The following is a 44,606-nucleotide window of genomic DNA, read 5'->3' as shown; positions in this document are numbered from 1 at the left end:
GAGACGACCGCTTGGAGGTTGTTCTGCGCCCAGTACAGGTAGTAGCCGACGCGGCTGTTCTCGCCGAGGAGCGGCGTGCCTGTCGCGACTGCCCACAGGTTGTTGAGCAACCACACAGGGATGCCCGCGACGATGAGAACCGCGAGGGCCGCCACCATGTACGGGATGACGACAGTGCCGAGAAGGAGGCGACGAGCGGCGTCAGTCCGGGCCACGCGTCACCCCATTGACGGAAGCCACTCGAACTCACCCTTGCCGGTGAGCGAGTAGCTCGTTTGTTCAAACGACCATTCGAGTGAGTAGTGAACCCACCTGCCGACCGTCGACGACGAACGCAGGCCGTCGCGGTTCAGCACCAACTCGGCGAGCAGGTCGATGACCGCGAAGACGACGCCGAGGATGCCGATAACAAACGTGACGACGTAGCCGACGGTGAGTTGCCACACCATCGCCCACACCCGCCACAGCGCCCGTCGTCGGTAGGTGCCGAGTTGCATCAGTTACCTCACAGCGCCGCCGAGCCGTAGCTGGAGACAGAGTTGATGATGCTGTCGGTGTAGCCAGCGCCGAGGCCACGGAACAGGTCGAACGTCTCGCCGAAGCTGAGGCCGTCGTTACCGGCGAGCGTGAACGTCGTCTCCGAGACGCCGTCGAAGCGCTCGTCGCCGTTGTTCATGATGGTGAGTTCTTCGGCGTCCGAGTCGTAGACTGCGTACGCCTCGTCATCGTCGAGGAAGTCCCACTCGGAGGACTTCTCGTTGACGAACACCGGGATGAGGACCGTGCCGTCGTCGCCCTCTGCTTTCACCGTCATGAGCGGCAGGAACGCGCCGTCGTCCTTGTCCTCCGCGGCGAGCGCGAAGGCGTCAGCGACCGTGCCGTTCGCGAGGTTGACCTCGTGGCTCGCGTTCGAACCCGTCGCGACCGAGGCGAGTTCGAACGACGCGATGTTGGTGTCGTAGCTCGACGAAATCTGGCTGAGCCACGGGTGCTTCTCCTCAACCGTCACGTCGTTGTTCGTGAACGCGTCGCCGATGCGGTAGACTGCGCGGTCGGCCGTGTTGTTGAACGCGACGTCGATGACCGTCGCGTTGTCGGTGTCTTGGGTGTCCGTGATACGGACCTTGAAGGTCTTGTTCTCACCGTAGCCGACTGGGAGGTCCTCGAACTCGTCGTGGCTGATGTTCCACGCGTAGTGGTTGTTCGTGCTGTCGGTCACGTCTGCCGAGGAGTTGGTGTAGACCGACTCCATGTCGGCCACCGTCTCGCCGGTGTCAGGGTCGAGGATTTGCAGTCTCGCGTCCCCGCTCACGTTGGCGTCAAACGTCACTTCGACGTATGAGGAGTTCGAGGCGTTGGCGGTGAAGCCAGAGACCGTGTAGCCGTCGGTCCAGTCGGAGGTCGTGGTTGTGTTGGTCGATTCGGTGTCGATGCTTGGGGTCGCCGCGAACGCCCCGCCCGCGAAGACGGAGAGTGCGACGGTCAGCGCGAGCGCGATGCTCGCCAGTTTACTGTGTTGCATTGTATGTTGGAGATGTGGTTGGTTGCGCGTCGGTTCCGGAGTGTCCCGCCACGGCCGACGGTGGTGGGACGCCTCCTCCCTCGTACCTACAGGTCGCTGTTGGTGTCTTTCGAGAGCTCATGGTCTTGCGTATCTCACAACTCGATATCCAGGTCGTCGAGCGACACGCCCTCGCCGGCTCCGTAGACAAGCGGGTAGACGTAGCGTCGAAGTCCAGCCTCGTAGCTGAACGACCCGACGGTGTTGTGCCACCAGTCGGACCGGCCACCGAAGCCGGTCATGACCCACGGCTGAGTGAGCGACCGGAGGTAAATCGCGTCGTCCCATCCGTTGTCCCACCACGCCTGCATCTCGTCATCTGACAGGTGTTCGAGGTCGACGTCTTGGCCTTCCTCCGCGGTGAGGTAGTAGTGATGCCACGGGTTGACGACGTGGAGTGTCGGGTGGACCGCACCCTCGCTGTCGCCGAGGACCGTCGGTGGCGACCGACTCCATCCGCGGAGCCAATGGTACGCGGAAAACGCGACGTCGACGATTTCGTCGGTGGTCTCGTTGACCCGGACGTAGATGGGTTCGTGGTCCCCCCAATGGCTGTCGTAGCCGAGTGCAACGCCCTTCTGGAACGGGTACTCCGCCCAGTAGACCAATACGGTGTCGTCGAACTCAGTCGACCGCGCCACAAACGAGTAGAGCGCCGTCGGTGTGTTCGTCCCGAGGTCCCGGAGAACCAGACGCGGCTTGTAGCGGTTCAGCAGGTCGGGTTCGTATGTCCGTGTGACGTGGTCCGGCGTCGCGTCGTCGATAGTTTCCGACGCCGCCGAGACGCCGGCAGAGAACGTGCCGCCGACGAGCGCCCCGGCCGCGAGGGCCTTCCCACCCGCCCGAAGGAACTCTCGACGGGTTCGCATCAGGCCGCCGCCCCCGTCAGTTCAATCCAGAGGCGAACGACCGACGACCCTGAGTAGCCCTCGTTCGCGAGGTCGCGCGCCCGTGCCGCGTCGGTCCGCGCGTCTTCTTGGCTCGTGTCGCGCTCGACGAGTCGCGTCGCGTTGTACGCGTCGACCATCCCGTTTCCGACCTCGGTCGTGCCGGCGTTCGGCATCGGTGCGGCCGAGTCCAAGAGCGCCGCCCGAAGTGCCTCGTGGTCACCCGCGAGCGACGGGTTCGCTTCGAGCGTGAGCGCCGCCACGCCAGAGACGACGGGCGTCGCCATGCTCGTCCCCGACAGCGTCGAGTTCGTCGGCAGGCCCGACGAGGAGTACACGCGAGCGGTGAGCTTCATCCCCGGCGCGCCGACGTCCGGCCCCTCGCCGTTCGTGACGCCGTTCGAGAAGTCCGAGACGCCGCCATCCGGACCGACCTCCGAGAAGTACGCCGCGCCCGCGTTGTCGGGCGTCGTCGTGTTCGTCGCCGCGACGCCGATGACCCCTGCTTCGGGCACGTCGGCCGGCGACGAGATGTAGCGGAGCGCCGGGTTCTCTTTCGAGTTCCCGACCGCGACCACGACGAGCGACACGTTGCCTTCGAGCGCTTCGGAGAGTTCGTCGGCGATGGTCGCCGAGTAGACCGCCGACCCGAGCGACATCGAGATGATGTCTGCGCCCTGCTCGTCGGCGTACTCGATGCCCTCGACGATATCTTGGGTGTTGCCGCCGCCGCTGTCCGAGAGCGCCTTGATGGGCATGACGTTCGCGCCCGGTGCGACGCCTTCCAGCGGTTCACCGGTCGTCGTGTTGTTCGGGTTCGCGGCTATCGCGCCCGCCACCCACGACCCGTGACCGTTGCCGTCAGCGACGGCCGCGCGACCCGTCTCGTTCGTGATAGTGTTCTTCGGCGAAACGATGCGGTCCTGATAGACTGAGTCGTTGGCCGAGTCTTGGTAGTTGAGACCCGAGTCGATGACCGCGACCGTCACGCCCGTCCCGTTGACCGAGACGTTCGCTGGGTCAGCTCGAACTGCGCGCCGAGCGTCGGCCATCGTAGACTGGTTGGCGTCCTCGTTGAACGCCTGTCCCGATGCCGAGAACGCGGCCTCGCGACCGAGCGTGACAAAGCGCGCCCCCGGTGGGCTCGCGAATGTAGATGCGTTCGAGAGCGTCGTGACCGGCTCCGTGTAATCGACCCGCGACGCGATGTCGATGTGCTCGACGTACGACCGCGCCGCGAGGCCGTTCCCGAGGATGCGCGCCGCCCCGACGAGTCCGATGTCTTCGGGCGCGGCGGCGATGAGCGCACGGTTCGACTCGTTGTCGAGCGCGATGAGCGACCGGTCCTGCGAGTCGGCCCACGTCTCCATCGACCGCTCAGAGCCGTCTTCGAACGTGACGTAGAACGCGGGTTGGCCGTCGTAACTCGTGACGCCCGAGTCGTCGAACGACCCCAGACCCCAGTACGACGTCGCCTCTGTCGCGGCACCTGAGAAGACGCCGTCGAACGGCGACCCAGAGGCGGCCATGACCGGCGCGGCCATCGGCGAGAGGACGAGTAACGTTGCGACTACCAGTGTGAGTGATTTGCGTTGCATGATGGACCTCTATTAGACTGCGACCGCGCTCCCGCCGGCTGTCGACCCGAGAGCGGGCGTCATGTCAGCCGGGACCGCGGCAGTCGCCCGGACAGCGACTGTGCCCACGAACGGGACGTTGATGTCGGCCGTCCGAACCGCAATCCAATGTCGGACGCGGTCGAGCGTTCCGGGGTTGTTGTTGATGCGCAACGACAGCTCGCCGTCAGCGTCCGTCCAACTGCTAATCGTCGTCGATGACGAACTGCCCGACACTTCGCCGAATCGCGTGCTCGCGTCTCGCGTGATGGGTTGGGAGTCGCCGCGGTAGAGGAGTGCGTTGTCGTTGAGCGCCGCCGTGTGGTAGACGACCTCCACGTGCCTGTTCACGCTCTCACGGTCGTCGCCGCGAACCACGCGGACCGTCCGCGTCGAGTCCGACGACACCGAGAGGCCGGAGTCATAGACGTGGACCACGTTCGGAACGTCATCGCCTTGACCGACCTGCGCGGTGAACGAAACCGCACCTGACGAGTCGACGTCGACTGCGCCACTTTCCAGGCCGTCGCCGACCTGCGCGATAGTTCCGAACGGCGTTTCGACCGCCCGGATGCCCGTCGGCCGGTCGCGGTCAGCGCTCGCCGCCTTCACGCGAACCGGGAGGACGTGCTGGCGACCTTCGAAGTCCTCGAAGGTCAGCCGCGCCGTGTGAACGCCCTGCCCGCCCGTCTGGAACGTCACCTCGCCCGTCGAGTTGTTGACTGTCGTCGCGAGCGTCTGTCCGTTCGGGCCGTACGCTTCGGCGCTCACGACGCTCTTGAACGACGAGTCCTCGCCGGGGTTCAGCCGCATCGACAGCGTGTCGCTCGGTCCCGGCGACAGCGTCGACATCGACACCGACGACAGCGACGGCACCTCGCCGTCGTACGCCGGGTTCGACACCGACGAAGACGACGCCTTGCCGATGCCGTCGCCATTCGCGACTGTCACGTCGAACCGGACGCCTGCCACGTCGCTCGGCATCGGGTACTCCTCAACGGTCACCGTCGACGAACCGAAGCCGGCCGCCGTCCCCGGCGACGATTCGATGTTGATGTACTCGTCGGAGATGACCTGACTCGTCCCGTTCGTGTAGTGCGCTTTCACGATGACGTTCTCAAGGTCGAGGCCGACGTCGAGGAACTCCTGCGACCATGTGACGGTGTCGCTTGCGCGTTCGACTGTCTCCTCGCCTGTCTCGATGGACGACTGCAGTTCCGACAGCGATTGCTGGAGCTTCGAGATGCGTTCGCGGAGTTCGGCATCGCTCGTCTCGTTGAGGTCGATGCCGACCGCGTCGTCACCGAGGAGGTCTTTGTACCGCTCTTGGAGTTTGTCGTTCTGTGTTCTGAGGTCGAACAACTCCTCGTAGAGGTCCTCCCTCTGCGTGCGCGTCAGGTCTTCAATCCGCTGTTGGAGCGCGCTCGGCAGTTCCGAGAACGACTCGTTGTTGAACAGTGAATCGAGCAGGCCGAGCTGTTCTTGGAACGCCGTGAGGTTGCCGTACTGCGGGTACGACACTTCGAGCAACGTGATGTCGACGTTCTGCTTCGGCGGCCGGACTGTCACCGGCGCGCTCGGCGAGTAGATAGTCGTGTTCTGGAGCTTTTCGATGGCCTCCAGCGACTGCTGTGTCTGTTGCTCGTTGAGGTCCTCCAGCGTCTCCGCGTCGACCTCGTAGTAGTCGCGGATACTCTGCTCGGTGAGGTTCTGCGGGTCTATCGGGATGTTCGGCGCTTTGCGCGCCGTCACCGTCACGACCTTCGCGTTCGACGGCACGTCGAGCGAGTAGTAGCCCGTCGCGTTCGTCGTCGTCGTCACCCGCTGGAGCGCGCCCGAGTTGAGTTGGTCCTTGATTGCCTGCGCGCCGTCGGTGAGCGTTCCGTTGATGGTTTTGAGTGCGTCGTCGAGCGATGGCGTCGGGTCCCCGACTTTGATGAGGTACGAGAAGTCCGACCCCTCAGCGCTCACACGGTAGATACCGTCGTTCAACGTGACGGTCGCGTAGTTCAGTTCGGACGGGTCGGCGAAGCCACCACCGGCCGTCTCTGTCGTTTCACGGCGGTAGGTCGTCACGACCTCGCCAGTCGGGCTGAGCTTTTCGATGACTGCCGTCCCCTGTACGATGCGACCGGGGACCTGCGCGTCGTACTCGTGCTGGTTCAGGTAGCGGCCCCGTTGCGACGGGTCGCCCACGACGAGTGCGAGTTCCTCGTTTGCGGGCACGTTCGCCCACATCGGGTTTTGGAGGTTCGACGAGTCGAGAATCCACGGAGCTGTTCCGACATCCGATTCGGAGTAGACGCCGACGTACTGCGCGTCGATCTGCGTGAGTCGGCCCGCCCCACCATCGTAGAGGTTGAACGACGATTCGAGTTGGTCCGTCCACACCGAAGGAATCGGGTCTTGAAGCGACGACAGCGTGTCTTCGGCTTGGGCGACACTCGGTTGCGTGGCGACCATCGCCTCGACGGTCGCGTTCTCAACTGGTGCGCCAGACTGGGTTTTGACCGTCCCGTCGATTGTGGGGCCTGAGGACCCACCACGGGTTATCTGCGACACACTCGAATTTTGAGTCACATAGTCAAAGTGGACCGGAGAATCAACAGGCAAATTATCCATTCCCAATCCGACAGTCCCAAAGTCCCCACCGTCAGTTTTTGAGAACTCTGCACCAGTGTAGTTAGCGAGGACTTCCCCATCTGGCTCTAATATTTTAATGTCGTATGTCTGCGAAGTGTAATTTATATTTTCAGCGCGAATCAGTCTCCACCCGTCAGTAGTCCGGTTTATTGTCAATCCAGTGTTCTGTTCAATCCCGTCACCATTTCCGTCAACGGAGCCGTACCAAAGCTCCCCATTTTTTTGTATTTCAATCCAGACGTTCCAATTCGTGCTTGATTCCCGCCCCCACATGAAGACGTTTTCATCCCCATGGTAAGCAACAGAGACGTTTCTTGGGTTCCCGTATGATGTCTTTGTGCTGTTTTGTGCAAAGATGTGCCTGTTGCTATCACTCCCCTCTATGAACGAAATCGACTGGTCACCATCATACGCGAGCGATGTGTTCGTCTCCCAGTATCCAGACGAACTCTCATACCCGTACAATATCCAATTCTCATGCAACTGAGAATCGGAGTATTCGAAGCTTGTGACATTATATTCGTCATCATTGCTGACAGCAGATGCAACCTGCACAGTCGGTGCAAACAATGAAAATGTGATTAACAATACCATAACCACCGGGCCGACTTTCTCTGCTTTGTCAATCATGAATCAAAACGCCTCCTCTTCGATTTGTCGGCGTGTTAGTTCTGCGGTGATGCCACTCACGGAGTCTGATTTTTGTGATTTCATTGGTCTGGTTTATCGACCGTCGATTTTTGACGGGGCGTTTCTAAAGAACGCGACCACGGACGCAAAGAAAACGACAACTGCAGAGAGAACAATGTTCACAGTCTCGATGATCGGAACTCTGACCTTCAACGTCTCAATAATCAAGACTGGTGACTCGTAGATGACAAACAGGTTCAGTAGCACGTCCATAACAGAAAACAGGCCGAGGACGGTGGCACCTAGAAGAACAGTGTTTGGAAACTCGGAATGAAACCGCTCTAAGACGGCGAACGCGAGCGAAATTCCAACCACTGCGAAAAGACCAGAAAGTGCGAACCCAATTTGTTCGAAGAGCACCGCAGTCAGCGGATTCGATTCTGTGGAAACTCCAGTTGTTATCGAGAGCAGGGTTAGAATGAACGCAGTTACGGTTCCGCAAAGCGTGACTGCTTCTAACTGTCTGAGATTGGGTCGGTCTGTCAACGGCGCGCAGTTCTTCATTTTTGGTATTAATTAGTTCGTACGTTTTCTTTTCAAAATCCGAGGCCGTCGAGGCGGTCGGGGTCGTCGATACAGCGGACGACTTCTTCCATGATTTTCACGTCCGGCTTTCGCCGCGACTGCGCCGACTTGTACGCACACGCGAGCGAGCGGATGCGTGAGGCCGTCTGCTCCCGGAGCGAGTACCGCACGTCGGCTTGGGCGTAGTCGAGCACTTGGTCGACGACGTCGAGGAACTCCGCTTTTGGCTGGTCGCCGATGAGTGGCCCGGAGATGTGCCCCGAGCGCTCCGAGACGCGATAGCGCCGGTGGTCGGCGTACATCACCCGGCCTTCCAGCTCGTCGGCGGACGCGCCGGCGTCGTCATCCAACCCACGGTCGACGAACACGACCGAGCGCTCGACGTAGACTTCGGGGTTAGTCATCTGTTCGAGTCGGTTTTCCTCGTGTTTCGTGACCGGGCAGAACAGTTTGGCGGACTCTTTGAGCAGGTTGTGGGCGACCCACTCGGCGCGCGTCGTCCCTTGCTTTTCGTCGTGGTGGTGACCCCAATCGCGCTCGGGTTCGTCGTCTTCGTCGTCGCCGCCAGTGTCCTTCTCGTCGATGAGACCTTCGCCGTCGTCGTACCACCAGTCCAGTGGGCCTCCACCCGCGCCTTTCGGACCGTACTTCACACGCGACTCCGGTTGTCGAGAGCCGGCGCTGTCGCTCTGTTCGGATGCTGTTTTGGGCATGGTTATGTCGGATTTTCCAGCGCGGCCGTAGTCTAGTGCCGCCGCTGTGTTTCGACGCCAACAATCCGACCACTCCGACGCTCTCGCGCGGGAATTGGCCGTCACCGCCCCTCCGACTCAGGCTTTGAGTCCCAAGACCGGCCGCGGTTCACCCACGTCTCTCGGACTATGGGTCTTGTGGCGAAGTGTTATCAGATTCATTGACAGTCAGGGACTTAAATATTCGCGTACGGAAGGCTATTGTAGCACTTCGAGCGCCCATTTTCGCACGTCGAGTGCTTTCTGATGCGTCAGTCGATGCGGCGGTACCCACCCCCGTCAAGTTTCTCGACGAAACCGTACTTCGACGCCGCCTCGTCGAGGAGCTGAATCGCCGGACCAAGTTCCTTGTCGTCGAACGCGTCGACGACCGCGTTCGCCGCTTCCGCGACGTCCACCACTTCGTCGACCGGGAGCGCGTCGGCCGCGTGGCGCGCCGCTTGCCGCGGGGTCATCCTATCGCCATCGCCGTCGTCGCCATCGCCGCCGTCGTCGTCGTCGTCGCTGTCACCCCCGTTGGCGTCGTCACGTTCGTTCGCCACCTGTTCGTCGTTGGTGTCGTCACCGTCCCCACCGTTGGTGTTGGACGCCTCATCGGCGTCCTCGGTCTGGTCCTCCCCACCGTCAGCGACCGTCTCCTGCGAGTCGAGGCCGGTCTGGTCGGGACTCCGCGTCTTCACTTCGACTTCCGTGATGCCCGAGAGAACGGCCGTCATGCCCTCCGCAGTCTCGCGGAACTTGATGTTGCGCAGGCGGACGGTGTCGCCTTCTTCGACGCCGGCCTCGCCGAGCGGGTCCGTGCCCTCGCACTCGTACGGGACGATGTTCCCGGCGTCGTCTTTGATGTGGCCCTTGCCCTGCATCCACTCCGGCGGCTCCAGTATCTCGTCCACGCGAACGGTCGCGTTGCCGATGCCTTTCGACGGCGACGCCAGCACGGCGGCCGGTTCGCTGTCTTCGGCGTCGGCCGACTCGTCGGTCGCGGCGTCTTCTTCGTCGCCGGTCCATGCCGCCTTCGAGAAGTCTTCTAACTGCTCCGCGGCGCTCGCGACGTGGATGCCGCAGGCGTTCCCGATGCCCGCGGTGTACTGCGAGTGGGTCACCATGTAGCCGTCGCCCTGCTCGACCTGCTCTTTCATCCGGTCGCGGTAGTCCTTCGCCCGGTTCAGGAAGTCCTCGGAACTCAGGTCGTGGTCTTTGACGTACTTCGAGACCTCGTCGAACGACTGGTTGAGGTTCAAGCGGAGTTCCGCCGACGCCTTGTCCTCGTGAACGAACTTGAAGTGCGTCTCCTGTTCGAGGTAGCCCGCACGCGCCGCGCGCTGCGCGAGGCCGATGAACTGGTCAAGGTGCGACTCGCGACCGCCCGCACCGCCCATCTCCTCGGCGGCGTACAGGATAGCCTCGTCAACGTCGGTCCGCGTCGGCATATCCAGGTCCGAGAGTTCGCGACCGTCGTCAAGTTCCGCGAGCATCATCTTCGCGAAGCCGCGGAAGACGGTCATCCCGAAGTGGATAGTCTGGAGGCCCTGCCGCGGTAGGTCGTCAAGCTCGTTCATGCCGGCGCGCGCGATGACGCGGCGGACGTGCTCGCGCGATTCGCGCCACGTTTCGCGGAGATCGTCGAACGGCATCGACAGCGCGAACCGGTAGAACGCCAGCGCGTGTTGGGAGAGGTCGAGCCCTTCGAAGTGGTGCGTCTTCGCGTCGGGGTCTTCGGACTCGTCCCAGTCGAGACCGGCGAGTTCGGCGAACGCGCGGTTCATCTGGTTGCCCGCGCCTTTCACGTCGTCGCGGAAGGCGACCTGAATCGACCGGCGCTCCTCGGCGCTTCCCTGAATGGCCTGCTCGCCCGTGATGACGATAGGCGCTCGCAGGTGGTACTCCTCGGTCGACTTGTCGGCGTTCCCGCGAGTGTCGTACTCCCACTTCGTGTTGAGGCGAAGCAGGTTCTGGAACGCGTCGAGCCGGTAGTCGGCGATGTCGCCCGGCTTGTACTCGTCGAACCAGATGGGAACCGCGTTCGAGGACGCCATCGCGGCCATCAGCGTGAACGTCGTCGAGTCGACCTTCTTGCCCGACCCGTCCATGCCGAACATCTGCGTCAGCGTCTCGACTGTCGACGACTTCCCCGCGCCCGTCCCGCCGCGGATGTGCATGTGGTTGAACTGGCCTTCCTCGTCTTGGATGAACGGCCGGAGCGGCGCGGAGTAGAACCACCCGAGGACCGGAAGCAGGCGCTCGTGGTGTCGCGTCTTGTGGACCAGTTCGAGCATGTCCACGACCTCGGCGGGGTCGTACTCGGTGTGCTTGTCGGGCGACAGCGACCACGCGCGCTCGACGTCGATTTTTCGCTCTTGGTAGACGTGCGTCGGGTCGTCCGTCCACCCGTCGTGGCGCAGGACGCCGTTCGGCGTCACGAACTCGTCGCGGTGCAGGCCCATGTGGTGCGTGCCGTCGCGCTCGGGCGCTTCCTGCAGGCCCACCACCTTGCGCACTTCGTTGAGGTCCGACTGACTGCCGTCGAACGTCGTCGTCCGACCGAGGACGACCGTGTCGCGGAAGCGCCGCACGTCGTTGAACACGTCCATCGAACACGTCAGCTCGTACGCCGGCTCCGGCCCGCGCGGCCAGACGGTGAGCTGGACGAGAATTTCGTTACCGCGCTCGGCGCGCAGGAACGACCGCGCTTCGAGTTCGAAGTTCGTGACCTCCTCGTAGTACGTGTCGCCGTCCTGCGTCGTCTTCCAGTAGCCGTAGCCGCCGTCCGAGTAGTCTATCGCCGCGCCGGCGACGACCTTCTCGCCCGGTGGCTTGCTCCCCGGCGTTGCCGGCGGGGTCGTGTTCGTCGTTTCGTGGAGTTCGCCGCCGTCCGCGTCTTCGGCTTCGGTGTCGGCTTCGGTGTCGTCGGCGGCGTTCGAGTCGTTGGAGGCCGCCGTGTCGGCCGTCTCCGTGGTGTCGGACGCGTCCGAGGCGTCGGGTGCCTCCAGTTCCTCGTCGCCCCACAGGTCGGTCTCCGGCGGCCGCTCGCCGTCGTCGGTCATGTACTCGCGACCGTGGTCGAACCCCTCGTCTTCGAGTGCGGCGAGCGTACGGTTGTACGTCGTCGCTCCGGGGAACGCCTTGAACGAGCGCCCGTCGTCGCCCTGCTTGCGGACAAACGCGTCCTCGGGGAGCACGCCGAGCGCGACCGCCGCCTGCCGGACCGCCCAAAACGGCATCGTCTCGTACGCTTCCTCGCCGTCGCGTTTCTCGGACCCCGCTTCCGGTATCCACACCGGGATGCTGAACCCGAGGCCGCGCAGGTGGTCGACGCCCGTCGCCCAATCGGAGCCTTTGGCGATGTCGCCTTTCGTCCAGTTCTCCTCGGCGATGAGCGCCATCTCAACGGCCGTTCCGTGCTTGTTCCCGTCGCCGGTATCGACGAACGTTCCCTTTTCGAGGTCGATGTACGTCGCCGACCCGTTGGAGTTCCGCCCCCAAATCGGGATGAACGCACGCTTGCCGCTACTGGAATTGTCGGTTTTTCCCGACGCTTGGTCGGTCCACTGGTGAACGATGGTCCGCTCGGCGACTGACTCCGCGTCGAGCCGGTCGAGTGCGTCGTAGATGTCGCGAACGTCCGTCGTCAGCGCGAGTTCCGACGGGTCCGGGCGGTTCTCGCGAGCGCGTTCACGCGCCGCCTGCGCACGCTGTTCTTCCTCGCGCTCGTCTTCGACCCACGCCTTCAGCGCCGCCTTCCAGTCGTCGTACTCGGCGCTGTAGTCGGGCCACAGTTCCTCAACGAGCGATTTGATGCACGACGTGTACTCGGTCGCCGTGAGGTCCGCGGACCACGCGGCGGCCGCGTCGATGAGGTCCTCGTCGACGGCATCGAACGTCGTCAGGTCGTACGACGGGTCGTCGGTGTCGATGGGCGTCACGACCGCGTCGTGTTTCGAGTGGACCGACAGCGGGGCCTTGAACTTCCGGTTGTGGTTGTTCACCCAGTCCGGGTCGATGACCTCTGCCGCGCCGTCGACGCGCTCTTCGACGCGCTCTTGCGCGCCCGATAGCCAGTCGTTCGAGCGCGTGATGAACGCCTGCATGATGCGCTCGATGGCGTCATCGTCGCCGTGGAACGCCTCTGCGATGGGGAGCGTCGCCGCCGGCGCTCCCATGATGTAGAGGCCACCGACCGAGTCGAGTGCAAAGACGGCATCGTCGAATCCGTACAGCGTTTCGAACTCGTCGACGTACGCCGCGATAGTCTCCTCGACGACCGCCTGCGTCTCGCCGTCGAGGTCGCCGCGCTTCGGCTTCAGCTCGTCAACGAGGTCGATGTCGCCCCACGCCATGACGCCGCGGAGGTCCTTTTCGATGGGCGTCGGCTTCCGGCCGTCCCAGACGGTTTCGGAGTTCTCGCGGTCGTAGTAGCACGGGACTTCGCGAAGGCCGGTCGGGTCCTTGTAGCTCGTCAGCGCGTAGAGACAGCGGTCGACCCGGCCGGCGAGCGTGTCGAAATCGTTCGCGAACGTCGCCGCGTGGCCGATGCGGTCGAAGCCCTGTTCGAGCGAATCCAGGTCGTCGTTGTCGCGCTTGACGTACCAGCCGCCCGCGTCGTTCGACCCGAGCGTCGGGTAGCCGTCCTCGCCGGTCGCTTCCGCGAAGCCTTCCGAGGCGTCGATGCTCGCGAGCGCGTCGTACACGCGACGGACGCGCGAGTAGTGTTCGCGAACGTCCGTCGTCGTGAGCCCGAGGTCGACGTAGTCGTCGCTCACGACTCAGTCACCCCGACACCGCACTCGGTATCGTACTCAGCCTGCTGTGCCTTCCGCGTCGTTTGAGTATCCGTGTGGTTCACGTAGCTTCTGGCGACACCATCCGCCGCTTGCACGCGGTTTCAGGTGCCTGTGGTGGGGCAGGCTCCCCCCGAATGCACGAAATGTACATTGAGGGACGTTCGAGGTGCATTAATCGACTTCTAAAAGTGAATTCTGCGTCTTTACCCGGTTCATAACCCGGAATTTGGGCAAAGAGCGAAGTCAACATTTTAGTACCCCGACCACCAACACTCAGTTGACGAGCCACATTCAGGCGTGGGCGCGTCTCGTCGCGACGTGCAATCGCGGCGAACACGAACTGACCCAACAGTTCGTGAAAGCGAGGCTGGTGACCTGCTTGAGTTCTCTCAAGACCCGTTCGAACCGCTTCAAACGGTTCGGCTGTAACACAGGTCCCGGCTATTCGTTTCCTCATACCTTCAACGCTCCTTAGTCCTCGGTCTCCACAGTCCGACCGCCATCTGCACTTATCAGCGGACGCACTCGTTCGTACTTAGCAATTTCGTCAACGAGACCTCTGCTTTCAGCCGCGTTCAAAAGCAAAGCCTCGTACGAGTAGCTTTTGGAGACCAGTCTGGCCTGTTCGATCTGCTCGTCGTCCAGTACCGAGAGCAGGCCGAGAAGGAACATCGACTGGCTCACGTCACCGCGCATGCTATTGAACAAGTCTCTCTCGGGAGACTTCATGTATAGCGTCGCGGGTTCTGCCTCTGCCATATAGGTAATGCTATAGCAAGATAACTTATAACTTCGCATTGGACTGTCAGTCCGAATATAATATGCTATACACTAACAAACACAGTATGTGATTAAACCAACGGCCTTAATGGTAGACCCACACCACTTCCACCCCGTATGAGTCATCAGGTTAGGGTCGCTTTCGATGAAGACACATTTGAACGAATGGAAGAGGGCGCTCCAGCCGCCCTCCAAGACCCCGAGGTAGTTCGGCACTACGTCTCACTCGGGTTGGTCCTCAGCGATGTGATGCAGTCGAGCATCCACGAGTCCATCGCCGGGGGCGTACAGCCAGCTCAGGCTGACGACCTCGACGACGAACAGTAACAGAGAGCCAACGGTCCCCGTTGAACTGGCGACCACCGACCACTTTTTCTCGAACCCACCGCCGATAGCGCGAGCGTCGCATTCCCAGCCCTAACATTTGGCCCATTTGGTGACAGTATAATAACGTCCAACAAAAAGAACCAATTGAGATGGCAAGCAAGTGCTTCATTTGCGCTGAAAGCAATCCGAACGTGTTAGAACAACACCGCGTAGTCCCACAGAGGTACGGAGGGACCGACACCGAAGACAATCTGGAAACCCTGTGTGCAAATTGTCATTCTGCTGTTGAGAAACTCTACAACGACGACGTCTTCTCTCAAATCGCAGATGCGGACCCATCACCGAAACCGACGACTGCTCTAGACCAAATCATCGTCGCGTACTGTAACGCAATCAATTCAGGCGAAATTGTTGAAAACGAAGGATACGCCATCGTCCACAGAGGAAAACCAAACGCTGAGCTACGGTTCAATCTGAATGTCTCCTATGAACAAGTTCGAGAGTTCGCCATGTCCACGGAATCTGAAATCGGTCTTCCACGGACTCTCACCGAGGCTCGTGGTGTGTTCAAAACCGCGTACAAAACTGGCACCGACTACGTAGTTAGCTTCAGCACCTACACCCCGGAGCTGAATCAGTCGGTCGGCGTTCACATCCAGCGAGCTTCTGAGGAGATCGACGACTTCGAACTCTCCGATTCGGCGTAGCTGGCAATCTTTTCCGATTCTTTTCCTCGTGCCCCCAAATTTTGGTACCAAGGCCGATTTCTTTGGGGGCAAGTAATCGCAAGACGTAGTGGACCCTTTGGACCATTTGGACGATTTGGTAGCAAAAATCTAGAGGGGTATGTGTGCGGACGCCCGCCTGCACATGCCCGCCCCCGCTCGCACCCGCTCGGGTCTACAGCCCTTGCTCCAGAATTTTGCTACCAAATCGTCCAAATGGTCCAAGAACCCCCTGCCGTCTGGCGATTTGCGAACCCCCAAATGAAACGGCTTGGTACCAAAATTTGGGGGCACGGTCGAAAAGCCGGCAGTATTTGCTAACCGCGTCGCTCTGCGATTACTCATCGAGCGGAGATACTGTCTGAGAAGAAAGCTACGTTACTCGGTGGCGAGCCACACGGTCAGTTGGTCGAAGTCTTTTCGTCTGATCCGTTCGGCCGCTTCGAGTCGCTCGAGGCGAGTGCGAGCTGTCCGGAAGGTGCACCCGACCTCGTCGGCGACCTCGCGCGTGCTGGCAGGCGCGTACATTTCGACGGCGGTGAGGAACTCGTCGTCTTCGTAACTACGGTTCGAGCGGGTGGTGGAGGTTGTGTTGGAGTAGTCATTGTGTCCTTGACCGTCACTCATGGTTTCGATAAAGCGAACCGCTAAGATAAATCCCGGCTAATTTTTGAGGACAGCGAATGACGTTCAGAGTACGGTAATGACTGTCTGAAAGTCAGTTTTTGCGGAACACTTATGGTAAACTACAACGCTATTGTAATTTGACGCGGCCCGGCTCGGAAGTCCCACGCCTGAATGGCTCCCACCGCGGGCCGCGTCGAGAGAAACTATGAACAATGGTTCGTCACCGTCCGGCGTTGGGTCGTCGGACAAATGGACTGCACAAATCGTCGGCGGCAAGCCGATGTACTTCCACGCGAACGGCGGCGCGACGCGTGAACGGCCGGACGAGAGGGACAACGAGTGAGCGCAGAGATGCCGAACTCGAACCGCGACCGCTCGGCCACTGAACTGAGTTCCGGGACGGTCGTTCCGAACGCAACGCACGTACGCGAGTGCGCGAGCGTCCGCGATTTCGTGTCCGTATGGCGGTCACAGCCGGCACCGGCGCGCCGGCTCTGGGAAGTCATCTCAGCCGGTGGCGCGGTCGGTATCGAGCTATCGAATCGGAAGGCGCGCGACCTCGGCACGTCTACGGGGGTAATCTGCCGAATCGCGGCCACGACCGGTAGCGGGACCGACGACGGCGCGTACCTGCTTCGCGATGGCGCGTGCGCTCGCGAGGTCGAGCGCATGATTCGAAACCGCAACAAGCTCGTCGACCACCGAGCAGAGGCCCGGTTCTGCCAGACCGACGCCGACGTCGACGCGCTCAGCGACCAAATCCAGGCGGTCAACGCTCACATCTCGACGCGCGACGTGCTCGACACGTCGTTCGACGAGGAGTGGGTCCCGCGGTCGTGCGTCACGAGGGTCGTCGTTTCGGCGTCGCTCACCGGCGGACGTCGCGACCACAGTAGCCGCCAGACGTCACTGGAGGGCATCTGATGGCCTCCGCGTCCACGCCTCTGAATCGCTTCACGACCACTACGACCACCAACACCTGCGAGAAACACCAATGACGGTACACGACACGACATCGACTAAGCACTTCGAACCGACCGGTCCGGCCATCACCTGCTACGGGTGCGGGTCGCGATACGCGTTCCTCGGTTCGGGGCACCACGGCGGCCAGTGTCCTGACTGTGGGTCGCGGGCCGTCTCGCCCGCCGGTGACCTGCAGTTCGCCAAGAGCGAAGACGTCACCGACGAGAGTAAGGCCGACACCGGCGACCGCGTCATCCACGTGGTCGCGACCGACGAGACCGACCGGCACTTCGACTGGTGGGTCGTCACCGGGGGCGAGGAGGCGATGGTCGTCCGTGTCCTCGTCGACGACGAACCGGTGCCGCTCCTCGAAGCGACCGGGTCGCAGGTGCTCCCACTACAGACGCTGGCGGTGTGGATTGAATCGCATCTCGAGGGCGCGACGCTTCGCGCCTACCGCGCGGGGGTGGGCCATGGTGCGTGACGCGATGGAGCGCATCACGTTCCGCCTTCCCGAGGAGATGCTCGACAAACTCGACGACGTCGTTGAGGAGAGCGACGAGTTCGACAACCGGAGTCAGGCGGTCCGCGAGGCGGTCGAGACGTTCGTCGACGACCAGGACTGGCAGGCGACCGACGAGGAGATCGCCGAGAAGTTCGGGTCCTCGAACGACGATTCGGAGATGCTGGCCGACGGGGGGACCGCCGTCGCGTCGGTCTTCAACTCGCGGATGGTCCAGTGCGAGGACTACCCGCACGACTGTTCGTTCATGGCGGCCAAGTCGACGACGAACTTCGGCGTCCGTCGGTGGACCTCGTTCGACCGGCTCCTCGGGACCAACCGCTGTCCGGAGTGTGGCGGGGAGGTCGTTCATGTCGATGTCTAACGCGGGCGTGCAGACGAGTCTGGCCGCGAGCGCGTGGTCATCCGGCCGGGCTCGGTCGGTCGACCGCGAGTACACGCGAGTCGTGACCGAACACCGTCAGTCGGTCGAGACAGTCCGCTGTCCCATCTGCGAGAAGCATCGCGACGACTGGTCCGAGCAGAAGACGTCGGCGCACTACCGCCGCGAGGACCACACGTGGGCGGCGCTCGAAGCGGCCATGAAGCGCCGGAGGGGCGAGCGATGACGGACGCAACCCCAACGTTTCCACTCGACAGCGCCGGCGAGGTCAGCCTGCCAGTCGTGGAGGTCCTGACCGGCCGCGGGTTCATCACGGGGAAGTCGGGGTCGGGCAAGTCGAACACGGCGTCGGTCGTCGTGGAAGAACTGCTCGCCGGCGACTACCCGGTACTCATCGTGGATACCGATGGTGAATACTGGGGTCTGAAGGAAGAGTTCGAAGTGCTCCACGTCGGCGCGGACAGCGAGTGCGACCTGCAGGTCGGCCCCGAGCACGCGGAGAAAATCGCGTCGCTCGCGCTCGAACAGAACATCCCCATCATCCTCGACGTCTCGGGCTACCTCGACGAGTCAGAGGCGAACGCGCTCGTTCGCGAGGTCGCGTCGAACTTGTTCGCGATGGAGAAGAAGCTGAAGCGACCGTTCCTGATGCTGGTTGAGGAAGTCCACGAGTACATCCCGGAGAAGGGTGGCCTCGGCGACGTGGGGAAGATGCTCATCAAAATCGGGAAGCGGGGCCGGAAGCACGGCCTCGGTCTCGTCGGCATCTCTCAGCGCCCCGCTGACGTCAAGAAGGACTTCATCACCCAGTGCGACTGGCTGGTCTGGCATCGGCTCACGTGGGACAACGACACCAAAGTCGTCCGGCGCGTCGTCGGGTCCGACGCCGCCGATGCGGTTGAGGACCTCGCCGACGGTGAGGCGTTCGTTCAAGCCGACTTCCTCGGCGAGGACCTCCAACGCGTCCAGATTCGCCGGAAGCGGACGTACGACGCTGGCGCGACGCCGGACCTCGGTGACTTCGAGCGACCGGAACTCAAAGCGGTCTCGGCGGACCTCGTCGACGAACTCGAAGCAATCTCCGAGCGCGAGGCGAAGCGCCGCGACCGCGTCGCACAACTCGAAGACCAGCTCGAAGCGCGGGAGTCGACCATCGACGACCTCCGCGACGAACTCCAGCAAGCGCGGGACATGAGCGACATGGCAGACCAGTTCTCGCAGGCGCTGTTGGCCGCCGCGGGTGACGGCGACAGCGGGACGGTCGCCATCGAGGAGAAGGTCGAAGAAATCCGCGAGGAGAAGAACCGCCGCATCGCCGAGTTGGAGCAGGAGGCCGAGCGCCTTCGCGAGGACCTCCGCGAGACGCGGTCGGCGAAGGCGGACCTCGAAGCGCGCGTGGCGGACCTCGAAGAGTACGAGCGCGCGGTCGAGAACATGGACGAACTTCGCGAGGCGGTCGGGCGGATGAACGACGCGCTCGGCATCGACACCGGCGACGCCGACGCCAAGCTTCGCGAGCGCCTCGAAGACCGCAACGAGCGCGTCGCCGACCTGGAATCGGAAGTCGAGCGCCTTCGCGAGCAGTCGGCGGGCGTCACGGTCCCGGACGACGACCGCGCCCTGCTCGAAGACCCGGACGTGCGCGCCGCCATCGACGCCGCCATCGAGGCTTCGAACACGTCGAAGCGATACGTCACGGGCGTCGTCGCGGCCATCGTCGACGCCGGGGAACCGCTCGACTACGAGACTATCGCGGAGTACCTCGGCGTCTCGACGACCGGGCACGTGAGCAAGGCGTCGTCGTCGCTCCAAGCCCACGGCATCGTCACGAAGGTCTCGAAGCGACCGGCGGTCATCGACCTCAACAGGTCGGGCATCGCCGACATCAAAGCGCGCAACCAGCGCCGGGAGCGCGCGCAGAAGCTCATGGAGGAGTTTTGAACGTCCCCCATCCCGCGAGTACGGCCCGCTCGGGTGTTCGAGCGGCGGACTCGTCGGACCCGTCGGCACGCAGTCATTTAAATGGGATGACGAACCACAGTTTCAGTAACGACCACCGGACGCGCCCACGCCTGACCGTGTCCGTCCGGGGTCGACAAGGCACAACTATGCCACAGCAACAACCCCAACAGAAAGCGGAACGAGAATGCAACCAGAACGGAACGACAATCGACCTCGGTGGCTGGACGAAAGCGACAGTCCCAGTCAGAGACTACGCAGGCAAGGCGAAAGCGCTCGCAGAAGTGCCGTCGACGGGCGTCGTCCTGCACGTCGAACCTGATGCCATCCGTGCTCGGGTGGCGAACCCCGCGAACACGGTCGTCGTGGAGACGACGTTCGACACCGTCGAGTACGGTGGGCTGACGACAGAACCCGCGTTCGCCGTCGACCCAACGGACTTGCCACTGACGGCCATGATGTCTGACCAGACCGGGGACGTCACTCTCCGATTCGACGACGGCGAGACAGAGGCTAAGCGCATCGGCGGCAACCTCATGGGCTACATCGCGCTCGAAGACCCACAGTTCTCCCAGACGTGGGCCGACGTCCCCGACATCGACGAGTGGGACGGTCGGGCCGAACTCGCGGCGGCAGACTTCAAGAGCGCGGTCGGTGCGGTCCTCGGCGGATCGGTCGGAAAGGTCCGCCTGACCATCGGCGACGAAGCGCTCATCCCGAAGTCCGAGGACCACGGTGCCGGATGGGTCCACGACTGGCCGGTTCAAGCACACACCCGAGGTGAGCGCGTGAGCGGCACCTACGACGAAGACACGCTCGCGGGCGTGGTCTCGTGCATCTCACCCGACGCACAGGTGACCATCGACATGGTGTCGTCTCACAGTTCGATTCTGCGCATCCAGAGCGACGGCGGCCTGACGTTCTGGGTCGCCGGGCAGTTCAACGAGGAGGCAGACGAATGAGCGTCGACAACCCGTTCCCGATTCGGGGGACCATCACGCTCAAAGAGAACGGCCGCATCGCGAGTCTCGACAGCGTCACCGAGTGGGTCACCGAAACCGACCACGGCGACCTCCTCCAGCAGGCGACTGACCGCGCGAGGCGGCTCTACGGCAACGGCGTCGAAGTCGAAGTCGAGTTCTACGACGACGGCCACGGCTTCGCACAGGGCTTCGAAATCGGCGAACCGCTCGGCACGCCCGACGCGTACGACGAGTACGAAGCGAAGCTGGACGCGGTGCGTGAGGGCCTGCTGGAAGCCTACGCGGCGGGCTACGCGAAGGCGCTCAGAGACCACGACGTAGAGACCTCGGTGGACGCCAACGCCGAGACGCTGAAGGAAATCGGCCACATCACGGAGAGCAACTACTACTACTGGGAGAGCCGGACGCTCCCGCTCGACGGCTGGCTTCGCGACCACTTCGGCGTCGACGACGGGGAGGGGAGCGACGAATGAGCGACCCGAAGCAACTCGCGACCGACAACCGCGAGCTGACGCGCATCCGTCGCGAGAGCCGCGCGGATGCGACTATCGAGATACCGTTCAACGAGCGCACGACGGTCGTGTGCCCCGAGTGCGGGGAGTCGTCGACGGTCAAGATTCTGACACCGGACCCGGAGACGTACTCGCCGTCGTTCGGCCCGTGCAACAACTGGGACTGCGACGCGTTCCTGAAACTCTCGTGGGATGGGACGCGGCCGGCGCGGGAGCCATCGCCGGAGAACGCGGGGACGCAGACCGGACTCTCGCAGTTCGCAGGAGGCCGGTCGGCATGAGCGACGACAACAGCGCGGTTGCGGCCGCGAAGTCGATGCTGGCCGGCTACGGCGACCTGACGGTCGAAGAAAAGCACGGAGCGATTCAACACGCGATTGCGGAACTGGAGAACGCCCGGCGGGCGCTTCCGGAGGACTACTGAGATGCAAGAGACGAACCACGACGACGACATCGAAGTTGAACAGCCCGAGTTCTCGGAACTCGTGAAGAACTCAACGATGCGCGATGCACACGACTCTCGCGACTCTGCGCTCCAATACGTTGGCTTCGACCTCGCCGACTGCGACTACTCTGAAAAGGAGCAAGAACAGCTCCTCGGCGAGGTGCTGGAAAAAATCGAGTCGGTCGCCGACTCGGCGTTCTACGACGGCGTGAACGTTGCCGCGTCACGTGGATGCGACGCCGCGGCGAAGTACGTCATCAACGAGATAACCAAGGAACTCGGTGATAGCGCGGTTGAGCAGAGGTTTGAGGAGCGACTGCGGCAGAAGGAGGGCGTCATCTCGATGGAGTTCGACAGCGCGCTATCGGCGGCCCGGTACAAGGCAGACCAATCGCTGACGGCAGAGGTACTCAACTTCACGGGGGTCTACTGATGCAACGCGCAACCACGAAAACGTACCAGCACGTGCTGTACCACCCGGAGACTGACTCGTCGGTGCAAGTCTCGGAGTCGCACCAAGACCCGACCGAGGCGACGACGACCGCGGCCGCCCGCATCGGCGTCGCGGTATCCGAGGTCGTCCACGTCGCGACCGTCGAGCGGCCGGAGTACGACGAGAACGAGGTCATCGACGACACGGACTACAAGGTCGTCTTCTACGACGCCGAGACCGAACAGAGCGTCGTCGTCGGCACGTCGTCGGCGCACCGCGGTATCGACCGACTGAAGAAAGACGCCGCCGACCGCATCGGCGTCCCGGCCGAGCGCATGGTCCGCGTCGCGACGGTCGAACTCCCGGTGGTGCTCTGAGATGCAGACGCTCAACGACACCTACACCGTCGTTCGCGACGGCGAGCGACTGGAGGTCTACAACGTCGTGAACATCGACCAACCGGCGGTCGTTCGCGGCTACAACCCTGTCGTCGAGACGTTCGACGCCCGCATCGGCGCGGGCGACAGTCGGACGAAACCCGAAGCGGTCACTAAGGCAGTCGCATACGAGCTGGAGGACGAGTTCTACATCGACGTGGCCGACCACGACATCGAGGTCGTGGACATCGAGAGCGACGACGTGGAGGTCATCTGACGATGGCTTCGAACACCGAATCCGGCATCGAGAGCGAAGTCGTCGAGTGCCGCTACTGCGGTGAAGAAGTCGACTACCTCGAAGAAGGTCACTTCAAATACCCCAGCGACAAGTTCGCACACCCGCAGTGCGTCGCCGACGACTGTTTCGGGAAACGAGAGCCTGTCGCGACCACCGAGGGCGTGTTCCGCCTTGAGCGCGTTACCATCAAGAAGTTCGTCGGACAGGGGCAGAAAGAGAGCCTCGTCGACTCGTACTGGCAGGCCGACTGCCCGGTCTGCTACCAGACCCACGAGTCGGAAGAGTCGGGCGAAGACGCACGGATGGAACTCTTCGGCGGCGTGCTCGACTGTTGCGGTGCCGAGTGGATGCCTCCGGCCGGATGGGTCGAGGACTGCGACATCTGCGGCGATGACCACCGTGGCGAGTTCAACTGCACGCCACTCTCGTGGCGGAAGCCGTTCCCCGGTATCGACAACGACTACGTCTGCGCGGAGTGTGACACCGAGAACCACGGGTCGGACCTCGATGGCCCCAACGGAGCGTGCCCGGAGTGTGGGTCTGAGGCGCTCAAGGAGGCGAGCGCGTGATGGGTTCGAAGACGAGCACAATCGAGAAACAGGACGACGTCATGGCGATATACTTCGGTTGCACTCACGTCCACACGGACCCGAATAGCGACGGAGAACACCCGGACGTGTGCCCCGTGTGTGGTGGTGAGCGATGAACGCCGAACCGGGGGAGGAACACGAACTCACGCTCACCAGTATCGACCGCGACGAGCGGTTAGCACTCTTGCAGGCCATCGTCGAGTCGGGCCACGACCTCGGGACGAAGACCGACATGACGGTCAGTCGCCTGACCGACGAGAGGTTCGGCGACCTGCTCGACGCGGTCGAAGTGGTGCGCGGTGAGTTTTCGGACTCGGGCGCGTACGACAGCGCGAAGGCCGCCGATTCGCTCTACGACAAGCTCGAAAAGGCCGCTATCGAGGACGCGACAAGCGACTGGGAGTACGAGGCCGGCGACATCGTTCGGGAGGCCGAGGAGCCACACGCGGCCGGTGGCGTCCCGCTCGGAAAGTCGGAGTACCGCATCAAGTACCGGCTTTGCGAGGAGGACGACGGCAGTCGAAAATACTACGTCGAAACGGAAGAGGACGGAACGCATCTCTACAGCGCGGGCGTGCTGGAACTCAGATTCGAGGCCATCCCGGCCGCCGAGTCGCGGGTGTGGTCCGAATGACGCTCTACGAGGAGGGCGACCGACTCGTCGAAGAGTCGTGGGACGAGGAGCAGATGGGCGTCCGAGTTGAGCGTTGCGTCCGCAAACACCCAAACGGTGACATGAAGCGCATCCGGGTGTTTCGAAAAGAGAACGTCCGCTTCGCGACGCTCGACGGTGACGGCGAGGCGGTTTCCGAGCGCCACCGTGAGCTGACGAACCTCTCGCCGAAGGCGGCAACTGAGGTCCTGTTTGGGCTGGCGGAGGCGTTCGGGTACCGACTGGAGGAGAAGCGATGACCCTCTACGAGTGCCCGCGATGCGGCACCCAGACGGCGACGAACGACACGTGCGTGGGGGCGTTCGAACTCCCACCGACGCTCTACTGCGTCCACGACGACACCAAGGAAGCCGTCAAGATGGACGTGCTGAGCAAGGCCGACGTCCGCGAGGAAGTGATGGTCGATGCCTGAGTTCGTCGACGACCGCTCTGACGCGGTTCTCTCCGACGACGGGACGTACCGCTACCGGCTCTCGCGGACGTGGGACGCCGACAAGCCGACGGTCGCGTTCGTGATGCTCAACCCATCGACGGCCGACGCGACCGACGACGACCCGACGATTCGACGCTGTCTCGGCTTCGCGAAGGAGTGGGGCTTCGGGTCGCTCACCGTCGCGAACCTGTTCGCGCTCCGAAGCACGGACCCGGACGCGCTGGCCGGCCACGCCGACCCGGTCGGGCCGGAGAACGACGCGCACCTGCAGGACGTGTGCGACAGCGCCGAGCGGGTTGTCGTCGCGTGGGGGGCCAAGGGATCGCTTCGCGACCGCGCCGCGTTGGTCGCCGACCTGCTCGACGACCGCGACCTCTACGCGCTCGACACGACCAAGGCCGGCCACCCGGCCCACCCGCTCTACCAACCAGCAGATGCCGAGCTGACGAACTGGGACGGTGGTCAACTGTGACCGACGATGAATCCGCATCCGCAATTGAGCACAAGAGCGGTTCCGAAGTGGTGTCGTTGCGTGAGCGCCGGAAAGCGCGCTACCGACATCTGGCACAGATTAACTCTAGAGTTGATTCGGCGCTGTCTGCCGCACACGTTGCGACGATTTACCAGCCGCTCGCAGATTCTCCGGGGGCTGTTCGAGTTAGTCCTGCAACATGGTGGGATTACTTCTGGGCTGAAATGGGGAAATCTCTGCCCGTTGACGTTTATCTCAATGGTGTCGAAGCGCCAACGGGCCAGCAATCACTCACTTCGTTTTCGGAGGTGTGTTAAATTGGAGGCACGACCCAATCGCGCCTGTACGAACTGCGGGAAGTCCGTCGAAGAACTCCCCTACGAGTTCTGGTTGTTCCACACCTGCCGGTCGTGCTCTTCGGAACGCGCACCGGACCGGTGGGGCGACGGGCGAAGTGTCGGCGTCGGAACGTACAGGAAGTGGCGGTACTTCCCGCGGTGGCACATGGGGGTGGCGACCGATGTCTGAGGACAAGACGTGGTTCGTCGGCCCCGCGACATGCCCGTGGTGGAAGTTCAAGGTCGGGCGCACCATCTTCCGACTTCGGATGCGTCACCAGAGACTTCGGCACGTCCCAGGATTCGACGACTACCTGACCTCGTGGGCGCTCGGCATGGTCCTCGGTTCGCGCGAAATCGAACGTATTGGGGGTGAGGGCGAGTGACGCTCGCCAATATGTTCACCGCAGGGTTCGTCCTAATCGCGACCGTGGTTATAATCCGGCTCGCAATCGCCGGCGGGGGGTCGCTGTGACCGCGTGGCGATGCCCGGAGTGTCGGGCGCGGTCGCCGCGCCAACCGGGCGAGACAACCCGCCCGTTCTGCTCGGCGTGCGACTTCCGGTTCGGCGTTCTCATCGAGATGCAGTCGCGGGGTGTCGACGCGTGACCATCCTCGACTACGCCAAGCCGGTCGCGTGGCGGTTCTACAGCTACGGGACCGACGGCGGTGGCGACCCGCTGTTCTCGTTTTGGGCGGTCCTCGACGAGGACACGCAGGTCTGCATCTACGACCGTAACGGGGGCCACGGGATGTGGCTCTCGACAGACAACGAGGATGGCGACCACGCAGGCGAGACACCAAGCGACGAGTTCGAGGAGGTCCTCTACGACGTGCTCGGGACCGGCGGGTCGGTCGCGGCCGAACGCCTCGAACCGCTCCCGGCGTACGAACGCTACTTCTTCCGGGTCATCCACGGGACCGTCGAGCAGACGGGGAGCGCGCCGGCGGAACTCGAAGCGTACCTGTCGCACGTCGCGGGCGAGGATGTGATGGTCGAATGACATCGCAAGACAACGACTCGCCGTTCGCGTTCTTCGACGAGGACGGCGGGTGGGTGACGATGACGACCCTCAAAAACGAGATGGGGCCGTTCGAGACGAGCGCTCGCGAGACGGTTGAGTCGCTGGAGGCGGCTGGTATCGTCAACGTCCGTCGCGGCGACGACGGGCGGCCGGTGACGGTGCAACTGAGCGCCTTCGCCGACGACCTCGTGAACGCCGAGTCGGACGCCGAGGCGCTCGAAGTCTACCGGGCGCACGACAAAGAGCCGCCCGACAACCTCCGGGAGTGAGGCCCGGAGCCCGATTTCGCGGACATTGACATAGGCTCCCACCGTGTCTTCGCTCGGGGCTACGGTTTAAGTACGAAGACGTGACCTCGAAGTAGTAGACGACGCCCGTGCTGGTGCGCTGGAGGGTTCGATTCCTTCCGACGGGCTTCCCGACGACGGACGCGCCCACGCCTGAACGTGATTCGTCCGCCGTCGGCTTTGGAGAAAGCAGATGGCAACCAACCAACCGACGGTGGCACCGCCTATCGCCACCACGACCAGCAAGCACAGCCACCCAACTGACGACGTGACGCTCGACGCCGGCGACATCGAAAGCGTTCGCTTCCTCGCAGACGACGACGTCCTTCGGACGGTCTTCGCGAGCGCCGTCAAACAGGGTCCGACCGACGACCTGGAAGACGACCTCGTGACTCGGCTGACCGAACTCGGCTACGAGACCGAACAGATCGTCGCGATGGACGCGCGGATGATGCTCGTCGCCGGGGCGGGCTACATGGTCCGGGCCGTCGAGTCGCACTACGACCGTCTCGAACGCATCGAGAGCGCCATCGCGGTCTACGAGGACCTCCGCGACGAGCGCCGCGAGGAGCGCGACCAACTGTTCGACGAACAGTACGACCTGCGGAAGCTGACGGGGGTGAAGCCGCGTGTCGACAACTGAGCCGACGACGCGGACCGAGGAGATGGCGGCAAACGGCGGCTACACCGGCCTCGTGCCCGACGAGCGCGCCCGCGAGACGCTTCGTGGGAACGCAGACACCGAAGCCGTCGCGGCGCTCCGCGAGCACATGGCTGAAGGGACGCGCCCGACCGCAGAGGTCGTCGAGCAGGTCGTCAGCGAGATGGACGTCGTCGCGCGGCGAGTCCACGGCGCTCGCATCACCGACCACCGGTTCGAAGACGGCGTGTGGCACTTCCGGGAGTTCAACGGCTACGTCGAGAAGGGCGGGCGCTACCGCCCAGAGACGGACGCCGAGCGCGAGCGCTGTCTCGAGACGATACACCGCGAAATCGCGGGTGCGGTCATCCTCGACGGCGACGCGTGGGAGGACGACATCAAGGTGGTCTACCACGCGATACACAGTGTCGACCCGCGGGCACAGGAGGGCCAGCGATGACGAACGCTCGCGACGGGCCGTCGACGGCCCCGGCCGGCGAGTGGTACAACAGCTACCAGACGCGGGCGATGCAGGACCACGACGCCGGTGCTGTCCGCGGCATCTGGATGACCGGCTTCGGCCATTGGACCGACCGCGACGAGAAGTGGCTGACCGAAGCTCTCGCGCCGCGCTACGGCGCTCGCGGGCGGGTGGCCGTCCACAACGGTCGGGTGCTCGGCTACACGGTCTACGAGTTCGCGACCGGGGCGGCGGCAGACACCTACGCGCACGACTACTACGGCGGCGCTGACGACGACGTGGTCGGCATCATCGACATGGTGGCGACGCGCCACGGGTGCGAGTCCGCAGGCATCGCGGGAAGCCTCGTCGACGACGCGCTCCACGACTTCGAGGAGGCCGACGCGGACGCGGTGGTCGCAGTCTCATGGCGGCGCGAATCGACCTACGACAGCGCCCCGCTGTTCGAGTCGCGTGGGTTCGAGGCCGTCGCGACGCTCGACGGCATCTACCGCGAGTTCCGGAGTCCGTGCCCCGAGTGCGGGACCGGCAAGTGCGAGTGTCAGGCGACCATGTTCGTCCGCGGCGGTGACGCCGATGAGTGAGGACCCGTTGCTCGAAACCGACATGATGTCGGAAGCCGAGGTCCGCGCCGAACTCGAAGAGTGTGTGGCGGCGCTTCTCAGAACAGACGATATCGAGACGCGGCTTCAGCTCGCGGGCAACGTCGGCGCGCTGGCGGAGGTGCTCGGTATCGAGGGCTCAGTTGCGGTTGAGCACATGCACGAGAAAGGGCGGGTGTTCGACGATGAGTGAGGCGGCCGACGTCCTCACGCGCGTCGAACAGCGGCTTCGCGACGACCTCCAACTGTCGGCCGCCGACGTCGACGGCGTTCGCGAGGTCCTCGACGAGGAAGTCGCGGGCCTGCTGCACGACCGCGAGGAGTGGGCGTGCGACACCTGCGGCGAGAACATGCAGACGGCGACGCGCTACCCGGTCGGTGACGAGCCCGTATCGGAGTGCAACGAGTGCATCTTCGGCGACCCGCCAGACGGCAAGGGTGAGCGCGCGACGCTGGAGGACTACGAGAGCGCTGGAGACGACCGCGCGGTCTACGAACCCGGCGACGGTCGGCGTCTCGCGGTCCGCGTTGACGACGAGTGGCTACCGGAGCTGATGCTGTACGCTGGTGACCTGCCGGTCTTCATCGGCGACGACGGCACGGAAGTCGACGTTCGAGACGACGGGACGGCGCTCTACGAGACACCCGACGGCGCGGCCGAAGAACTGGAGCCGGACCGCGACGCAGACGGCGTCAGGACGTACACGCCGTTGTCGGTCTACCCCGCTGACACCATCGAGGTTCACGACCTCGGGGAGTCCGAGACATGAGCGACGCCGAGTGCGACTACTGCGGGTCGTCGGACCTCGCGTACACGCTCGACAGCGACCGGGGGCCGCTCACGCGGTGCATCCCGTGTCTCGCCATCGAGCAGGGCCAACAGGCGCTCGACAAGCCGTTCGACGCGTTCGTTGACCTGTCGCCGGGCATCTTCCACGACAGCGAGGAGGAGGTCCGAGAGAGCCGCGCGGCGGACTACAACCGCGCTCGCGGCTGGTTCACCGTGTTGGCCCGGATTCAGCAGGACGAACCGCTTCTGAAGCGCGACCCCGACGCGATTGGGACCGTCGACGACAGCATTCGGACGTTCCTGACGAACATCATGGGGTCGGACGCGCACTACCGGCCGTCGGAAGTCGCCGGCAACCCCGTAAGCGCCGGGCAAGCGACGTTCGAAGACCTCGGAGGGTCGGATGGCGAGTGAGCCAACGCCGCGGGAACACGAACTCCCGAACGGCGACCTTGCGGTTTCGAGCCACTGGGTTCACGGGATTCGGGGCGTCGCGACGGTGCCGGCATCGAAGCGGCCGCTGTACCAGCTCCTCATGGACCTCCTCACGGACGTTCGCGTCCCGGACCTCATGCCTGCCCGGCTGGCAATCGACTGTCGCGACATCGTTGAAGCCCGTGAACTGGTCGGGGACATCGACAGAGGAAGCGTGACGGTCGACGGCGTCAGCTACGGGATGGGCTACTGCCAGTCGGTCGCCGAGGCCATCGACGACTACCGCGACCGAGACCCACTCACGCTGGTCGCGGTCGGATGCTCCGGGTCGAAGCACAAGAACGACGGCCTACTCCCGGCGAAGGACCGCTACCGCGGCGGCTACTGGACGAACAAGCGACAGTACGCCGAGACCATCGGCGACGACTGGGGTGTCATCTCGGCCGAGTACGCCCTACTCGAACCGACCGAGGGCATCCCGGACTACGAGCGGGTGCCGTCGGACCACCGCGGCGTGCCGGTCGACCACGACGGACGCCTGCCGTCGGGCGACGCCGTGCGGACCAAACTCGACCTGTGGGCCTACGAGGTTCACAACCACCTTTCGGAGTGGCTTGACGCGGCCGCGAACGGCGTCGACCCGCGCGATGTCGAACTGCAGGTCCTGCTCGGCAAGAAGTACGAACAGCCGCTCCGCGAACGTGGCGTCTTCGACGCGCTCCGCGTTCGCGGGTCGCTCGACGTGTCATTCCCGTTCCGCGAGGTTGAGGGACTGACGGGCATCGGGAAGCAACGCGGGTGGATGGTGTCGGAGGTCGACGCCGCGACGGCGCTCGCGACCGACGGGGGCGAGTCCCGATGAGCGCTGACAGCACCCGCGGCGCGCCCTGTGCGAACTGTGGCGACTACGCGCCGTTCAACGTCGGCCGGGCCGGCCCGCGGTCGGGGAAGATGCTGTGCGACGACTGCGCCGACGATTCGGTCGCGTACATCGTCGACTGTCTCGACTGCGAGTGGTCCTACACCTGCGAGGAGCCACGCTACAACTGGTATCACGCGAAGATTCGCGTCCAACAAGAGGGTAACACCCACGAGACGGAACAGCGCGTCTTCGAGAACGAATCTCACGAAACGGTTTGGAGGAACGAATGAGCACACACGAACACGCGGACGACCCGGTGACGGCAGTTGACCTGTTTTGCGGCGCTGGCGGTCTCTCGACCGGCCTCGCGCTCGCCTGCGAAGAACTCGACCGCGATGTCGAACTCACGGCGGTCAACCACTGGTCGACGGCCATCGAATCGCACAAACAGAACCACCCGTGGGCGACCCACCTGAACGCGAAGGTCGAAGAACTCCACCCGCCGGATGTCGCACCCGGCGACGGCCCGGTCGACCTGCTCATCGCCGCGCCCGAGTGTACGCACTTCAGCATCGCTCGGGGCGGGAAGCCCGTCAACGAGCAGTCACGGGCGAGTCCGTGGCACGTCGTCGACTGGCTCGAAAAGCTCGACGTGCAGAACTTCCTCGTCGAGAACGTGCCGGAGTTCTGCTTCCCAGAGGACTCGATGGTGTTGACAGAGGATGGTCCCGTTCCAATCCAAGATGTTGAGGTTGGAACACGCGTTCTCACCCACAAAGGCCGCTGGAAAGAGGTCATCGGAACTACTCAACGCGAAGACAAGACGGTCACCATCTCTGGCCGATCAAACCGCCTTGTGGAATGTACCCCAGACCATCACTTCTATGCGCGTGAAATTGAAGCAGACTGCTGGGGAGGAAAGAGTGGTCGGCATGTGCAAGCATTCAGCGAACCTGAATGGGTACCTGCCAGCGAGTTAGTGCCGGAGCATGAAACCACCTATCAGGAGAGGTACAACGGGTACTTCTGGGCCACACCGCAGTCGTTTGGGTCCGGACAGTTGGAAATTCCCAGTAAACCAGACAGAATCAAAAAGGCCGACGAATCGTTCTGGCGAATGGTCGGACTTTGGCTTGGTGACGGTTGGTTCCACAAACGAAACCGCCCGGACCCACCACATGGCCTCCGTATCGCCGGTAAAAACACAGTGCTCCAAGACCAACTTGAAGAGGTCGAATACCTCAGTTGGAATAAACAAACACGAAAACAGACTGGAACCTACGTCTACGAGACCACGGCCAAGGATTTGGCTCATTGGCTCAAAGAACACTTTGGCGAATACGCAGGCGGGAAAACAATCCCAGCGTGGGTGTTTGGATTGCCTGAGTCATACCGAAGGGCACTCGTAGAGGGTTATCAACAGGCGGACGGTTCGGTCGACTCCCACGGCCGCGTGAGCGCAACAAGCGTCTCGAAGCAACTCGCTCTGGGAATCAAACATGTCTTAGAGTCGCTGGGAGTCGCCGCAAGTCTCCCATCGCCACAAGAGAAAGAAAATGAAAATCATCAAACGACATATACTGTCGGCTGGGACTGGACACTCTCGGTTGAAGAGAACAATTCGACCTTTGCTGAGGACGGACAGCGCTGGACGCGTGTTGTCAAAACTGAGCCCGCCAAGGAATCTACAACTGTCTACGACTTGACTGTGGAAGATGACCACAGTTTTGTCGTTGACGGAGTCGTAGCCCACAACAGTAGTTGGGGCCCGGTCGACGACGAGGGGTCACCGAGTCGAAACGGCGACATCTTCGAGGCGTGGGTCAACACGCTCCACGCGCTCGGCTACTCGGTGGACTGGCGAGTGCTCAACGCCGCGGACTACGGCGACGCGACCTCGCGCCGACGGCTGTTCGTCGTCGGTCGGAAGGGCAAGCGCGCGGAGTTCCCCGAGCCGACCCACTCGGAGGCCGGCGTCGACGGGACCGACGAGTGGCGGCCGGCATCGGAGGTCATCGACTGGTCCGACCGCGGCGAGTCCATCTGGGAGCGCTCGCGGCCGCTCGTGAACAACACGATGCAACGCATCGCCGAAGGCATCCGCCGCCACTGCGACGACGACCTCGCACCCTTCGCGGACGTTATCGACGACCTCGGGAAGCCGGAGGTCAACGCGATGCAAGCGGACATCGTCGACGCCGACGACGTGCCCGAAGTCGCCGAACAGCGATGCGAACCGTTCCTCGTCAAATACTACGGGACGTCGACGGCGAAGTCGGTCGATGAACCGATGGACACCATCACGGCGAACGGCGGCAAGTACGCGCTCTGCACGCCGTACGTCCTCGGTCAGCACGGCGGGTCGGTCGCCCGCGACGTGGACGAGCGTCCGCTTCCGACCATCGCGACGCGCGGTGCTATCGGCCTCTACCAGCCCGAGGCGTTCGTCCTGCCGCGGAACATGGTTCACGGCGGCCTCCACTCCAACGGGACCTACACACCCGACGAGCGCCCGCTACACACGGTCACGGCCAACAACCACGACGGCCATGTCGTGACGCCGTACCTCATCGAATACTACGGCAACGGTCGCGCGCAGTCGCTCGACGACCCGCTTCCGACCGTGACGACGAAAGCGCGCTTCGCGCTGGTCGTGCCGGAACTCTACCCGCTCGGTCTCGACATCCGCTTCCGGATGCTCCAGCCGCGCGAACTCGCCGCGGCGATGGGCTTCCCCGAGGAGTACGAGCTGGTCGGCAACAAGACGCAGGTCACGAAACAAATCGGGAACGCGGTGCCGGTCAACCTCGCGAAGAACCTCGTCAACCAACTCCTGACGGGCGACGCGCCGTCGCTCCACACGTTCGCGAACGAACAGGGGGTCGAAGCCGATGACTGACAAGCCGACTGCTGAGGACATGGATGGTCCGGATGCGTACCCCTCGGGCGAACTGTTAGTGGGTCAAAACGGCCTTGCCGCCCGGTGCCCGTACTGTGACACGGTTATCGCACTCGACGGGCCTCATGAGTGCCCGACTTGCGGAGCCAAAGCGGACGTGTCTGTGAGGTGGTCGAGGTGACTGAGGCGTCGGCATCCGATTCGCGTCGCGTGTGTCCTGCCTGTGGTTGCGAGGTCCGTCACCAGCGCCCTGACGAGCACGATAACGGGCTCGCGGAGTGTCCGGTTGCAAAGGCGCTCACAAACAAGCCGTGGGCGGTGACCCATCGTGTCTGAGCCCGAACGTGGCGAGCGCCCACCGACGCTCGAACTCGTGACCGTTCACGACACCGAGTACGGCTACGGGAGTGGCCTGCTGACGGTCATGCTCGGCCTGAGTGCCGCGCTGTTCTACGAGACGTGGCACGCGGAGCCGTTCATCGCGACCGTCGTGGTGAGCGCCTACGTCGCGCTCTCGGCGCTCCTGTTCGAACACGGGACGCGAAACGCCTACCAGAACTGGCGACTCGCCGAGCGCGCCGGGCGGTGGTCGGATGACTGAGCGGCTACTGGCGTCGTGGGAGGACGCGCCCTACGTGAGCTACGACCGCCGGTCGGCCGTCGTCGAGCACCGAATCCGACTGGTCGTCTACGACGACGGCAACGTCGACGTCGTTCACGAGGTCCGGTCTGACGACGACCGCGCCGACGAACCCGCCGAGTGGACGCCGAAAGAGGCCCACGAGGTTCGCGGCGGGCGCGTGACGAAAACCGGAGGCCGGCCATGACCGTCCGGTGCAAGCACTGTGGGCAGACGTGGGACCGCGACCCGGTCCTCGAATCGACTGCCAACCAACCCACCGCAACAGACACACCATGAGCAGAGACACGCGCATCGCCGAAGCCTGCTACCAAATCCTCGGCGACCTGGACTGCATCAACCCCGAGACCGAACACCAAGCACAGCTCATCGACGAGGCGCGCGCCACCATCCGCGAACTCGCCGAAGACGACAAGGACCGCCACGGCACGACGCCGAGCGACGAACTCGCGGCGTTCCTTCGGGAGAAAGCGGAGGCCGACGATGACTGACATCGACCCCGAGCGCATCAAGCCGGGCGACCTCGTGAAACTCGCGGATTCGCCATCCGAGTGGCGCGTCATCGAACCGATGGAAGAACGGAAGACAGCGATGTACTCGGGAAAGCTCATCGGGGTTTGCATCCGCGGGTCGCCGGCACTCGGGGGGTGGAAGCCCGTTCGAAATATCACCGACCACGTCCCACGGGGCCAGACGTTCGAAGACCCCGACAACGAGACGCAAACAACACTCGCGGAGGTGGTGTGAGTGGCCGACAAGCCGAAGCACGTGCTCATCTACGCGCGTCGGGAGGACACGGCCCACAAGTTCCTCGGCCCACTCAACGCCGGCGACCGGGCCTACTGGCGGGTGGGCGGGACGCCACGGCAGACGGCCGAACGCGCTCGGGTGTTCTTCCACGACGGCGACCTCATCTACGCCGAGGCGATGATAACGAAACTGGAGGCCGGCCGCATCTGGTTCACACCACTCGAAAGCGTCCGCTTCGACCACCCCGACCGGCCCGACGGCGGACACCGCGGCTTCCAGTATATCGAGGGCCTGCCGACGCCGACCTCGAAGCACCTGCCGCGATGACGCGGTAGGTCGGCGTTCGTTTCCGACCACCGTTTCGGAAAACTGTTTTTGGAGTACGTTTATGTTTGCTGTAAACAAAAACAGGAAACAGAGATGGCAAACAAAAACAGACCACTCACGGCGGCGACGTACGTCGAGAAAGGCGGCGTCGGGAAGACGACGACGGCCGCGCACGTCGCGGTCGCGGCGTGCCAAGACCACGGCCTCGACACGTTGCTCATCGACCTCGCAGGAACGCAGAACGACCTCGCCACGCAGTTCGGCCTCGGCGAAGTCGCGGGGGACGTTGACGCGCCGATCTCCGCGGTCTTCGGGAGCGACTGGGACTTCATTCGCGAGAACGTCCCGGACATCTCGAATGTCGTCGAGCGCATGGTGTTCGAGACGGCGGAAGGACCCGACCTCATCCCCGCAGACCCCGGCCTCGGCGGCGCGGACAACAACCTCGCGAACGTCGTCGTCGAACAGCGCTACGAGTTCCTGCGCTCGTTCATCGACGAGGACCTCGGCGACCGCTACGACCTCGTGCTAATGGACCTCCCCGGCAAGGAGGACAACATCGCGCTCAACGGCCTCTTTGCGGCAGAGAACGTCATCGCGCCGCTGAAGCCCGGCGCGTTCGAGGAGAACCAACTGCAGAAGCTCGAAGCGACGCTCGCCGAGATAAACGACGACCTCGGCGTCGACCTCCGGCTCGCGCTCGTGTTCGCGACGATGGTCGACGGCCGCGTGTCGCTCCACGACGAGTTCGTCGACGAGCTGGAGCAAAGCCACCCCGAACTGCTCGGCCAGCCCATCCCGGCGACCGCGGGCGTCGGCAACGGGCAGGATGCCGGCCACACGCTGTTCGGGTTCGACGATGACGACCGACTCGCGAGCGCTGACCGCGCGCTCGACGCGTACCGAGAGAACGCCGACCGCCTGCTGACCAACATCTCCAACTAACCATGTCCGACGACCAATCCAAGGCCGAGGAACTGCTACAGAGTAAGAAAAGCGAGAAGCGCCACACCAGCCAGCCGGCGCGCAAGACGGCGGCCGGCGACGGCCCGGACCTCGCGAGCGCGGTCGAAGCCGCGTACCACGACATTGACGAGGGTGACATCATCGAGACGCTATCCATCCGGGACGGGAACCTCGCGGCGCTGTTCGCGGCGCTGGAGACGACCGGCGAGTTAGAGGACGTCGGCCGGCGGGCGCTCGGGCGTCTCGACCGCGACGGTGACGCGGACTCGAAAGCGCAAGTCCTCAAGGCGCTCATCCGCATCGGCCTAAGCGATGTCGCGAGCGACGAACTCGCGGCGGCGACCGAGGGCAAGCGCCGGTTCAAGCGCTCGCAGATAGAAGACGACGGTTTCTGAATCCAGTTTTCTAAAACGGTTTCTGTTTACTGTTTTTGTTTACAGTTTGCTAAAACAGATTGTGTGTGCGTCGCCACAGCTCGTCGTGTAGTTCCTGAGAAAGGCACCCGGAAGCTATGTGGTGCATCTATGGCTGATACCCAAGCATCGGACGGTGCCTTCGGAGGCGAAGCCTCCACTCACGGATAGCTTCGGGCCATACAAAAAGAGTCGGAATGGAACTCGGCGAGCGGGGCTGTCGTCGACGGCGGTGCCTATCGCCGGTCGCCGACACCGGCGTAGCGGTCGACGCGGTCGATGCGGAGGACGGGCGCGATGTCGTCGCCGTGGACGACGTGCGGGATGTCGACCGGCGAGAGCGCCGGGACGCGGAGGCCGCCGATGGCCGCTCGTGGGGGCGTCGCCGTATCGACCATGAGCGGGTAGACGACTGAGAGGTCGTCCGCTCCGGGTGCGTCGAGGACGCGGTGGCGGCTCACACCGCCGGTGGTCTCGACGCGGACGGCGTCGCCGCGCGTCAGCTCGTTCGAGATAGCCGCGAGTTCGCCACGGGACATCGTGCGCTCCTCGACGACCGCGAGCGCGGCCACACGGGCGTCGTGCGGGACGTCGAAGCGGTCGAGCGCATCGGCGATGGCCGCGGTGTCGTCGGCGAGTACGCCGTCAGAGACGAGCGACAGCGCCAACTCTGACGCGGTGTCTTCGTCGACGCCGAGTTTCAGACAGACGTTGTGAACTTGCCCGGCGAACCGTGCCTCCATTGAGGCGAGGCCGCCGTCGGTGACGGGGTCGGTGACTCGGTGGTCTGGTTCCGCCGCGTTGTGTGGGGTGTTGGTAGCCATAGATGCTTCAGGGGCTTTCGCCCCGTGTATGACTAATAGTCAGTTGTTGTAATAAGTGTTTTGTTGGGGTGTTGATGGAACTGCCGGGGCCAAAGACATAATACGCACAACAACAGTTGTACAGTCGCAGTCCGTGCAATCCTAAGCCGAACTATAGGTTGCCGGGTCGTCTACACGTCCGGTCAGAATACCAGTTCCGCCGGACGTGTCAACAATTCGTTTTAGAAGTCTCGAATCACCTTCCAGTGGGTACGAAGCGTGTTGACGGAGGTCTCCGCGGCGTCGGCAACCGCGGCTTGCGTCAGCTCCGGTTGGACGGCGTAGACACACGCGGCGGCGAACGCGCTCGGCGAGCGACCGGACGCGGTGCCGTCCTCGACGGCGTCGATAGCGATGCGGAGCGCACGGCGTTCGTCGTCGTTGCTCATGTCGAACTCAGACGCGAGGGCCGGAACGTGGTCCGCGGGCGTTAGCGGCGGGACCGCGATGCTGTCGAGTTCGCGCTGAATGTCCTTCGCGGTCGAAATCACGGCTTCGGCGTCGCAACGCGCGACCTCGTCGAAGTCCGAAGCGAAGCGGGGAATGGAGTTTTCGCGGAGCGCGATGTGCGCCGCGGCGGTCGCGAGGCGTTCGAGACTCCGGCCTTTCGCGAGGTCGGCGTCGTGTGCCGCGCGGAAAATGTAGCACGCCCGGTCGGTGACATCGTCGCCGCCGTCGAGCGCTTGCACGACGCGCTTGGCTTCGCCGAGGCCGAACATCCGGCATCGCTGACGCTTCGATTCGACCTTCGCCCGCTTGTGCTGGATGCGCATCCGGTGCATCGCAAGCGAGTTGTTGTCCGACTGGTACGAGATTTCGGACCCGAAGCCTCGGTCGTGGCGGCGAATCGTCGTCGGCGCTCCCACGCGCGACTCTTTGCGAATCTCCTCGCGCGTGCCGCTGAACTGGGGGCCGTGGTCGAACGCGGAGTCTTCGATAACCGCCGAACACTCGGGGCAGACGACCTCGTGGCCCATCTGACGGGGGGTCGCGCCGCAGTCGGGGCACGTGGTCGTGGGTGATGCAACGGTTCGAGTTGGGTAGTGGATTCCTGCCATAGATGCTTCAGGGGCTTTCGCCCCGTATATGACTAATAGTCACACTTTGTAATAAGTCCTTTGGTTGTGTTGGGCCATCAAAGCCGACGCTCGTCGAGCAAGAGTTACACACGGTGGCGGCAAATCCCCAATGGGGATGGTTCGCGACTGCCTCAACAGTCGCGTGCTATACGCCGCGGCCGGCGGTTAGAACCGCCTGAGGTCCCACGGAACGGCCGAATCTCCCCCGTGGCTTCGAATCGCCGCGGCCACCCATTCCTGCGAGTTCTCGCGGAGCATGATACTCCGACCGAATCGCTTGAACACGACCGGATAGGCCGTCGATTGGGCCATGTCCTTCGCGATGTCCTCCGCGTCGGCGCGAAGATTCGACGGGATGCCGAGCGAAGCGATAGTGCCGATACCGACCGCTCGCGGCTTGTAGAAGCCTTCACGGTGCATTTTGACAAGTATCGTTGCCCGAACTTTGTCTTCGGATTCTGAATCCATCTGTTTCACCTCCATTAGTGACTAATAGTCATACGAGATTAATAAATATTTTGGTTTAGTTGGTCGGGACAATACTTTGCGGCAAACGGTGCTGTTTCTTTGAACCAACGGCTTATGTGGCATGACAACTAATCCAGAGTATGGCAATGGATTTGGAGTATGACGGCGGTGGAAGTTCCGAAAACGCTCTGGAGAAGCTCTTGACGCCCGTTTCGAAGGTGTCGATTCTCCGCGCGTTACTGGACGCGCGCGTTCCGATGAATCCGACCGACATCTGTGAAACCGCTGGCCTCAGCAAGAACGCGTGGTACGACAACGCCGAAGACCTCATCGACCTCGGTGCGGTCAAGAAGGTCGGCGACGCGGGGAACTCGCCGATTTACATGGCTAACCGTGAGAACGAGCTGGTGCGAGCGCTCGAACGCGTGTACGATATTGCGGCCGCTCGCGACCGCGACGACCCCGCCGACAAAGCCATGCTCGACGTCCCAGACGAACTGCTCAGTGATGACGGCTAAAAAATAGTTCCCGGTTCGCTATTCGAACAGGGTGGTTTTTCTCAGGTGCTCGGCAACGGCGTCGCCGACCGCTTCGGCGAGCGCGGCACGCAGAGGGTTCTTGTGCTCGTAGAGGTCACCAGTGACCCACTTGCCGTCGTTCGAGGCGTTGTAGGCCGACAGGAAGAACCCGTTAGCGACCTTCTTGACGGTGATGACGAGGGTCACTTCACCGAAGTTGAAGCTCATGGCGAACTCGTCGCCGGGTGCGCCTTGTTTCAATCCGTCAGTGAGCGCGTCGAACCGGTCCATAGTGGAACCGGCTTCGATTTGCTCTTTGGTTGGGGTACCAGCCATTGGTTGTCTCGGGGCTTTCGCCCCGTATATGACTAATAGTCACCATCTGTCTTAAGTCTTCCTATGCCAAGTGGCCGTGGTGTATAGAAAGGTATAAGTTGGGAGATGACTATTAGTCATACAGGGGGTGGAAGCCCCCAAGCATCTATGGCAGAGAACCACAACGACGAAATCGAAGCATCGGTCGAAGAACACGGTAGCTACTGCGCGCTCGAAGTGCGCTCCAAGCGCGGCACGGGCACGCGGAACGAGGACCGCGTGAAAGCGACCCTCGCCCGCCCGACGCTCGACGACGTCGAGGGCGAGAAGGACCAGCTCATCGCGCTCGTCAAGGAGAGTCTCGGCGACGCCCGCGAGTTCCAACCCGACGCCGACGAATAGGTCGGGGGAGCCCGTGGACGCCTCTTTCGCGGTCGAACTGACGTCCGGCGTTCCCGACTGGTCGCTCGCGGTCCTGACGCTCGCGCTATCGGTCGTGTTTGCGGTCGCCGCCGGCGTCACGATTGGACTGGGTTCGGTCCTGCTCGCCGAGTTATTCGGCATCAGGTAGCCGGCCAAATAGAAACATTTTTATTGTGGTGTGACTATTAGTCATACACGGGGCGAAAGCCCCTGAAGCATCTATGGCAGAACCAAACCCAACCGAATCTGACGAACTCGACTCGTTTGAACCGCGCACGGTGCGCGCCCTGACCGAGCGGATGACCGTGTACGCCCAAGACCCCGACGCGTGGAGCGACTCGGAGGCCGCCGTCTACTCCAGTTCGACGCAGTACATTGTGTCGTTCGTTGAGGGGCAATGCAACTGCGACGACTCGTACTTCCGCCGCGCGAAGTGCAAGCACCAGCGCCGGGCGGCGTTCGCGCTCGGGATTCGGGACATTCCCGAGGACTTCCCCGAGGACCGCATCGACCCCCTGCTCCTCAAGCGCGTCCGCTCGCGGGGTCAGAAATGACCTTCTGGTGCGACATCTGTGAGATGGACCACGCGACGACGGTAGACGAAGACGGCTACACGCTCGGGCTGTGCCCGATGCGCGGCACGGTCCTCGTCGACGCCCCGGAGGTGCCGGCATGAAGGCCGTCGCCGACCGCGCCCGCGACCTGCTCGACGACGATAGCGAGTGGACCGTGGCCAACATGGCCGAGTACGTCAAGCTCACCCGGACCCGGACGCGCGTGTTCTCGCCGTCCGGCATCACCGGGGAGGACACGGTGTGCATCATCATCGTGGGCAACACGTTCGCGCTCATGTCTGGCTACAAGCGTTCGGGACCGTTCAAGTCGGGCGACCCGGTGGTGTCCGCGGTCGAAGCGACGCGCATCGTCGATGGGGTCGTTGACGACCCCGAACGCCAGTACATCGACATCAAGCCCGCACAGCAGTAACGGGCCACGACACTACGATTTTTAACCGATTCCGGGGGTAAAGTGACCGGGCGGAAACGCCCGGTGCATCTATGCGAAACGCTCTCACAACTCCCGACACGAAGACGTCCCACCCGCTGACGTTCGAGTGGGCCGACCGCCACGACCGGACGCTCCACGTCGAAACCGAGCTGTTCGCCTTCGGGTTCGTCGAACGAACCGCCGAGACCGCGACATGCTCACTCCACGACGGCCTATCCCTCCGCTCGGTCGAAGCTCGGACGCGCCGCCAACCGAACCTCAACCACGACACCGGCACGAACGGCGTCCCCGCGGCGCTCGCGACCGCGGTCGTCGGGGTCCGCTACACCTACGAGGACTCACCAGCTACCGAGCGCCGCGTCTCGTCGATTCGGCAACGGCGCGGTGCGTGGGTCGCCGTCCTCGACGACGGCACGCTCACGGTCGAAGTGAGCCGTCTCGTGGTCCTCCTCGCCGACGGAGTGGCAGTTCCGGCAGTGGCGTAACATATTTCAACTGGCGTGACTATTAGTCAGTCATGGCGCGCGTCGGCAGGACGTGCGAGTTCCACTATGACCGAAGACATACAAATCGAACCCGTTGACCTCGCGGCCATCAGATACCAAGGCGGCGCATACACGGTTGCGATAACGAAAGCGATGAATCGAATCGACAAGAGCGGCGGGTCGCTGTTCTTGGACATCCACGCAATCGAAGACATGGGCGTCCTCCCCGGTATGTGGACCGCGGACGACGCCGACGAGGTCGTGGACAAAAACACGCGGAAAATCCATGTCAAGCGAAATCAGAGCGGGGAAAGCTATCGCGTGAACATCCCCGAACGAGCGCTCGAAGACTTGGGCCTCGACCCCGAGGAGGTCCGGGAGCGCTCGGATGGGAAAAATCCGATGAAGCTCACCGTCCTCGCGGGCGACGACATGATTGTGTTCCAACCCATCTGATTCTGTTTCTCATCTAACGATTTCGACTAGTAGAAGTGACAACGCGGCTTAATTAGCGGTTTGATATGGCAAACAGTTATCACGGTTGATTGACTCGAAAGACAGTATGGCAGATAGAAAACAACTGGGGCTATCCTTCGCCATAGAGGCAATTGAGGGAGGAGACTGCAAGATGGTCGGCAATGGGACCATCTTCGCCCGAGCGGACGCGAGCGATGAGGTCGTGTCCGTCTACGAGATTGACGCCGAAGACGGTTCTCAGGAGGAGCTGTCTATCTACGGTTCGCTCGTCTGGACGGACACGTTCGATTCGGTCCTTCGGAAGCGGGGTGCGCCCGCCGCGGTCCCGTCCGACTAATCCCACGCCACGCAACCCAAGACCTACTTTTTGACTCGTCGTCGAGGCCGCCAGTCCCGAGCTTAAGTACGAGGCCGCGCCTACGTCAGTATGCGCTTGTACTACACCGGTGGGTCGCCGAACAACCTCCGGAAGGCCCGCGAACACGCGCCGTCGCACTCCCACGGCTACGGGTGGACGCCGGCGAAGATGACGCCCCACGACGCGCACTACTTCCTCGATAACGGGGCATACACCGGCGACTTCGACGGCGACGCGTGGTGTAACGCCATCGAGCGCTCGATGCTTGAGATGCCGATGGACCCCGATTTCGTCGTGATGCCCGACGTCTACGGCGACGCCGAGGCGACCGTCCGCCGCCACCTCGAATGGCTCTACGAACGCCCGCTCCCGCTTCGCTCGGGCGAGCTGATGCGCTACTGGGTGCTCCAGCCGGGCCTCCCGCTCGACGAACAGTTCGACGCCATCGCCGGGTGCCAAGGCGTGTTCGTCGGCGGCCCGGTCCGCTGGAAGCGCGCGTTCGGCGAACAGATCGTTGCGAAGGCCCGCGACCGCGACCTCCGAACGCACGTTGGAAATCCAGGCGGCGCGGGCGGACTCGTGTGGGCCTACCGCGCGGGCTTCGACTCGTGCGACACGACCAGCATCTTCCAGAACGGCTATTGGCACTACCTCGAAGCCCTCGAAGACGCGACCGAAGAGACCGACGCCGACCAGACCGCCGTCGACGACGCCGGCCAGACCGCGCTCAACGGGTGGGTGTGAACCCGTCGGTCCCGACGAGACTGATTCTCCCGAAAACACACCCGACGTTTCCGACGTTAGTCGAGAATTTCGAAGACGAACTTCGGACGAATGGCAAGTTCGTACTCGTTGTACCGACCTCCGCGACGGCCGTTGTTGCGCTCGTAGTGGTCGACAAAGCCCTGCATCGCCAACTCTCCAAGGTGGTCCCGGATAGCCCGCGTCGTGGTGAGTGGGTCTTTCCGCATCTCCTCGCAGACGCGCTCGTACGAGTCGTAGAGACGTTTGACTCGGACTGGCGTCTTGTCCGATTCTTCGAGCCGCGCGAGCGTTATGAGCACTATCTGCTGATGCTCAGTGATTGTGGTCAGGCTACTCTCCAACTCGCCCCGTTCAATCTGCTTTTTCGCGGCGTCGATGTCGTCAACGGTGACGGTGTCTCGCCCATCGCTTAGCGTGAGCCCGCCGCCGACGTCGAGCAGGTCGAGTGCTTGGCGAGCGTTCCCCGAATCGCGTGCCGCAAGGGCCGACGTATACTCGATGACGCCCTCCTCAACAGCACCGTCGACGAACGCTTTGTCCCTGCGGTCCGATAGGATTGAGTTGAGTTCGTTTGCGTTGTATGGAGGGAACTTCAGTTCACGTTCGCGGAGCGTCGACTTGGTTTTTGCAGAGAGCGTCTGGCGGAACGCGAAGTTGTTCGCGATTCCGATCAACGTCAGCGGGAGGTTCTCGTCGCTCGTATCGGATGCTTGGCGAGGGAGGTCGTACAGAAACGAATCGGCCTTTGACATGTGGTCGATTTCGTCGAGGACCAGGAATACCACATCGCCGTCGAGACTGTGCAACTCCTCGTAGAGCGTTTCGTAGGCGAGTTGCGTCGAGAGTCCGGTCTTCGGGAACTGTTTTTCGTTGTGGCCCCGGATTTGATTGATTAGCTTGCGTGAGACGTTGTACGCGGACGATTCGTTACAATTGACATTGAGAACGTCAATTTGGATGTCGTGCTCGGCCGCCGCTTCGATGAGCTGGTCCAAGACAAAATCGGTGACGGCGGTCTTTCCCACGCCCGTGTTCCCGTAGACCATGACGTTGCTCGGGGCATCGCCGAAAATCGCTTGCGCGAGGGCGTCGCGGTACTGTTTGATTTCGTCGTCACGTTCCAAGATGCGCTCGGGCGTGTAGTCCTCGGACAGCACACTACGGTCGTCGAACACCGACTGGTTCACACCTGAGAATATGTTGTCGGACATCGTCGTGTCATCTCTCTTTCTCCGACCCCGTGTCGGAGACTACCTATTCTCACTCACACGTGAGATTCACATAAAACCACCCGTTCCACTGTTTCTACTGTTCCTGTTGTTTATATACTCCCCTCACCCCGGTTTTCCACTGTTAGTCGCGGCGAGAGTCTGGTTTCCGTCTCGCCAACAGCATTTTGCCGGGACCAAAAGATATAATCTACCGTCCGAGGACA

General features: G+C 63.0%; 65 protein-coding genes. 49 read left to right on the top strand and 16 right to left on the bottom strand.

Features of this window, described 5'->3' with window-relative positions; genetic code table 11:
• The 10 genes from IEV64_RS19300 to IEV64_RS19255 form a co-directional block, all read right to left on the bottom strand.
• The coding region (locus IEV64_RS19300; protein ID WP_188425036.1) for a hypothetical protein at positions 1-215 on the bottom strand (215 nt) is incomplete at its 3' end.
• 3 nt (positions 216-218) lie between these two features.
• Complete coding sequence (locus IEV64_RS19295; RefSeq protein ID WP_007273985.1) at positions 219-497, bottom strand: hypothetical protein; 279 nt, start codon at positions 495-497, stop codon at positions 219-221.
• A gap of 8 nt (positions 498-505) precedes the next feature.
• Positions 506-1,522, bottom strand: coding sequence for a hypothetical protein (locus tag IEV64_RS19290; RefSeq protein ID WP_007273986.1), 1,017 nt, complete (start codon positions 1,520-1,522; stop codon positions 506-508).
• Positions 1,523-1,656: 134 nt separating this feature from the next.
• On the bottom strand, positions 1,657-2,430 hold the full coding sequence (locus tag IEV64_RS19285; RefSeq protein ID WP_007273987.1) for a hypothetical protein: 774 nt from the start codon (positions 2,428-2,430) through the stop codon (positions 1,657-1,659).
• Entirely contained in the window at positions 2,430-4,046 is a 1,617-nt protein-coding gene (locus tag IEV64_RS19280; RefSeq protein ID WP_083874886.1) for a S8 family peptidase, read from the bottom strand. The genes IEV64_RS19285 and IEV64_RS19280 overlap by 1 nt, the downstream gene beginning before the upstream one ends.
• Before the next feature lie 12 nt (positions 4,047-4,058).
• A complete protein-coding gene (locus IEV64_RS19275) occupies positions 4,059-6,527 on the bottom strand; it encodes a coiled-coil domain-containing protein (protein WP_007273989.1) in 2,469 nt (822 codons plus the stop codon).
• A 903-nt stretch (positions 6,528-7,430) separates the two neighbouring features.
• Positions 7,431-7,883 carry a hypothetical protein gene (locus tag IEV64_RS19270; protein WP_152420697.1) on the bottom strand — a complete coding sequence of 151 codons (453 nt, stop codon included), beginning with the start codon at positions 7,881-7,883 and terminating at the stop codon, positions 7,431-7,433.
• Positions 7,884-7,933: 50 nt separating this feature from the next.
• Complete coding sequence (locus IEV64_RS19265; RefSeq protein ID WP_007273991.1) at positions 7,934-8,575, bottom strand: hypothetical protein; 642 nt, start codon at positions 8,573-8,575, stop codon at positions 7,934-7,936.
• A gap of 350 nt (positions 8,576-8,925) precedes the next feature.
• Positions 8,926-13,434, bottom strand: coding sequence for a hypothetical protein (locus IEV64_RS19260; RefSeq protein ID WP_188425034.1), 4,509 nt, complete (start codon positions 13,432-13,434; stop codon positions 8,926-8,928).
• Between the two features lie 492 nt (positions 13,435-13,926).
• The gene (locus tag IEV64_RS19255) at positions 13,927-14,214 is read right to left on the bottom strand and encodes a hypothetical protein (protein WP_049920434.1); all 288 of its coding nucleotides are present in this window, start codon (positions 14,212-14,214) and stop codon (positions 13,927-13,929) included.
• A gap of 138 nt (positions 14,215-14,352) precedes the next feature.
• Between IEV64_RS19255 and IEV64_RS19250 the strand changes: the two genes are divergently transcribed.
• The gene (locus IEV64_RS19250; protein ID WP_007273995.1) at positions 14,353-14,562 is read left to right on the top strand and encodes a hypothetical protein; all 210 of its coding nucleotides are present in this window, start codon (positions 14,353-14,355) and stop codon (positions 14,560-14,562) included.
• A gap of 149 nt (positions 14,563-14,711) precedes the next feature.
• Positions 14,712-15,269, top strand: a complete 558-nt coding sequence (locus IEV64_RS19245) for an HNH endonuclease (RefSeq protein ID WP_083874888.1) — start codon at positions 14,712-14,714, stop codon at positions 15,267-15,269.
• Positions 15,270-15,665: 396 nt separating this feature from the next.
• On the opposite strand, the gene IEV64_RS19240 is transcribed toward IEV64_RS19245, so the two are convergent.
• A complete protein-coding gene (locus IEV64_RS19240; protein WP_007273996.1) occupies positions 15,666-15,914 on the bottom strand; it encodes a FaeA/PapI family transcriptional regulator in 249 nt (82 codons plus the stop codon).
• A gap of 453 nt (positions 15,915-16,367) precedes the next feature.
• On the opposite strand from IEV64_RS19240, the gene IEV64_RS19235 reads away from it, so the two are divergent.
• The 37 genes from IEV64_RS19235 (at position 16,368) to IEV64_RS19055 (ending at position 36,394) form a co-directional block, all read left to right on the top strand.
• Positions 16,368-16,838: a hypothetical protein gene (locus IEV64_RS19235; RefSeq protein WP_152420699.1), complete on the top strand. Its 471-nt coding sequence runs from the start codon at positions 16,368-16,370 to the stop codon at positions 16,836-16,838.
• Between the two features lie 70 nt (positions 16,839-16,908).
• Positions 16,909-17,361 carry a hypothetical protein gene (locus IEV64_RS19230; protein ID WP_007273998.1) on the top strand — a complete coding sequence of 151 codons (453 nt, stop codon included), beginning with the start codon at positions 16,909-16,911 and terminating at the stop codon, positions 17,359-17,361.
• Positions 17,351-17,764: a CopG family ribbon-helix-helix protein gene (locus tag IEV64_RS19225; RefSeq protein WP_049920435.1), complete on the top strand. Its 414-nt coding sequence runs from the start codon at positions 17,351-17,353 to the stop codon at positions 17,762-17,764. Before IEV64_RS19230 ends, IEV64_RS19225 begins: the two co-directional genes overlap by 11 nt.
• Positions 17,751-18,008 (top strand): hypothetical protein, encoded by a 258-nt coding sequence (locus IEV64_RS19220; RefSeq protein ID WP_152420700.1) that lies wholly within the window; start codon positions 17,751-17,753, stop codon positions 18,006-18,008. Before IEV64_RS19225 ends, IEV64_RS19220 begins: the two co-directional genes overlap by 14 nt.
• On the top strand, positions 18,005-19,723 hold the full coding sequence (locus tag IEV64_RS19215; RefSeq protein WP_007274001.1) for an ATP-binding protein: 1,719 nt from the start codon (positions 18,005-18,007) through the stop codon (positions 19,721-19,723). Before IEV64_RS19220 ends, IEV64_RS19215 begins: the two co-directional genes overlap by 4 nt.
• Before the next feature lie 167 nt (positions 19,724-19,890).
• The gene (locus IEV64_RS19210; protein ID WP_152420701.1) at positions 19,891-20,703 is read left to right on the top strand and encodes a beta clamp domain-containing protein; all 813 of its coding nucleotides are present in this window, start codon (positions 19,891-19,893) and stop codon (positions 20,701-20,703) included.
• Entirely contained in the window at positions 20,700-21,197 is a 498-nt protein-coding gene (locus IEV64_RS19205) for a hypothetical protein (RefSeq protein WP_007274003.1), read from the top strand. Before IEV64_RS19210 ends, IEV64_RS19205 begins: the two co-directional genes overlap by 4 nt.
• Complete coding sequence (locus IEV64_RS19200; protein WP_007274004.1) at positions 21,194-21,517, top strand: hypothetical protein; 324 nt, start codon at positions 21,194-21,196, stop codon at positions 21,515-21,517. Before IEV64_RS19205 ends, IEV64_RS19200 begins: the two co-directional genes overlap by 4 nt.
• A complete protein-coding gene (locus IEV64_RS19195; protein WP_161618814.1) occupies positions 21,514-21,660 on the top strand; it encodes a hypothetical protein in 147 nt (48 codons plus the stop codon). The genes IEV64_RS19200 and IEV64_RS19195 overlap by 4 nt, the downstream gene beginning before the upstream one ends.
• Position 21,661: 1 nt before the next feature.
• The gene (locus tag IEV64_RS19190; RefSeq protein WP_007274005.1) at positions 21,662-22,114 is read left to right on the top strand and encodes a hypothetical protein; all 453 of its coding nucleotides are present in this window, start codon (positions 21,662-21,664) and stop codon (positions 22,112-22,114) included.
• A complete protein-coding gene (locus IEV64_RS19185; protein ID WP_007274006.1) occupies positions 22,114-22,491 on the top strand; it encodes a hypothetical protein in 378 nt (125 codons plus the stop codon). Before IEV64_RS19190 ends, IEV64_RS19185 begins: the two co-directional genes overlap by 1 nt.
• Position 22,492: 1 nt before the next feature.
• Positions 22,493-22,768: a hypothetical protein gene (locus IEV64_RS19180; protein ID WP_007274007.1), complete on the top strand. Its 276-nt coding sequence runs from the start codon at positions 22,493-22,495 to the stop codon at positions 22,766-22,768.
• Between the two features lie 2 nt (positions 22,769-22,770).
• Positions 22,771-23,358 (top strand): hypothetical protein, encoded by a 588-nt coding sequence (locus IEV64_RS19175; RefSeq protein WP_007274008.1) that lies wholly within the window; start codon positions 22,771-22,773, stop codon positions 23,356-23,358.
• A 133-nt stretch (positions 23,359-23,491) separates the two neighbouring features.
• Positions 23,492-24,013, top strand: a complete 522-nt coding sequence (locus IEV64_RS19170; RefSeq protein WP_007274009.1) for a hypothetical protein — start codon at positions 23,492-23,494, stop codon at positions 24,011-24,013.
• Positions 24,010-24,291 carry a hypothetical protein gene (locus tag IEV64_RS19165; protein WP_007274010.1) on the top strand — a complete coding sequence of 94 codons (282 nt, stop codon included), beginning with the start codon at positions 24,010-24,012 and terminating at the stop codon, positions 24,289-24,291. The genes IEV64_RS19170 and IEV64_RS19165 overlap by 4 nt, the downstream gene beginning before the upstream one ends.
• Positions 24,288-24,464 carry a hypothetical protein gene (locus tag IEV64_RS19160; protein WP_161618815.1) on the top strand — a complete coding sequence of 59 codons (177 nt, stop codon included), beginning with the start codon at positions 24,288-24,290 and terminating at the stop codon, positions 24,462-24,464. The genes IEV64_RS19165 and IEV64_RS19160 overlap by 4 nt, the downstream gene beginning before the upstream one ends.
• Complete coding sequence (locus tag IEV64_RS19155; RefSeq protein ID WP_007274011.1) at positions 24,457-24,957, top strand: DUF1643 domain-containing protein; 501 nt, start codon at positions 24,457-24,459, stop codon at positions 24,955-24,957. Before IEV64_RS19160 ends, IEV64_RS19155 begins: the two co-directional genes overlap by 8 nt.
• On the top strand, positions 24,954-25,274 hold the full coding sequence (locus IEV64_RS19150; protein WP_152420702.1) for a hypothetical protein: 321 nt from the start codon (positions 24,954-24,956) through the stop codon (positions 25,272-25,274). Before IEV64_RS19155 ends, IEV64_RS19150 begins: the two co-directional genes overlap by 4 nt.
• Positions 25,275-25,477: 203 nt before the next feature.
• Positions 25,478-25,681, top strand: coding sequence for a hypothetical protein (locus IEV64_RS19145; protein ID WP_007274012.1), 204 nt, complete (start codon positions 25,478-25,480; stop codon positions 25,679-25,681).
• Between the two features lie 219 nt (positions 25,682-25,900).
• Complete coding sequence (locus tag IEV64_RS19140) at positions 25,901-26,299, top strand: hypothetical protein (RefSeq protein WP_007274013.1); 399 nt, start codon at positions 25,901-25,903, stop codon at positions 26,297-26,299.
• Entirely contained in the window at positions 26,296-26,589 is a 294-nt protein-coding gene (locus IEV64_RS19135; protein WP_007274014.1) for a hypothetical protein, read from the top strand. Before IEV64_RS19140 ends, IEV64_RS19135 begins: the two co-directional genes overlap by 4 nt.
• A 211-nt stretch (positions 26,590-26,800) precedes the next feature.
• On the top strand, positions 26,801-27,250 hold the full coding sequence (locus IEV64_RS19130; RefSeq protein ID WP_152420703.1) for a hypothetical protein: 450 nt from the start codon (positions 26,801-26,803) through the stop codon (positions 27,248-27,250).
• Positions 27,237-27,707 carry a hypothetical protein gene (locus IEV64_RS19125; protein ID WP_152420704.1) on the top strand — a complete coding sequence of 157 codons (471 nt, stop codon included), beginning with the start codon at positions 27,237-27,239 and terminating at the stop codon, positions 27,705-27,707. The genes IEV64_RS19130 and IEV64_RS19125 overlap by 14 nt, the downstream gene beginning before the upstream one ends.
• Positions 27,704-28,312, top strand: coding sequence for a hypothetical protein (locus IEV64_RS19120; protein WP_007274017.1), 609 nt, complete (start codon positions 27,704-27,706; stop codon positions 28,310-28,312). The genes IEV64_RS19125 and IEV64_RS19120 overlap by 4 nt, the downstream gene beginning before the upstream one ends.
• Complete coding sequence (locus IEV64_RS19115) at positions 28,305-28,523, top strand: hypothetical protein (RefSeq protein ID WP_007274018.1); 219 nt, start codon at positions 28,305-28,307, stop codon at positions 28,521-28,523. Before IEV64_RS19120 ends, IEV64_RS19115 begins: the two co-directional genes overlap by 8 nt.
• Positions 28,516-29,100, top strand: a complete 585-nt coding sequence (locus IEV64_RS19110; RefSeq protein WP_007274019.1) for a hypothetical protein — start codon at positions 28,516-28,518, stop codon at positions 29,098-29,100. The genes IEV64_RS19115 and IEV64_RS19110 overlap by 8 nt, the downstream gene beginning before the upstream one ends.
• Positions 29,097-29,534 (top strand): hypothetical protein, encoded by a 438-nt coding sequence (locus IEV64_RS19105; RefSeq protein WP_007274020.1) that lies wholly within the window; start codon positions 29,097-29,099, stop codon positions 29,532-29,534. Before IEV64_RS19110 ends, IEV64_RS19105 begins: the two co-directional genes overlap by 4 nt.
• A complete protein-coding gene (locus IEV64_RS19100; RefSeq protein WP_007274021.1) occupies positions 29,524-30,417 on the top strand; it encodes a DUF6884 domain-containing protein in 894 nt (297 codons plus the stop codon). The genes IEV64_RS19105 and IEV64_RS19100 overlap by 11 nt, the downstream gene beginning before the upstream one ends.
• A complete protein-coding gene (locus IEV64_RS19095) occupies positions 30,414-30,707 on the top strand; it encodes a hypothetical protein (RefSeq protein ID WP_007274022.1) in 294 nt (97 codons plus the stop codon). Before IEV64_RS19100 ends, IEV64_RS19095 begins: the two co-directional genes overlap by 4 nt.
• A complete protein-coding gene (locus IEV64_RS20015) occupies positions 30,704-33,316 on the top strand; it encodes a DNA cytosine methyltransferase (RefSeq protein WP_188425032.1) in 2,613 nt (870 codons plus the stop codon). Before IEV64_RS19095 ends, IEV64_RS20015 begins: the two co-directional genes overlap by 4 nt.
• A gap of 328 nt (positions 33,317-33,644) precedes the next feature.
• Positions 33,645-33,917: a hypothetical protein gene (locus IEV64_RS19085; protein ID WP_152420705.1), complete on the top strand. Its 273-nt coding sequence runs from the start codon at positions 33,645-33,647 to the stop codon at positions 33,915-33,917.
• Positions 33,910-34,143: a hypothetical protein gene (locus IEV64_RS19080; RefSeq protein ID WP_007274036.1), complete on the top strand. Its 234-nt coding sequence runs from the start codon at positions 33,910-33,912 to the stop codon at positions 34,141-34,143. Before IEV64_RS19085 ends, IEV64_RS19080 begins: the two co-directional genes overlap by 8 nt.
• Before the next feature lie 88 nt (positions 34,144-34,231).
• The gene (locus IEV64_RS19075; RefSeq protein WP_007274037.1) at positions 34,232-34,447 is read left to right on the top strand and encodes a hypothetical protein; all 216 of its coding nucleotides are present in this window, start codon (positions 34,232-34,234) and stop codon (positions 34,445-34,447) included.
• Positions 34,440-34,703: a hypothetical protein gene (locus IEV64_RS19070; protein WP_007274038.1), complete on the top strand. Its 264-nt coding sequence runs from the start codon at positions 34,440-34,442 to the stop codon at positions 34,701-34,703. Before IEV64_RS19075 ends, IEV64_RS19070 begins: the two co-directional genes overlap by 8 nt.
• On the top strand, positions 34,704-35,033 hold the full coding sequence (locus tag IEV64_RS19065) for a hypothetical protein (protein ID WP_007274039.1): 330 nt from the start codon (positions 34,704-34,706) through the stop codon (positions 35,031-35,033).
• A gap of 93 nt (positions 35,034-35,126) precedes the next feature.
• Positions 35,127-35,978: a ParA family protein gene (locus IEV64_RS19060; protein WP_007274040.1), complete on the top strand. Its 852-nt coding sequence runs from the start codon at positions 35,127-35,129 to the stop codon at positions 35,976-35,978.
• A gap of 2 nt (positions 35,979-35,980) precedes the next feature.
• Positions 35,981-36,394: a DUF8115 family protein gene (locus IEV64_RS19055; protein WP_007274041.1), complete on the top strand. Its 414-nt coding sequence runs from the start codon at positions 35,981-35,983 to the stop codon at positions 36,392-36,394.
• A 254-nt stretch (positions 36,395-36,648) separates the two neighbouring features.
• On the opposite strand, the gene IEV64_RS19050 is transcribed toward IEV64_RS19055, so the two are convergent.
• From IEV64_RS19050 to IEV64_RS19040, 3 genes are all read right to left on the bottom strand, one after another.
• Complete coding sequence (locus tag IEV64_RS19050; protein WP_188425030.1) at positions 36,649-37,236, bottom strand: hypothetical protein; 588 nt, start codon at positions 37,234-37,236, stop codon at positions 36,649-36,651.
• 221 nt (positions 37,237-37,457) lie between these two features.
• Positions 37,458-38,333, bottom strand: a complete 876-nt coding sequence (locus IEV64_RS19045) for a transcription initiation factor IIB (RefSeq protein ID WP_083874882.1) — start codon at positions 38,331-38,333, stop codon at positions 37,458-37,460.
• A gap of 186 nt (positions 38,334-38,519) precedes the next feature.
• Positions 38,520-38,774: a hypothetical protein gene (locus IEV64_RS19040; protein WP_188425028.1), complete on the bottom strand. Its 255-nt coding sequence runs from the start codon at positions 38,772-38,774 to the stop codon at positions 38,520-38,522.
• Positions 38,775-38,962: 188 nt separating this feature from the next.
• On the opposite strand from IEV64_RS19040, the gene IEV64_RS19035 reads away from it, so the two are divergent.
• Positions 38,963-39,340 (top strand): hypothetical protein, encoded by a 378-nt coding sequence (locus tag IEV64_RS19035; RefSeq protein WP_188425026.1) that lies wholly within the window; start codon positions 38,963-38,965, stop codon positions 39,338-39,340.
• 18 nt (positions 39,341-39,358) lie between these two features.
• Here IEV64_RS19035 and IEV64_RS19030 read toward each other — a convergent pair whose 3' ends face one another.
• The gene (locus IEV64_RS19030) at positions 39,359-39,676 is read right to left on the bottom strand and encodes a hypothetical protein (protein ID WP_152420694.1); all 318 of its coding nucleotides are present in this window, start codon (positions 39,674-39,676) and stop codon (positions 39,359-39,361) included.
• Between the two features lie 147 nt (positions 39,677-39,823).
• On the opposite strand from IEV64_RS19030, the gene IEV64_RS19025 reads away from it, so the two are divergent.
• The 9 genes from IEV64_RS19025 to IEV64_RS18990 all read left to right on the top strand — a co-directional run bounded on the left by IEV64_RS19025 (position 39,824) and on the right by IEV64_RS18990 (position 43,150).
• Entirely contained in the window at positions 39,824-40,057 is a 234-nt protein-coding gene (locus IEV64_RS19025) for a DUF7389 domain-containing protein (protein WP_007273942.1), read from the top strand.
• A gap of 13 nt (positions 40,058-40,070) precedes the next feature.
• Positions 40,071-40,226 carry a hypothetical protein gene (locus IEV64_RS19020; RefSeq protein WP_161618812.1) on the top strand — a complete coding sequence of 52 codons (156 nt, stop codon included), beginning with the start codon at positions 40,071-40,073 and terminating at the stop codon, positions 40,224-40,226.
• Positions 40,227-40,299: 73 nt separating this feature from the next.
• Positions 40,300-40,632 carry a hypothetical protein gene (locus IEV64_RS19015; RefSeq protein WP_007273943.1) on the top strand — a complete coding sequence of 111 codons (333 nt, stop codon included), beginning with the start codon at positions 40,300-40,302 and terminating at the stop codon, positions 40,630-40,632.
• On the top strand, positions 40,629-40,754 hold the full coding sequence (locus tag IEV64_RS20010; protein ID WP_268237552.1) for a hypothetical protein: 126 nt from the start codon (positions 40,629-40,631) through the stop codon (positions 40,752-40,754). The genes IEV64_RS19015 and IEV64_RS20010 overlap by 4 nt, the downstream gene beginning before the upstream one ends.
• Positions 40,751-41,065 carry a hypothetical protein gene (locus IEV64_RS19010; protein ID WP_007273944.1) on the top strand — a complete coding sequence of 105 codons (315 nt, stop codon included), beginning with the start codon at positions 40,751-40,753 and terminating at the stop codon, positions 41,063-41,065. The genes IEV64_RS20010 and IEV64_RS19010 overlap by 4 nt, the downstream gene beginning before the upstream one ends.
• 71 nt (positions 41,066-41,136) lie before the next feature.
• Entirely contained in the window at positions 41,137-41,571 is a 435-nt protein-coding gene (locus IEV64_RS19005) for a hypothetical protein (RefSeq protein ID WP_007273945.1), read from the top strand.
• Between the two features lie 66 nt (positions 41,572-41,637).
• Positions 41,638-42,027, top strand: coding sequence for a hypothetical protein (locus tag IEV64_RS19000; RefSeq protein ID WP_007273946.1), 390 nt, complete (start codon positions 41,638-41,640; stop codon positions 42,025-42,027).
• Positions 42,028-42,133: 106 nt separating this feature from the next.
• Complete coding sequence (locus tag IEV64_RS18995) at positions 42,134-42,385, top strand: hypothetical protein (protein ID WP_049920430.1); 252 nt, start codon at positions 42,134-42,136, stop codon at positions 42,383-42,385.
• Positions 42,386-42,475: 90 nt separating this feature from the next.
• On the top strand, positions 42,476-43,150 hold the full coding sequence (locus IEV64_RS18990) for a hypothetical protein (protein ID WP_007273948.1): 675 nt from the start codon (positions 42,476-42,478) through the stop codon (positions 43,148-43,150).
• 56 nt (positions 43,151-43,206) lie between these two features.
• On the opposite strand, the gene IEV64_RS18985 is transcribed toward IEV64_RS18990, so the two are convergent.
• A complete protein-coding gene (locus tag IEV64_RS18985; RefSeq protein ID WP_007273949.1) occupies positions 43,207-44,382 on the bottom strand; it encodes a Cdc6/Cdc18 family protein in 1,176 nt (391 codons plus the stop codon).
• Between the last annotated feature and the right edge of the window lie 224 nt (positions 44,383-44,606).

It is taken from the genome of Haloferax sulfurifontis (assembly GCF_014635105.1).
In the GTDB taxonomy this organism is placed as follows: domain Archaea; phylum Halobacteriota; class Halobacteria; order Halobacteriales; family Haloferacaceae; genus Haloferax; species Haloferax denitrificans.
The sequence above is the reverse complement of the archived record's forward strand: the minus strand, read 5'-3'. Positions and strand labels throughout refer to the sequence as shown.

Bases quoted from the DNA above. Each gene is read 5' to 3' on its own strand.
- IEV64_RS19295 (WP_007273985.1), bottom strand. From the start codon at position 497: ATGCAACTCGGCACCTACCGACGACGGGCGCTGTGGCGGGTGTGGGCG.
- IEV64_RS19290 (WP_007273986.1), bottom strand. From the start codon at position 1,522: ATGCAACACAGTAAACTGGCGAGCATCGCGCTCGCGCTGACCGTCGCA.
- IEV64_RS19285 (WP_007273987.1), bottom strand. From the start codon at position 2,430: ATGCGAACCCGTCGAGAGTTCCTTCGGGCGGGTGGGAAGGCCCTCGCG.
- IEV64_RS19280 (WP_083874886.1), bottom strand. From the start codon at position 4,046: ATGCAACGCAAATCACTCACACTGGTAGTCGCAACGTTACTCGTCCTC.
- IEV64_RS19275 (WP_007273989.1), bottom strand. From the start codon at position 6,527: ATGGTCGCCACGCAACCGAGTGTCGCCCAAGCCGAAGACACGCTGTCG.
- IEV64_RS19255 (WP_049920434.1), bottom strand. From the start codon at position 14,214: ATGGCAGAGGCAGAACCCGCGACGCTATACATGAAGTCTCCCGAGAGA.
- IEV64_RS19250 (WP_007273995.1), top strand. From the start codon at position 14,353: ATGAGTCATCAGGTTAGGGTCGCTTTCGATGAAGACACATTTGAACGA.
- IEV64_RS19245 (WP_083874888.1), top strand. From the start codon at position 14,712: ATGGCAAGCAAGTGCTTCATTTGCGCTGAAAGCAATCCGAACGTGTTA.
- IEV64_RS19240 (WP_007273996.1), bottom strand. From the start codon at position 15,914: ATGAGTGACGGTCAAGGACACAATGACTACTCCAACACAACCTCCACC.
- IEV64_RS19230 (WP_007273998.1), top strand. From the start codon at position 16,909: ATGACGGTACACGACACGACATCGACTAAGCACTTCGAACCGACCGGT.
- IEV64_RS19225 (WP_049920435.1), top strand. From the start codon at position 17,351: ATGGTGCGTGACGCGATGGAGCGCATCACGTTCCGCCTTCCCGAGGAG.
- IEV64_RS19220 (WP_152420700.1), top strand. From the start codon at position 17,751: ATGTCGATGTCTAACGCGGGCGTGCAGACGAGTCTGGCCGCGAGCGCG.
- IEV64_RS19215 (WP_007274001.1), top strand. From the start codon at position 18,005: ATGACGGACGCAACCCCAACGTTTCCACTCGACAGCGCCGGCGAGGTC.
- IEV64_RS19210 (WP_152420701.1), top strand. From the start codon at position 19,891: ATGCCACAGCAACAACCCCAACAGAAAGCGGAACGAGAATGCAACCAG.
- IEV64_RS19205 (WP_007274003.1), top strand. From the start codon at position 20,700: ATGAGCGTCGACAACCCGTTCCCGATTCGGGGGACCATCACGCTCAAA.
- IEV64_RS19200 (WP_007274004.1), top strand. From the start codon at position 21,194: ATGAGCGACCCGAAGCAACTCGCGACCGACAACCGCGAGCTGACGCGC.
- IEV64_RS19195 (WP_161618814.1), top strand. From the start codon at position 21,514: ATGAGCGACGACAACAGCGCGGTTGCGGCCGCGAAGTCGATGCTGGCC.
- IEV64_RS19190 (WP_007274005.1), top strand. From the start codon at position 21,662: ATGCAAGAGACGAACCACGACGACGACATCGAAGTTGAACAGCCCGAG.
- IEV64_RS19185 (WP_007274006.1), top strand. From the start codon at position 22,114: ATGCAACGCGCAACCACGAAAACGTACCAGCACGTGCTGTACCACCCG.
- IEV64_RS19180 (WP_007274007.1), top strand. From the start codon at position 22,493: ATGCAGACGCTCAACGACACCTACACCGTCGTTCGCGACGGCGAGCGA.
- IEV64_RS19175 (WP_007274008.1), top strand. From the start codon at position 22,771: ATGGCTTCGAACACCGAATCCGGCATCGAGAGCGAAGTCGTCGAGTGC.
- IEV64_RS19170 (WP_007274009.1), top strand. From the start codon at position 23,492: ATGAACGCCGAACCGGGGGAGGAACACGAACTCACGCTCACCAGTATC.
- IEV64_RS19165 (WP_007274010.1), top strand. From the start codon at position 24,010: ATGACGCTCTACGAGGAGGGCGACCGACTCGTCGAAGAGTCGTGGGAC.
- IEV64_RS19160 (WP_161618815.1), top strand. From the start codon at position 24,288: ATGACCCTCTACGAGTGCCCGCGATGCGGCACCCAGACGGCGACGAAC.
- IEV64_RS19155 (WP_007274011.1), top strand. From the start codon at position 24,457: ATGCCTGAGTTCGTCGACGACCGCTCTGACGCGGTTCTCTCCGACGAC.
- IEV64_RS19145 (WP_007274012.1), top strand. From the start codon at position 25,478: ATGTCTGAGGACAAGACGTGGTTCGTCGGCCCCGCGACATGCCCGTGG.
- IEV64_RS19135 (WP_007274014.1), top strand. From the start codon at position 26,296: ATGACATCGCAAGACAACGACTCGCCGTTCGCGTTCTTCGACGAGGAC.
- IEV64_RS19130 (WP_152420703.1), top strand. From the start codon at position 26,801: ATGGCAACCAACCAACCGACGGTGGCACCGCCTATCGCCACCACGACC.
- IEV64_RS19120 (WP_007274017.1), top strand. From the start codon at position 27,704: ATGACGAACGCTCGCGACGGGCCGTCGACGGCCCCGGCCGGCGAGTGG.
- IEV64_RS19115 (WP_007274018.1), top strand. From the start codon at position 28,305: ATGAGTGAGGACCCGTTGCTCGAAACCGACATGATGTCGGAAGCCGAG.
- IEV64_RS19110 (WP_007274019.1), top strand. From the start codon at position 28,516: ATGAGTGAGGCGGCCGACGTCCTCACGCGCGTCGAACAGCGGCTTCGC.
- IEV64_RS19105 (WP_007274020.1), top strand. From the start codon at position 29,097: ATGAGCGACGCCGAGTGCGACTACTGCGGGTCGTCGGACCTCGCGTAC.
- IEV64_RS19100 (WP_007274021.1), top strand. From the start codon at position 29,524: ATGGCGAGTGAGCCAACGCCGCGGGAACACGAACTCCCGAACGGCGAC.
- IEV64_RS19095 (WP_007274022.1), top strand. From the start codon at position 30,414: ATGAGCGCTGACAGCACCCGCGGCGCGCCCTGTGCGAACTGTGGCGAC.
- IEV64_RS20015 (WP_188425032.1), top strand. From the start codon at position 30,704: ATGAGCACACACGAACACGCGGACGACCCGGTGACGGCAGTTGACCTG.
- IEV64_RS19080 (WP_007274036.1), top strand. From the start codon at position 33,910: ATGACTGAGCGGCTACTGGCGTCGTGGGAGGACGCGCCCTACGTGAGC.
- IEV64_RS19075 (WP_007274037.1), top strand. From the start codon at position 34,232: ATGAGCAGAGACACGCGCATCGCCGAAGCCTGCTACCAAATCCTCGGC.
- IEV64_RS19070 (WP_007274038.1), top strand. From the start codon at position 34,440: ATGACTGACATCGACCCCGAGCGCATCAAGCCGGGCGACCTCGTGAAA.
- IEV64_RS19060 (WP_007274040.1), top strand. From the start codon at position 35,127: ATGGCAAACAAAAACAGACCACTCACGGCGGCGACGTACGTCGAGAAA.
- IEV64_RS19055 (WP_007274041.1), top strand. From the start codon at position 35,981: ATGTCCGACGACCAATCCAAGGCCGAGGAACTGCTACAGAGTAAGAAA.
- IEV64_RS19050 (WP_188425030.1), bottom strand. From the start codon at position 37,236: ATGGCTACCAACACCCCACACAACGCGGCGGAACCAGACCACCGAGTC.
- IEV64_RS19045 (WP_083874882.1), bottom strand. From the start codon at position 38,333: ATGGCAGGAATCCACTACCCAACTCGAACCGTTGCATCACCCACGACC.
- IEV64_RS19040 (WP_188425028.1), bottom strand. From the start codon at position 38,774: ATGCACCGTGAAGGCTTCTACAAGCCGCGAGCGGTCGGTATCGGCACT.
- IEV64_RS19035 (WP_188425026.1), top strand. From the start codon at position 38,963: ATGGCAATGGATTTGGAGTATGACGGCGGTGGAAGTTCCGAAAACGCT.
- IEV64_RS19030 (WP_152420694.1), bottom strand. From the start codon at position 39,676: ATGGCTGGTACCCCAACCAAAGAGCAAATCGAAGCCGGTTCCACTATG.
- IEV64_RS19025 (WP_007273942.1), top strand. From the start codon at position 39,824: ATGGCAGAGAACCACAACGACGAAATCGAAGCATCGGTCGAAGAACAC.
- IEV64_RS19015 (WP_007273943.1), top strand. From the start codon at position 40,300: ATGGCAGAACCAAACCCAACCGAATCTGACGAACTCGACTCGTTTGAA.
- IEV64_RS20010 (WP_268237552.1), top strand. From the start codon at position 40,629: ATGACCTTCTGGTGCGACATCTGTGAGATGGACCACGCGACGACGGTA.
- IEV64_RS19010 (WP_007273944.1), top strand. From the start codon at position 40,751: ATGAAGGCCGTCGCCGACCGCGCCCGCGACCTGCTCGACGACGATAGC.
- IEV64_RS19005 (WP_007273945.1), top strand. From the start codon at position 41,137: ATGCGAAACGCTCTCACAACTCCCGACACGAAGACGTCCCACCCGCTG.
- IEV64_RS19000 (WP_007273946.1), top strand. From the start codon at position 41,638: ATGACCGAAGACATACAAATCGAACCCGTTGACCTCGCGGCCATCAGA.
- IEV64_RS18995 (WP_049920430.1), top strand. From the start codon at position 42,134: ATGGCAGATAGAAAACAACTGGGGCTATCCTTCGCCATAGAGGCAATT.
- IEV64_RS18990 (WP_007273948.1), top strand. From the start codon at position 42,476: ATGCGCTTGTACTACACCGGTGGGTCGCCGAACAACCTCCGGAAGGCC.
- IEV64_RS18985 (WP_007273949.1), bottom strand. From the start codon at position 44,382: ATGTCCGACAACATATTCTCAGGTGTGAACCAGTCGGTGTTCGACGAC.